This is a genomic window from Bacteroidia bacterium (genome assembly GCA_020852255.1).
Taxonomy (GTDB): Bacteria; Bacteroidota; Bacteroidia; order JADZBD01; family JADZBD01; genus JADZBD01.
Genome location: JADZBD010000002.1, coordinates 288358 through 346028, shown reverse-complemented (window position 1 = coordinate 346028; position 57671 = coordinate 288358). Strand labels below are relative to the sequence as shown.

At 47.9% G+C, this 57671-nt stretch carries 48 protein-coding genes and 2 pseudogenes (2 of these 50 only partly in view); 35 read left to right on the top strand and 15 right to left on the bottom strand.

From position 1 onward, the window contains the following. The 5 genes from IT233_02255 to IT233_02235 form a co-directional block, all read left to right on the top strand. Nucleotides 1-317, top strand: the end of a protein-coding gene (locus tag IT233_02255; protein MCC7301441.1) for a hypothetical protein. Its footprint begins 997 nt before the window's first position; the window shows 317 of its 1314 coding nt (coding positions 998-1314); its start codon lies beyond the left edge, outside the window; it ends in the stop codon at nucleotides 315-317. A gap of 26 nt (nucleotides 318-343) precedes the next feature. Beyond that, on the top strand, nucleotides 344-859 hold the full coding sequence (gene lptC / locus IT233_02250; GenBank protein MCC7301440.1) for an LPS export ABC transporter periplasmic protein LptC: 516 nt from the start codon (nucleotides 344-346) through the stop codon (nucleotides 857-859). Beyond that, nucleotides 852-1082, top strand: coding sequence for a hypothetical protein (locus tag IT233_02245; GenBank protein ID MCC7301439.1), 231 nt, complete (start codon nucleotides 852-854; stop codon nucleotides 1080-1082). The genes lptC and IT233_02245 overlap by 8 nt, the downstream gene beginning before the upstream one ends. Continuing rightward, on the top strand, nucleotides 1082-2335 hold the full coding sequence (locus tag IT233_02240; protein ID MCC7301438.1) for an HlyC/CorC family transporter: 1254 nt from the start codon (nucleotides 1082-1084) through the stop codon (nucleotides 2333-2335). Before IT233_02245 ends, IT233_02240 begins: the two co-directional genes overlap by 1 nt. 93 nt (nucleotides 2336-2428) lie before the next feature. After that, the gene (locus IT233_02235; GenBank protein MCC7301437.1) at nucleotides 2429-4660 is read left to right on the top strand and encodes a SurA N-terminal domain-containing protein; all 2232 of its coding nucleotides are present in this window, start codon (nucleotides 2429-2431) and stop codon (nucleotides 4658-4660) included. 45 nt (nucleotides 4661-4705) lie between these two features. On the opposite strand, the gene hemH is transcribed toward IT233_02235, so the two are convergent. The 5 genes from hemH to IT233_02210 form a co-directional block, all read right to left on the bottom strand. Further along, the gene (gene hemH, locus IT233_02230; protein ID MCC7301436.1) at nucleotides 4706-5716 is read right to left on the bottom strand and encodes a ferrochelatase; all 1011 of its coding nucleotides are present in this window, start codon (nucleotides 5714-5716) and stop codon (nucleotides 4706-4708) included. A 20-nt stretch (nucleotides 5717-5736) separates the two neighbouring features. Next, nucleotides 5737-7323: an apolipoprotein N-acyltransferase gene (lnt, locus tag IT233_02225; GenBank protein ID MCC7301435.1), complete on the bottom strand. Its 1587-nt coding sequence runs from the start codon at nucleotides 7321-7323 to the stop codon at nucleotides 5737-5739. A 74-nt stretch (nucleotides 7324-7397) separates the two neighbouring features. Then, a complete protein-coding gene (locus tag IT233_02220) occupies nucleotides 7398-7907 on the bottom strand; it encodes a hypothetical protein (GenBank protein ID MCC7301434.1) in 510 nt (169 codons plus the stop codon). A gap of 69 nt (nucleotides 7908-7976) precedes the next feature. Next, nucleotides 7977-13016: a hypothetical protein gene (locus IT233_02215; protein ID MCC7301433.1), complete on the bottom strand. Its 5040-nt coding sequence runs from the start codon at nucleotides 13014-13016 to the stop codon at nucleotides 7977-7979. Between the two features lies 1 nt (nucleotide 13017). Beyond that, nucleotides 13018-14094 (bottom strand): PorV/PorQ family protein, encoded by a 1077-nt coding sequence (locus tag IT233_02210; protein MCC7301432.1) that lies wholly within the window; start codon nucleotides 14092-14094, stop codon nucleotides 13018-13020. Between the two features lie 107 nt (nucleotides 14095-14201). Between IT233_02210 and IT233_02205 the strand changes: the two genes are divergently transcribed. The 3 genes from IT233_02205 to purS are packed head-to-tail and all read left to right on the top strand — an operon-like array spanning nucleotide 14202 to nucleotide 16435. Continuing rightward, the gene (locus tag IT233_02205) at nucleotides 14202-15299 is read left to right on the top strand and encodes an acyltransferase (GenBank protein ID MCC7301431.1); all 1098 of its coding nucleotides are present in this window, start codon (nucleotides 14202-14204) and stop codon (nucleotides 15297-15299) included. A gap of 4 nt (nucleotides 15300-15303) precedes the next feature. Further along, nucleotides 15304-16149, top strand: coding sequence for a CDP-alcohol phosphatidyltransferase family protein (locus IT233_02200; protein MCC7301430.1), 846 nt, complete (start codon nucleotides 15304-15306; stop codon nucleotides 16147-16149). Nucleotides 16150-16183: 34 nt separating this feature from the next. After that, complete coding sequence (purS, locus tag IT233_02195; GenBank protein MCC7301429.1) at nucleotides 16184-16435, top strand: phosphoribosylformylglycinamidine synthase subunit PurS; 252 nt, start codon at nucleotides 16184-16186, stop codon at nucleotides 16433-16435. Nucleotides 16436-16450: 15 nt separating this feature from the next. Here the strand turns inward: purS and IT233_02190 are convergent, their stop codons facing one another. Continuing rightward, nucleotides 16451-17470, bottom strand: a complete 1020-nt coding sequence (locus IT233_02190; GenBank protein MCC7301428.1) for an isoaspartyl peptidase/L-asparaginase — start codon at nucleotides 17468-17470, stop codon at nucleotides 16451-16453. 124 nt (nucleotides 17471-17594) lie between these two features. Here IT233_02190 and IT233_02185 point away from each other — a divergent pair, with 124 nt between their 5' ends. The 7 genes from IT233_02185 to IT233_02155 all read left to right on the top strand — a co-directional run bounded on the left by IT233_02185 (nucleotide 17595) and on the right by IT233_02155 (nucleotide 26227). Next, nucleotides 17595-18278, top strand: a complete 684-nt coding sequence (locus IT233_02185; GenBank protein ID MCC7301427.1) for a class I SAM-dependent methyltransferase — start codon at nucleotides 17595-17597, stop codon at nucleotides 18276-18278. A gap of 109 nt (nucleotides 18279-18387) precedes the next feature. Beyond that, nucleotides 18388-19092, top strand: a complete 705-nt coding sequence (locus tag IT233_02180) for an ABC transporter ATP-binding protein (protein ID MCC7301426.1) — start codon at nucleotides 18388-18390, stop codon at nucleotides 19090-19092. Nucleotides 19093-19118: 26 nt separating this feature from the next. Next, the gene (locus IT233_02175; protein ID MCC7301425.1) at nucleotides 19119-21245 is read left to right on the top strand and encodes a glycoside hydrolase family 9 protein; all 2127 of its coding nucleotides are present in this window, start codon (nucleotides 19119-19121) and stop codon (nucleotides 21243-21245) included. A gap of 17 nt (nucleotides 21246-21262) precedes the next feature. Continuing rightward, nucleotides 21263-21811, top strand: coding sequence for a cob(I)yrinic acid a,c-diamide adenosyltransferase (locus IT233_02170; protein MCC7301424.1), 549 nt, complete (start codon nucleotides 21263-21265; stop codon nucleotides 21809-21811). A 177-nt stretch (nucleotides 21812-21988) separates the two neighbouring features. After that, nucleotides 21989-22210: a DUF2795 domain-containing protein gene (locus IT233_02165; protein MCC7301423.1), complete on the top strand. Its 222-nt coding sequence runs from the start codon at nucleotides 21989-21991 to the stop codon at nucleotides 22208-22210. 189 nt (nucleotides 22211-22399) lie between these two features. Further along, entirely contained in the window at nucleotides 22400-25693 is a 3294-nt protein-coding gene (gene secA, locus IT233_02160) for a preprotein translocase subunit SecA (GenBank protein ID MCC7301422.1), read from the top strand. A gap of 42 nt (nucleotides 25694-25735) precedes the next feature. Beyond that, nucleotides 25736-26227, top strand: coding sequence for a hypothetical protein (locus IT233_02155; GenBank protein ID MCC7301421.1), 492 nt, complete (start codon nucleotides 25736-25738; stop codon nucleotides 26225-26227). 26 nt (nucleotides 26228-26253) lie between these two features. Here IT233_02155 and IT233_02150 read toward each other — a convergent pair whose 3' ends face one another. The 3 genes from IT233_02150 to IT233_02140 all read right to left on the bottom strand — a co-directional run bounded on the left by IT233_02150 (nucleotide 26254) and on the right by IT233_02140 (nucleotide 29797). Continuing rightward, nucleotides 26254-27468, bottom strand: a complete 1215-nt coding sequence (locus IT233_02150; protein MCC7301420.1) for a T9SS type A sorting domain-containing protein — start codon at nucleotides 27466-27468, stop codon at nucleotides 26254-26256. A 105-nt stretch (nucleotides 27469-27573) separates the two neighbouring features. Then, nucleotides 27574-28818, bottom strand: coding sequence for an outer membrane protein transport protein (locus IT233_02145; GenBank protein ID MCC7301419.1), 1245 nt, complete (start codon nucleotides 28816-28818; stop codon nucleotides 27574-27576). 28 nt (nucleotides 28819-28846) lie between these two features. Next, nucleotides 28847-29797: a transglycosylase SLT domain-containing protein gene (locus IT233_02140; GenBank protein MCC7301418.1), complete on the bottom strand. Its 951-nt coding sequence runs from the start codon at nucleotides 29795-29797 to the stop codon at nucleotides 28847-28849. A gap of 186 nt (nucleotides 29798-29983) precedes the next feature. On the opposite strand from IT233_02140, the gene IT233_02135 reads away from it, so the two are divergent. Further along, complete coding sequence (locus tag IT233_02135) at nucleotides 29984-31771, top strand: trypsin-like peptidase domain-containing protein (protein MCC7301417.1); 1788 nt, start codon at nucleotides 29984-29986, stop codon at nucleotides 31769-31771. A gap of 47 nt (nucleotides 31772-31818) precedes the next feature. Here the strand turns inward: IT233_02135 and nadE are convergent, their stop codons facing one another. Both nadE and IT233_02125 read right to left on the bottom strand, forming a co-directional pair. Beyond that, nucleotides 31819-32598 (bottom strand): NAD(+) synthase, encoded by a 780-nt coding sequence (nadE, locus tag IT233_02130; protein ID MCC7301416.1) that lies wholly within the window; start codon nucleotides 32596-32598, stop codon nucleotides 31819-31821. Between the two features lie 54 nt (nucleotides 32599-32652). Next, on the bottom strand, nucleotides 32653-33441 hold the full coding sequence (locus IT233_02125; protein MCC7301415.1) for an outer membrane beta-barrel protein: 789 nt from the start codon (nucleotides 33439-33441) through the stop codon (nucleotides 32653-32655). 143 nt (nucleotides 33442-33584) lie between these two features. Here IT233_02125 and IT233_02120 point away from each other — a divergent pair, with 143 nt between their 5' ends. The 3 genes from IT233_02120 to IT233_02110 all read left to right on the top strand — a co-directional run bounded on the left by IT233_02120 (nucleotide 33585) and on the right by IT233_02110 (nucleotide 36898). Then, a complete protein-coding gene (locus IT233_02120; protein ID MCC7301414.1) occupies nucleotides 33585-34586 on the top strand; it encodes a hypothetical protein in 1002 nt (333 codons plus the stop codon). Between the two features lie 11 nt (nucleotides 34587-34597). Next, nucleotides 34598-34966 (top strand): gliding motility protein GldC, encoded by a 369-nt coding sequence (gene gldC, locus IT233_02115; protein ID MCC7301413.1) that lies wholly within the window; start codon nucleotides 34598-34600, stop codon nucleotides 34964-34966. A 96-nt stretch (nucleotides 34967-35062) separates the two neighbouring features. After that, nucleotides 35063-36898, top strand: coding sequence for a gliding motility-associated C-terminal domain-containing protein (locus IT233_02110; protein ID MCC7301412.1), 1836 nt, complete (start codon nucleotides 35063-35065; stop codon nucleotides 36896-36898). Nucleotides 36899-36936: 38 nt separating this feature from the next. On the opposite strand, the gene IT233_02105 is transcribed toward IT233_02110, so the two are convergent. From IT233_02105 to IT233_02095, 3 genes are read right to left on the bottom strand one after another with little or no spacing between them, the layout of a single operon-like run. Further along, a complete protein-coding gene (locus tag IT233_02105; GenBank protein ID MCC7301411.1) occupies nucleotides 36937-37545 on the bottom strand; it encodes a YihA family ribosome biogenesis GTP-binding protein in 609 nt (202 codons plus the stop codon). Further along, nucleotides 37542-38480 carry a GNAT family N-acetyltransferase gene (locus IT233_02100; protein MCC7301410.1) on the bottom strand — a complete coding sequence of 313 codons (939 nt, stop codon included), beginning with the start codon at nucleotides 38478-38480 and terminating at the stop codon, nucleotides 37542-37544. Before IT233_02100 ends, IT233_02105 begins: the two co-directional genes overlap by 4 nt. Before the next feature lie 15 nt (nucleotides 38481-38495). Next, nucleotides 38496-39353: a 1-acyl-sn-glycerol-3-phosphate acyltransferase gene (locus tag IT233_02095; protein ID MCC7301409.1), complete on the bottom strand. Its 858-nt coding sequence runs from the start codon at nucleotides 39351-39353 to the stop codon at nucleotides 38496-38498. Nucleotides 39354-39496: 143 nt separating this feature from the next. Between IT233_02095 and IT233_02090 the strand changes: the two genes are divergently transcribed. From IT233_02090 to IT233_02015, 16 genes and pseudogenes are all read left to right on the top strand, one after another. Further along, entirely contained in the window at nucleotides 39497-39952 is a 456-nt protein-coding gene (locus IT233_02090) for a division/cell wall cluster transcriptional repressor MraZ (protein ID MCC7301408.1), read from the top strand. Further along, a complete protein-coding gene (gene rsmH, locus IT233_02085; protein ID MCC7301407.1) occupies nucleotides 39949-40839 on the top strand; it encodes a 16S rRNA (cytosine(1402)-N(4))-methyltransferase RsmH in 891 nt (296 codons plus the stop codon). The genes IT233_02090 and rsmH overlap by 4 nt, the downstream gene beginning before the upstream one ends. A gap of 7 nt (nucleotides 40840-40846) precedes the next feature. After that, nucleotides 40847-41233 (top strand): hypothetical protein, encoded by a 387-nt coding sequence (locus IT233_02080; GenBank protein MCC7301406.1) that lies wholly within the window; start codon nucleotides 40847-40849, stop codon nucleotides 41231-41233. After that, the gene (locus IT233_02075) at nucleotides 41233-43359 is read left to right on the top strand and encodes a transpeptidase family protein (protein ID MCC7301405.1); all 2127 of its coding nucleotides are present in this window, start codon (nucleotides 41233-41235) and stop codon (nucleotides 43357-43359) included. Before IT233_02080 ends, IT233_02075 begins: the two co-directional genes overlap by 1 nt. Further along, nucleotides 43356-44819, top strand: a complete 1464-nt coding sequence (locus IT233_02070; GenBank protein MCC7301404.1) for a UDP-N-acetylmuramoyl-L-alanyl-D-glutamate--2,6-diaminopimelate ligase — start codon at nucleotides 43356-43358, stop codon at nucleotides 44817-44819. The genes IT233_02075 and IT233_02070 overlap by 4 nt, the downstream gene beginning before the upstream one ends. After that, a complete protein-coding gene (locus IT233_02065; protein ID MCC7301403.1) occupies nucleotides 44819-46054 on the top strand; it encodes a phospho-N-acetylmuramoyl-pentapeptide-transferase in 1236 nt (411 codons plus the stop codon). Before IT233_02070 ends, IT233_02065 begins: the two co-directional genes overlap by 1 nt. After that, complete coding sequence (murD, locus tag IT233_02060) at nucleotides 46045-47388, top strand: UDP-N-acetylmuramoyl-L-alanine--D-glutamate ligase (protein ID MCC7301402.1); 1344 nt, start codon at nucleotides 46045-46047, stop codon at nucleotides 47386-47388. The genes IT233_02065 and murD overlap by 10 nt, the downstream gene beginning before the upstream one ends. Before the next feature lie 17 nt (nucleotides 47389-47405). After that, nucleotides 47406-47891, top strand: coding sequence for a hypothetical protein (locus IT233_02055; protein MCC7301401.1), 486 nt, complete (start codon nucleotides 47406-47408; stop codon nucleotides 47889-47891). Then, nucleotides 47888-49060 carry an FtsW/RodA/SpoVE family cell cycle protein gene (locus tag IT233_02050; GenBank protein ID MCC7301400.1) on the top strand — a complete coding sequence of 391 codons (1173 nt, stop codon included), beginning with the start codon at nucleotides 47888-47890 and terminating at the stop codon, nucleotides 49058-49060. Before IT233_02055 ends, IT233_02050 begins: the two co-directional genes overlap by 4 nt. Continuing rightward, the gene (gene murG, locus IT233_02045) at nucleotides 49044-50153 is read left to right on the top strand and encodes an undecaprenyldiphospho-muramoylpentapeptide beta-N-acetylglucosaminyltransferase (GenBank protein ID MCC7301399.1); all 1110 of its coding nucleotides are present in this window, start codon (nucleotides 49044-49046) and stop codon (nucleotides 50151-50153) included. The genes IT233_02050 and murG overlap by 17 nt, the downstream gene beginning before the upstream one ends. Beyond that, nucleotides 50150-51523: a UDP-N-acetylmuramate--L-alanine ligase gene (locus IT233_02040; protein ID MCC7301398.1), complete on the top strand. Its 1374-nt coding sequence runs from the start codon at nucleotides 50150-50152 to the stop codon at nucleotides 51521-51523. The genes murG and IT233_02040 overlap by 4 nt, the downstream gene beginning before the upstream one ends. After that, nucleotides 51520-52314: a hypothetical protein gene (locus IT233_02035; protein MCC7301397.1), complete on the top strand. Its 795-nt coding sequence runs from the start codon at nucleotides 51520-51522 to the stop codon at nucleotides 52312-52314. The genes IT233_02040 and IT233_02035 overlap by 4 nt, the downstream gene beginning before the upstream one ends. Before the next feature lies 1 nt (nucleotide 52315). Continuing rightward, complete coding sequence (gene ftsA, locus IT233_02030; GenBank protein ID MCC7301396.1) at nucleotides 52316-53587, top strand: cell division protein FtsA; 1272 nt, start codon at nucleotides 52316-52318, stop codon at nucleotides 53585-53587. A gap of 85 nt (nucleotides 53588-53672) precedes the next feature. After that, nucleotides 53673-54674, top strand: a pseudogene (gene ftsZ / locus IT233_02025) (cell division protein FtsZ). 1230 nt (nucleotides 54675-55904) lie between these two features. After that, nucleotides 55905-56144, top strand: a pseudogene (locus IT233_02020) (cell division protein FtsZ). Between the two features lie 80 nt (nucleotides 56145-56224). Next, nucleotides 56225-56665, top strand: a complete 441-nt coding sequence (locus IT233_02015) for a GatB/YqeY domain-containing protein (protein ID MCC7301395.1) — start codon at nucleotides 56225-56227, stop codon at nucleotides 56663-56665. Here the strand turns inward: IT233_02015 and IT233_02010 are convergent. Then, nucleotides 56662-57671, bottom strand: partial view of a peptidoglycan DD-metalloendopeptidase family protein gene (locus IT233_02010; GenBank protein MCC7301394.1) — the 3' portion only. The gene runs 10 nt beyond the window's last position; only the last 1010 of its 1020 coding nucleotides appear in the window; its start codon lies beyond the right edge, outside the window; its stop codon occupies nucleotides 56662-56664. The genes IT233_02015 and IT233_02010 overlap by 4 nt on opposite strands.

Below are 57671 nucleotides of genomic sequence, written 5' to 3'. Positions count from 1 at the left end.
TTCCTGATAAGTATGCCGACGGGCGCAGCAATTTCAGAAGAAGGATACAGTACCGTGGGGGATTTAAGTACGCCACACATTACCTCGTGCTTGGCAATGATGTTCAACTCACGGAAATGAGCCTCACTTTCGGAGTAGGACTCCCCATGAGAAAGATGCGGGCAGTGGATATGTATGTACAGAATATCCTGAATCTGTCGGTAGAAGTCGGTCAGAGAGGAACCACTGACAATGGCCTAGTGCAAGAGCAATTTGTGAAACTGGGCATCGGATTCTCACTTAACGAAAAATGGTTCATACGCCGAAAATACGATTGAGGGAGCCGCTTTTGTTCCTTCCGGCTTTGCTGCTCCTGTTTTTTTCCTGTGAGAATGATATCTCAACGGTAAAGTTGATCCGGCCTGATAGCCTGCCGGCCGAAACGGCCCTTGGTGTTGAACTTATCTATAGCGATTCGGCCAATGTGAAGGTCCGGGTAACTGCTCCGCGGATGGAACGCTACGAGCAGCCCTCGCACCGGATCATTTTGCCGGAGGGAGTATTTGTGGAGTTTTTCGACGATTCCGGGAAAGTGAAATCGTGGTTAAAAGCGGATTATGCGATCAATTACGAAGGCGAGGAGAAGATGGAGGTGAGAAGAAATGTGGTGGTACTGAATGAAAGGGGAGAACGCCTCGAGACAGAACAGCTCATCTGGTCGAGAAAGGAGGCAAAGGTGTTTACCAATGAGCCGGTGCGCATCCGAAGAAAGGATGAAATTATGGAAGGGAAAGGACTCGTAGCCAGTCAGGATTTTTCGGATTATGATATACTGGAACCAACAGGTACCAAATATATAGAAGACGAACAGGATGAATGAAAAGATGTTCCGGATCAGGGTTCGAATCCTGATGTTTCTCTGGCTGGCGCTGGGATTGGTTTCACTGTACTCCGCCGTAGTTTCTTTGATCAAGGGTCAGAATAAGGATGCCTACCTGTTTCTGGCGTTTCTTTTTGTTGCTGTGCTCATGATCGCCCTCAACAGCCGGAGATCAAAAATGTATATGGAAAAAATGGCAAAGGAGAAACAGAACAGAAAGTAATGAGCGCTACCTGGATCTATATTTGTTCCGCTGTTGCTGCTTCTGCTTTTTTTTCCGGGATGGAGATTGCGTTTCTGACTGCCAATAAGCTGAAAATCGAGCTGAGCACCAAACAGGGAGGACTGAACGCGGGAATTATCTCCTATTTTGTCCGCAAACCCGCCCATTTCATCGCCACCATGCTTGTTGGCAATAGTATTGCACTGGTGATCTTTTCCATTTTTATGGAAACAGTTCTCTTCGGATATTTTGGACGGTGGATCAGTCACGACCTGCTGAATCTGGTTCTAACCACATTGATCTCTACGTTGATTATTCTGGTGGCGGCGGAGTATATTCCGAAAAGCCTGTTCCGGATTAACCCCAACGGACTACTGAGCGTTTTCGCCGTGCCGCTGATGATTATCTATTGGATACTTTCACCGATTGTATTCATTTCTCTTTTTATATCTAACCAGCTACTCAAGCGAATGGCCGGTGTGGAAGTTACGGAAACTGAAACCAGCTTTGGACGGGTAGACCTGGACAACCTGGTAAGAGAAACCGTGGGGCAAAAGGATCTGAGCGGAATGGATCATGAAGTAACCATTTTCAGGAATGCATTGGATTTTTCGGAAGTAAAAGTTAGGGAATGTATGGTTCCTCGGACGGAGATTGTTGCAGTGGAGGCAAACAGTCCGGTCAGCAAACTCAGGCAAAAATTTATTGATACCCGGCTCTCAAAAATACTGGTGTTTGACGGAACCGTGGATCAGCTCGTTGGATATATTCATTCCCATGAGCTCTTTCGCCATCCCGAAACGCTTCGCAGTGTACTGCTTCCCCTTATTATAGTGCCCGAATCTATGCCCGCACGGGATGCACTCACTTTATTTATCCAACAGAGAAAAAGCATGGCGGTGGTGGTGGATGAGTTCGGCGTAACCGCCGGAATTCTTACTATGGAAGACGTGATGGAAGAGATTTTCGGCGAGATCGAGGACGAACATGATAAGGAGGAACTTACAGACCGGAAGATATCAGAGCGCGAGTTTCTCTTCAGTGGCCGAATTGAAGTAGATCACCTGAATCAAAAATATAGTTTTGACCTCGAGAAGGAAGAGGAGTACGAAACCCTTTCAGGATTTATCCTGCATCACCACCAGAGCGTACCCCGGCAAGGTGAAGTCATCCGGATCGGAACATATACCTTTACCATTACCAACGTTACCCGTGGACGCATTGAACTCGTTAATGTGAAGCGGGACGAGTGATATGGTACTGGTATTCAGTAGATTATATAGGTCCGCGGATTTCCTTAAACGTCCAAAGAATCGTATCTTCGTCCCCCTGAAAATCAATAGAATATGGCAGCTATAGGCAATTTAAGGAAGCGCTCCGGACTTATCGCCGGTATTGTGGGTGTTTCTCTCCTGGCATTTGTAATGACAGGCCTTTTTGAAAGCGGGTTCAGCATCTTCGGTGAAGATATGAGCGTTGGTGTAATCGCAGGTAAAAAGATCAAATACGAGGAATACAATATGGAGTTTAATCTGAACGCAGACAGGCAGATGAGAAACTCCGAAGCAAGCAGCATGGATGATAATATGTCGGACATGGTGAGCAACATCACCTGGGAATTTTATATCCGTCAGCTGGTTATGGAACCGGAATACCGGTCGCTCGGACTCAATGTTACCGATGCGGAACTTACAGATATTTTTCTTGGTGTACCTCCCGATCCCATGATCGTGCCTGCATTTACCGATCAGCAGTCGGGACAGATCAACCAGAACTTTGTGGATGAAAAGGGTCAGCTGAGCGGACAGAAAATTAAACAGTATGTTGACGAACTGAGTAAAAGAGCTGCAACGGACAAGCAGGTAGAGAAGCTCTGGGAACAGTGGAAAGATTTTGAAATCAGCGTTCGCGATAATAAGTATCAGAACAAATATTTTAATTTACTTAAAAAAGGACTGCAGGTTACCACCAGCTACGCCAAGCAGGATTATAAAATGTCTCAGACCTCCGTTCGTTTCCGTTATGTGCTGAAGCGATACAATGCAGTTGCTGACAGTACCCTAACTGTAACCGAGGAGGAAATGCAGAAGTATTATAATGAAAACAAGGCCCGTTGGAAGCAGGAACTTTCTGCCAAAGTGGATTACCTGGTATTTGACGTCTTACCCTCCGATCAGGACAAGGCCGACGCGGAAAAGGAAATTAACAGAGTTGCCGATGAGTTTGCTAAAACAGAAAATGACACCCAGATTATTGTTCGTGAATCTGAAAATCCCAATATCGACGGCAGCTTTCTGAAGTTAATGCAGCTCCCACCCTCCCTGAGTGCGGATTCACAGCTGGTGAAAACAGGTAAAGGCTATGTCACCAAACCTTACCTTGAGGGAACAATTTGGAAAGTGAGTAAAGTGATGGATGTGAAGTCATATCCTGATTCCGCATCCGTTCGCCATATCCTGTTTAATTACGCAGGTTCTCCCAGCGCCGCCGCTTCTGTAACACGAACTAAAGAACAGTCAAAGGCCCTGGCCGACAGTATTCTTAATCTTCTCAAGAAGAAAAAGGTTCAGTTTCCGGATATGGTTCAGAAATATTCTGCAGACTCCGGATCATTTTACGATTACCCGGACAAGAAGGATCCGTCGAAGAAAGTGAAAAAGAAGCGCGAAGACCTGGGAGCCTACCGTTGGTTCAAGGAAGGGGCTATGGTACCTGAATTCCAGACCGCCGCCTTTGAAGGAAAAGTAGGAGATCTGGTAGTGGTGGAAACCACTTATGGGTTCCACCTTATCGAAGTACTGGATAAGGGAAAGGAATCGGCGCGTTACAGGATCGGTACAATCCAGAAAACGGTAATCCCTTCTGCTAAAACCAAAAATGATATTTATAACGAAGCGCTGGATTTTCTTACCCAGTATGGAGACAATGCTGAAACATTCAGCAAAGGAATTCAGGAGAAAGGCATGAATATGCGTACCGCTGAGACCGTTACTACCACCGCCCGCGGAATTCCGGGTGTGGATAACGCGCGCGATCTTATTCGCTGGGTCTTCACTAACCCTCAGGGAACCGTGTGTAAGGAACCTTTTACATATGATAATAAGTATGTAATACCGGTGGTCACTGAACTTCATCCGAAAGGTTTCGCAACCCTGGAGCAGAAGAAGGTGGAGGTAGAGCTGGGTGCGAAGAAGGAGAAAAAGGCGAAAATGTTCATGGAGGAATTTGCGAAGTCCGGTAAGAGCCTCAGCGAAATCGCGAATAAGCTCCAGCTGACTGTGGACAGTGTTCCTGGTATTCGTTATAATGATTTTTCTGTGCCGGGGCTTGGCCGCGAAATGACCCTCATGGGAACCGTTTTCGCATTGGAACCGGGTAAAATGTCTAAACCTTTAATGGGTGAGCAGGGTGTGTACATCGTGATGGTGGAGAAGGTAACACCGGCGCCGGAATCAAAGGATTATACTCAGCAGAAAATCAATCTGAAAACTAATCTTCAGTACCGGGTAGACGCCTCCGTTTCTAACATCCTTCGCGATAAAGCAGGAATACAGGATACGCGGTACAAATTTTACTGAAACTAAACGTTCACAGGAACGTCCGGGCGGTTCGTCCGGACGTTTTTATTTCCGGATCATCGCTGCCAGAGCCTCCGCCCAGGAAAGATCTGCGTTCAGCGAAGGAACCAGATCAAGTTGTTCCCCGCCATGTTCACGGAAGATCTCAAGGTATTCTGTTCCCACCTCATACGTGGTTTCAAGGCAGTCTGCAACAAACGATGGAGAGAATGCCAGAATTCGCTTTTTTCCCGCTTTCCCCCATTCACGAATCATGTGATCGGAGAAGGGTTTAAGCCATTTGTTGTTGAGCCTCGACTGAAACGCTGTTGTATACTTCCCTTCCGGGATGCCCAGTTCTTTCACCAGCATCCGTGTGGTAGCGAATGCCGCTGCACGATAACAGCGCTCATTATCCGGTGTAAGCTGATCACAGCAGGTTCCGATGGAACAGGAGGAGATTCCTAATTCGCGGGCCGACTGGTAGATATGCCGTTCAGGCAGGCCGTGATAACTAAAAAGAAAATGATCGTAGGTTGTGAGATCAAATTTGCCGGCGTTGTGTGCAAAACACTGGATGAAACCTGGATCATTAAAAAAGTATGTGGTTCGGCTCACCGGCACTTTCAGGTTCAGTTCATGAAGGCAGCGTTCGGTTTCTTCGAGGGATGATTGTGTGCTGGAACTTGCATATTGGGGATAGAGTGGAAGCACGTGAATGCTGCCGGCTCCCTGATCTCTCAGACGTATCAGCGCCTCCCGTACCGACGGATTGCGGTAACGCATCCCAAGTGCAACGATGTATTCCTCTCCCAGAACTGAAGCCAGATTATCCCGCAGATCCCGCCCGTGAAAAAGCAGGGGGGAACCTCTTTTGGTCCAGATCTTCTTATATAAAGCAGATGAAGATTTTGAACGTGAGGGTACAATGATCCAGTTCACCAGAATATACCTCCAGACGGGGTTTACATCAATCACCCTTTCATCCATCAGAAACTCCCGAAGGTACGTAGCTACGTCCGGTGGTTCAGGACTGTCGGGTGTGCCCAGGTTAAGCAGGAGAATCCCTTTTTTCATGCCTGTCAAAGATAGAAATCCTATCGTTGGATTCGCCGCACAAAGGGAAGGATGAGACTAAGCAGCCCCAGGGGAATCATACAGTAGGAAAGCCAATCGCCCCAGTGGGAATAGAATGTATCTGCCTTACCCGGACGAATGAATGCTTCCATGCTTTCCGCGGTCCACCATCGGGTTTGTTTTTCCACAGTCCCGTCTGGAGCAATAACACAGGAAACTCCAGTATTTGTACAGCGTACCACCGGAACCCTGAATTCAATAGCGCGCAAACGGGCAAATTCGAGATGTTGACGGTATCCGGGGGTATCTCCCCACCATCCGTCGTTGGTCAGAACGAAAATGGCATTGCCCCCTTTATGTATATACCCTTTGACAAAATCACCAAAAATAGATTCGTAACAAATCACAGGGGCAGCCACCACCCCGGTTGAAGGAACGGCAAATACCTCTCTTTCTTCCTGCGTACCTAAACTTCCGGAGGTGCCGCCAAGATCCAGCGCCCAGTCTTTCAGCGACCCGAAGAGGGCAGGGTAGGGAAGCTGTTCCACTCCGGGAACCAGTTTGGATTTATGATACACCTCCCTTACGCCGGAGGAGTCAATCCACAGTGCCGAATTGTACGCTTCATACCAGTCGTTTCCGTACTGGCGGGCCGTTGGCGTGGGCGTTTCGCCCTGACGGAATTGTTTCCAGGTGGATGCACCGGTAATGATATTAAGCCCATGATGCTCACGCGCGAATTCAATCAGACGGTATACGCTGTAGGATTCTTCATATCTGTCTTCATAGATCCCATCGCTCACGGAGGTTTCCGGTAAAAGAAGAAAACGGGTGTCAGGCCGTAGCTTCTCTTTTGCCATGTGAAGAAATATATCCATTTGCTTGTCGGGCCCCATGTCAAATTTTACCTTGTACGGATCGAAGTTTGGCTGAACCGCTACCAGATGAACTCCGGTTTTTTCGGTCTCCGGCTTCGGAAGGAGCAGAAAGGAAACCAGCATGGGAAAAAGCAGGATGGTGCCTGCAATTGCAGTTTGTTTCCACCCGGCGTTTTTTTTGCCCTTCAGGAAAGTCCGGATCATTTCATAGAGGGAGAAATTTACAGCCAGCCCCCATAATGTCCCACCCGGGGTACCCGTAAATTCATACCATTGCACAAGGGGTGTGATCCCGGCGAATGCATTTCCAAGCGTGAGCCAGGGCCATGTAAGATCCCAGCGGTGATGAAACCATTCATAAGACATCCAAAGTGCAATAAATACGAGGATGCCGGCACTGCGATTCACGCGCCTTCTTATCGTATGGGCCAGCAGTAACACCAGCGCCATAAGCAGGCTGTTCAGAGAGAACGCCATTAGAGAGCCTTCTGCAGAGGAATTCCAAACCCACCAGGTAGCGCCAAGATTCCAGATCAGCATACAGAGTACGGCGAAAAGAAAGAAACGCAATTTGTTTCCCGCGCGGTGCTGTTCTCCCATGAACTCCTCCGCAAACAGAAATGGAATCCATGCAATGAATAGGATCCCGGGATGACCCACGCCCGGCCAGCTAAGTGCAAGCAAAGCACCTGAAATCATCATCAGTGAAAGAATCCGGAGTGTACTCATGCACGGCAAAGGTATAAAATGAAAAACGCCCGGCCACTCAGGACCGGACGTTCTTCAAGGGATATTTGAGTGTTTTATTCGTCTGCGTTCAGGTCAATGTCCGGTTCTGAGATCAGGTTGTCCTCATCGCTGTATTTGGCGCCCGGATTCTGTGCGTTCATCTCCTTGATCAGTTCGTCGTCGCTCGGGCCGCTCTTGAAGAGTTCTTTTTCTTCTTCTGTAATCTTACTTTCCTCAATGTCGGTTCCTTTATTGGCCTTGATCGCTTTAATCGCGTAAAGGCGGGCTACCCGGCTTTGATGTATGGCACGGTGGTATTTACCTTGAGCATATAGCTTTTTGGCAAAACGCTGATGCGCGATTGCTTTCGCCAGATCACCGGTATAGTTCTTACCCTGTTTTACCCATTTGTGCGCGTGAAAAATAACCACCGCGGTCCGGTGCAGTACTTTTCGTGCATGGTGTTTTTCAACTTTTGGATGCCCTCCGGGGCTTACAACAACTACTTTCTTTTTCTGTGCGGCTACAGGAACGGCCACGGCGGCCATCAGGAAAATCAACAGGAGGTTTTTTAGGTTTTTCATTGCGTTTATTTATTGGTTAGACGCTCCTGGGAGCGTATAGTTTAAAAATAGGCAAATTCCGTGCCAGCTCTACCGCATCAGGTACATTTTCCCGAAACCCTTATGAATAAAGGGATCTGCCCCGCTTTCACGGTGTTCTATAGCGTTGCCGTGGAGACGGGTCATAACCCGGTACAGGTAAATTCCGTTCCCCAGCAGGTCACCGTACTGATCCCTGCCGTCCCAGGCGTATTCCGTAATATTCCGGCCGATATGAATATGCCCCAGTTCTTCTTTACTGATTTCACGAACTACTTTTCCGGTAATAGTGAGAATCTGAATGGTAAAGGTTTCAGGGAGATCGGAACCGGTGAGCGTAAATACGAATCGGGTAGACGTTGAAAATGGATTCGGATAGTTCATCACTTCCGTAATGGAGGGTTTATTTTCCACTTCGAAAGAAATTCTCATATCCATGGAACCTGAAAGGTTATTGCTGCGGTCCTGCGCTTGTACAAGCAGCTCGTATACACCATCTAGCAGAAGCACAGGGAGAAAATTAATGCGGCAGCTGTTGTCAGGAAGCGCTGCGGGAGTGAAAATCAGGCGCGGGTCATTGAAATAGAACCGGGTGTAAGTACTGGCACCGGGGTATTTCAGCCAGAGTTTAAAATCGGCGGTATCATTGAGTGCGAGAAACTGGTTCTCATCTTTGAGTTGTATCAGAATATCCGGTCGGGCGGAAATAATGTCTCCGTTGAGAATGTGCACTCCGTCGAACGTTACATCCAGCAGGGGATTGATCTTGTCATCGCCCACAAAAAAGTCAATGGTGGCAATATTATTAAAATGATATTGCTCCCGTTGTGTAAAGGCTGTGCCCACAGGATTGATCTCCATCCAAAGCTGGTTGAGGCCTGCAAGACCTTCGGTGGGAAGCGTGATGGTCGTTTGCAGGGAACTGTCGGGGTAGAGCGATGCGGAGAAGTAAATGGTTTGGGGATGGGATACCCTGTTGCGGTCAATCACCCAGTGGTTCACCTGCATACTGTCCATGAAGAATTCGGAGATGTTTTTCACGGCTACCCTGAATTTCACAGAATCCCCTTCCGCCAGGGTGTCGGCATACAAACTCCAGCCAAGAGGAGGGTGAACGGCAACTTCAGGTGCAGGCTGATAGAACACCTGCCATTTATCCATCTGAGCGGAAGTACCCAGGCTGTCGTCTTTTATAAAAAGATTCAATCGCAGGTATGGATAGGTGGCTGCATTCAGCGAACTGAGGTCGATCGCATACTGGGAAGGGGGGTAGGTTTGCAGCAGGGTTTCTGCGCCCGCGTTGTTCACACCATACACATTCAGACTCACACTGTCGGCCGTGGGATTCTCCAGACCATGCTGATACCAGGAAATGGAATCCCAGCTCATGGCCGGACCAATCAGCGGTCCGGTAAAATTTCCTGCGTCGGAATTGCTGCTCAGTACGGCGGTGAAATTGATGTAGGAATCCATCTGTGCTCCCACCACCTCCTGGGCACTTCCCGGGTCTCCTTTTTTACAGAAGAAAATATAGGGCACATCGCCAATGTCACGGATTGTATCCGATCCGAGTGTTTCAAAGGTTGTGTACAGGGAAGTGTCAACCCACAGATTCGCTGCACTGCTCAGCCAGCTGTAAGCGAGGATGTAATATCCGTTTGGAACCACATTCTCCAGCAGGTTCTTCATGCCGGCCAATTGCGCGGCCTGATCCCACTGAAAAATGAAATATTTTTCTACACGGTTTCGTCCGCAGGGCCCTCCGCTCGGAATATCGTTGGCGTTTCCAAAAAAGTGAGTGGGGTTCAGCATTACATTATTTGACGCATCGAACCAGCGGTTTCCCCAGGGCTGCAGCGTCACCGGATCAATAATTGCCACCAACATCGCATTCACAAAGCCGCAACCGGCATATTCCTGAACCGAGAGATCCAGTTTGTACTGCGTGGCCGACATCTCGCTATAATTGTAAAACGGCGGCTGCTGTCCGTAACAGTCAACTGTTAATGTTTTTCCTACCGGCACAAAATCCCAGGTGCGTGTCGGACGGTTATGTTTTACAAAAACGTGGTCATTATTCTTAAATTGGAAAAAATGCGACTGTTCCCAACCGCGTTTCCCCGGAACATACTGGAAGGAGAATTCTTTCCAGCGATAATTCACCGTGTCCGATGTATCCCGCCGTACCCTCCAGAAATATACAGTGGTGTCCGTGAGCGTGAGTGGGGGTGTCCAACTGATCACTCCGCCGGGGGCGGAAACCACAAGGGCGCTGAGCGGATTACTGTAAAGATCATTTGTGTCAATCTCAAACCGGTAATTATGAGGTGCCTCAAACGGATCTCCGGTGGAGGCTTTAAGTGTAACCGTGTCATTAGGAATAATTGCGAATTCGTACGGATAAACAGGCACAATATCTCCTGATACAATGAACAATTGGGCCGGTGTCAGCAGCTGATTATTCCCTTCGTTTCCTTCGTCAATTTGCTGCGGGGAATCTACCCATACTTCAAACCGGTTAATGCCGGGTCCTTTGATCAGATCAACGGGCATTCGTACCTGCAGAGTGTCACGGAACAACACAAAGGGTACGGGAAGGGTATATATGCTCTCCGAGTTGTCGGGGAATATTCGCTTCAGCTCAACAATCACCGTATCGCGGGGAGCCCGCCCCAGGTTGGTAATCACTATATTCATTTCAAAGGAGTCAACTTCCGCCGTGATCACTGGCCCGGGGGTAAAGTATACACTGGAATCGGCAATGGCATAGTCGGGTTTATCCTGCGGATTAAGGCGTACAGATGGATCACCCTGAAGATTGTACTCCATGAGTGTTATGTTCATAAAAAGATCGGAAACGGTTCCCTGCGCCGAGTCAATTGCTGCCTGCATGCATTCTCCAATGCTGCTGCCATAATTGATTTGCCCGAACTGCCGGTACATTTGTTGTGCAAACTGGTCAATGTAATAGGTAATACCCTGACCCACGGAGGCCAGGAACCCGATGGCTCCTTTGGGATTGACCACCCAGAGCTCCGAGGCGTTGCTGACAAAGGAGTTGGGAGGTGCGTGAAAATCTCCCGAGAAGCAGGAGTTTGCGAGGATAAAGGGGTAGCGGCCGCTGTTGTTATAATTGGCCGGGTCGTCGAGATTTTGATCAAAGGAGTTTCCGGAGGCGTGCCCGAAAAAAGTCATCAGTGAAACACCATTGTTGATGAGGTTCCTTACCGAGTCAGACAGCGTAATCTGGATGGGTTGCGAAGTGGTCTTGAGAAAGGTATGAACAAAACCCCCGAACAGTGTGTCCTCAAAAGTGTTTTCATACCCGGTTAAAAATCCGGCAAAGGTTTGCTGATCAAGCTGTGTGGTGCCGCCTCCGAAATGAAGGGCATGCTTCATCCATTCCGCAGATGGGTTGACTTCATGCGATTGCACCTTGGCAAGATAGTCCAGTACTTCTGCTCCGGTGAGCGCGGAAAGTCTTCCTGTGGGAATGCGGGGTTCAATATTTGCCCCGTTCTGATTAGCAGTTAACAATACATCGGAAGGCGGGTAACCAAAGGTGGGAACAAGTACATCCTGCAAATACGGATAGTAATCGCGCGCATCAGGGAAAACAATGGATTTTCCAATGAGAAAAAGATGTTCCGGTTTTACCGATGCACTGTCCCAACACAGGTCAGCGAAACGCCGGATGGCCGCCGGATGATATTTTATTCCCCACGCAAATTGATCGTAAAGCTGTCCGATTTCAGCAAGTAGTACGTGATTGGATCCTCCCGGAACACCGGAGCGGTAAGCGGCGTACTGTGCGGATTCATTCCACAATCTGCTGTGCGTAATAATGATAAAAGCAGAATCGTATCCTGTAGCGCCATAATAGGTGAATTGTGCGTTCGTTCCCACCGGGGTTACACCGCTGAGAGAAATCACAGAATTTTCTGCATGCAGGTAGCATTCCTTCATGTTGCCTGCGTTGGGTACAAGGACTTTGTGGAAACCGGAATCGGCAACTACCTGAATACGCAAACGATTTGTGAGATCATAAAGAAATACGTTCCCGCCCTGATCGTTAAAATTGGAAATTCTCAGATAGGCCTTACTCTGGGAACCGTTATCGGGTATGTGCAATGTGTATTTTGGCTGATTTTCCAGGTCCATGATCTGGGGGAAGCGTAAACGGGAATAACTCAGTGCGGTTGTATTGTTCCAGGTGAACGATGGATTATTAACGCTGATATGAGAAAATGTTGTGCTATTCGTGAGTGTTGATAAGGGGATAGTAAATGTCAGCGTGATCAGCTTATAGCCGTTAAAAAGGGAATCGGCCAGGAGGGTGGTTCCTGAATTCGTGTTGTATTCCAGACGCAATTCATGATCTGGCAATGAAAAGTTTGTAAAATCGTCCGATTCCCCGGCAATAACAGTGGTGAGTGTACCATCCGGACCTCCTGCATATCGCAAAGAGGTGTTGAAGGTAACGGGCAATGTTTGCCCCTTATAAAACGGCGCACTCATCCACCCTTCGGTGCAATGAAAAAATCCGTTATACGAGCCATAAAAAGTAACGGGCCCCGCATGGTAATAAGCGGACGTCATGAACAAGAGTTCCCTGAAAAAATAAGGATCCGGAGTATACAGAGTGAATGTATTGTCTGTTACGGGTGCAAGTCGCAGGTTGGCCAGAGAGCTGTTCCAGGTCAGAAAATAAACGGAGGTGTCGGAATAAAGCGAATGATACGGGTTGGGAACTGCCGCTGTATCATATACCGCCGAATCAAGGTGTCCGTTATTCTTCTGCGCATAAAACTCAATGAAGTCACCAGTGTTCAGAATACCATCAGCTTCTCCACTCACAAAGATCGCTTGTTCCCGTCCGCGGCAAAAGATCTGAAACCGACGGGGATCTAGTCCGTTGAGGGGAATGCCAGAAGCGGCAAGTGCTGCGGAGTCCAGCCGGTAGATGCCTTCTGCAGCAATCGGTATGCGGTAATAATTCTGGGAGTAATTAATCCATTCGTTACCGTAAGGCTGAGACCTGGCAACGTAAAGTGAAAGGAAGAAAAGAACAGCAAGGTAAAGTCTCTTCAAATCACTGGTTTTTTTTGGTAATGTCGAAACGAAGCGAGAAAATGTGAGAATAAAGCGCCACGGATGCGTCGCCTATATCGGTCATGGCATAATCAAGGCGAATCTTCCGGAGGCGCAAACCAAGACCAATATTCGGCTGGATAGTAAGGTGTTTTTTATTGTCAAAATCGGTTTCCTGCTGAATGTTGCCGATTCCGCCCCGGAGGAAAACGAGGTCTTTGTAGGCAAATTCGGCACCGAGGTGAGGGTCAATGCTCATCACAGAGGTCCGGATCAGCACGTTTCGCTTACCGTCAAATGTCCAGTCGAGGTCGGCTTCTGCAACCATCGATGTTTTTGCCGTAAGATCAATCCGGTAAGCCAGCCCGGTAATCATTCTCGGAAGGGTAATTTCGACAGAGCTTTCGGGTATTTCATTTCCTGTCAGCAGAAAGGTTTCTTTCATGCTTTCGCTCAGGTTAAAACTCCAGGCGTTAAATGTACTGGTAACATCGCGCAGCATAAGACCATAAACAAAGCGACCCTTGTCCAGCCGCGCTCCTGCATCCAGCCCGAATCCCCAGGCTCCTCCAAAGTCCCCTACCTTGCGGCGGATAATTTTGAAACTTCCGCCGGTTTGTAAGCCCGGTATTCCGAAATTTCTCGCGTAAGAGAAAATAAAGGCATAATCGGCTGCTGAAAATGTGGTGATATTATTGTAATTAACGTTTCCCTGATTATCTATCAGTTCGGTAGTGTTGGGAATGTCATCTACACCGAACCGGATAAAAGAAAAACTTCCCACACTGGATGAATCGAAACGCCTGGCGATTCCGATGTAATCATATTTTGCCAGATTGGCGAAGTAGTTGGCGTGCATTAGTGAAATCTGCAGATCGGATCCCACGCCGTGAAGTGCGGCCGGATTCCAGTAACCTCCGGTTACGTCATTGCTGATCGCCACCACTGCGTTGGACATTCCCAACCCCCGCGCACCAACCCCAATAGACAGGAATTCGTTACTGTATTTTCTGACCTGTGCCTGCAACACGCTCAAAAGCAGGGTCAGGGTTAGCGTTAAAGCGAAGACTCTTCTCATGTTCGGGATGCCTAAGTTAGTGAAAACGTGCGATTTGACAATGTGCTTTGTAAACGGAAAAAATCCTAATTTATTGTCTCTAAGAGGGATATAACGATATTTGAGGAGTGAATGCCTATCTGCCCAATCTGGATGGTCTCCGTTTTATCGGATTCTGCTTCATTTTTTTTGCTCATGCTTTTTCGGGTGCCACCGAAGAGTCTACGGCTCAGTTCGGGGATATGCTCCGCGATCTTAATTACCTGGGTTTTGTCGGACTGGATTTTTTCTTTGTCCTTTCTTCTTTCCTGATCACCTATACTCTTTTGAATGAAGCGGAGAGAAGGAGCCGGGTAGACTTTAAGAAGTATTTTGTCCGGAGGGCACTTCGGATCTGGCCCTTGTATTTCCTCCTGATCGGTATGGGTTTTGCCGGACAGTGGATACTTGCCCGCTGGGGTATTGATTCGGAGCCGCTGCCATCTATAGGGTATTTTTTAAGCTTTACACTGAATTTCGGAATTATCAGCGATGGAACGCACTTCCTGTTTTTCCTGGTTTTTTTATGGTCAGTTTGTGTGGAGGAACAGTTCTATATTTTTTGGGGAGCGGTACTTACCTGGATGCGAAATCACCTGCTGAAAATTTGCCTCCTGCTGATCTTCGTTTCTCTTTTTTTCCGTTGGTATTTTTCCGATCGTTCCGAAATGCTGATGTTTCATACGGTGAGCTTACTGGGAAACTTTGGGGTGGGAGGGATCCTGGCATTGGCCGCGGTCCGGCGTAACGAATTGTTTGAGAATCTTGCCTCGCTGAAGCGTTCTACCTGGTTTCTGGTCTATACCTTGCTGGTGCTGAATTTATTTTTTTATCACCGTTTATACGACAGCGCGCTGGGTATTCTCTTTGAGCGGTTCTTCCTCTCCATTTTGTTCGCGCTCATCATCTTTGAACAGTGTTTCTCTCCTGATCGTCTTTTTAGTGCCGGTAGATTTGGGGTGGTGCGCTATCTGGGAAAGATCTCCTACGGACTTTATATGTACCACGGCGTGGTAATTACCCTGGTGTGGAAGGCTGCCTTTTGGTTCGGAGAATCAGAAGAACCGGTGGTAATGTTTTTATGGCGCCCTCTGTTGATCCTGACCTTAACCATCGGTCTGGCGGCGATTAGTTTTCATACCTTTGAAAGACCTTTTCTGAGATGGAAGGAAAAACTTTCAGCCTAAACGGATGTCATTTATACCAAATACATTAACCTCCCTGAACCTCCTGTGCGGATGCATTGGTATTGTGTTTGCATTTCAGGGAAATCTTGTTGTCTCATCCTGGCTGATCGGGTTGGCTTGTGTATTTGACTTTCTCGACGGCTTCACCGCCCGCTTACTGAATGCACCATCGGCCATTGGTAAGCAGCTGGACAGCCTAGCGGATATGGTAACTTTCGGTGTACTGCCCGGAGTAATCATGTTTCAGTTGATTTCTTTTACCCAGTTACCTGATCTGGTAGACAGTGCGATCAGCTTTGGCTCAAATCTCCTGGGGATCTCTGTGAAAGAGGAGCCGGAATTCAATGCGGCTATGCTGGCGCCTTTTGTTGCGTTTTTGATTCCGGTGTTTTCTGCCCTGAGACTGGCGAAATTCAATATTGATGAACGCCAAAGCGATGCCTTTATCGGATTGCCCACCCCTGCCAATGCATTGTTTATCGCCTCCTTCCCGCTAATCTATGGTGTGGAAGCAGCTGACCCAATCTCCGGTTCGGTGCTCAAAGGAATCCTTACCTCCATTTTCGGAGATCTGTTCCATGTGGATACCGGTGGAGGTATATGGCGCGAACTCGTAATCACCACTCCTGTGCTGATGGTCATCTGCGTGATTCAGAGCGTGCTGCTGGTGGCGCCACTGAAGCTGCTCGCCCTGAAATTTAAAAACTATAAATGGCAGGATAATGAGATTCGGTATATTCTGATCGCTGCCGTGGCCGCCTTGGTTATTTTCTTCGGATATACCGGCGTTCCTTTCGCCATTCTGGTATATATTCTTCTATCGGTCGTGAATAACTTTATTGAAAGTTAAAATTTTAATTCGGTCTATCTTTTAATTTTGCGTTATGAAATTTATAGCTCAAATTGACATTATGCCACACAAGGCGTTATTGGATCCTCAGGGGAAAGCCGTTACCTCCAGCATGAAGAATATTGGTTTAAATGAGATCGTCAATGTGCGGATCGGAAAACATATTTCTCTGGAATTAGATGCCCCAAACAAAGAGGAAGCGAGAAAAAAAGTTGAAGAGGCCTGCAAAAAACTTTTGGCAAATGCAATTATGGAATCTTACGAATTCGAATTAACCGAAGCCTGACAGCCTGCCCACTGCCTACTCTTTATAAATCTTCACCTCCGATTTTCCACCCTTCATCCAGCCCCTGTACATACCTGATGTATTGAATACCATCACCATATTTCCTTTTGTATCAATACCGATCAAACCACCTTCTCCTCCTGTTTCCTTCAATTTCTGATTCACCACTTCTTCAGCGGCCTTTTGAAGTGAATACCCTTTGTATTCCATCAGTGCCGAAACATCATACGCTACGATCTGACGGATAAAATATTCTCCATGGCCGGTGCAGGAAACAGCGCAGGTCTTATTATTAGCATAGGTGCCTGCGCCAATGATCGGCGCATCTCCCACACGCCCCCATTTTTTGTTTGTCATTCCCCCGGTACTGGTTCCGGCCGCAATATTTCCGTACTGATCCAGAGCTACACAGCCCACCGTACCGAATTTTTTATCATTGAACTCTATCTCTGAGGGATTCACATTGCCGGTTGTATCTGAATGATCCAATTGTATCTTTTCGCTTTCCCTTATCTTTTTAAGCTGGTCCATGCGCTTTTGGGTATGAAAGTAACTGGGATCTACAATCTGGTGGCCAAGCATTTTCGCAAACTCCTCTGCGCCCGTGCCTATCAACATTACATGTTGGCTTTTTTCCATCACACCTCTTGCGGTGGTAATCGGATTTTTGATCACCTTCACTCCGGCGATACTGCCTGCTTTCCCGGTTTTTCCGTCCATTACAGAGGCATCCATTTCACAAGTGCCGCTATGTGTAAATACAGAACCTTTTCCGGCATTAAACATGGAGTCGTCTTCCAAAACCCGAATGCTCATCTCTACGGCATCCATGGCCGTTCCTCCTTTCATCAATGTATCATATCCTGCCTTAAGCGCTTTCTCCAATCCCGCTTTATAAAGTTTCTCCAGCTCCGGAGTCATGTTCTCTTTTAAGATGGTTCCCGCGCCACCGTGGATCACCAGGGCAGGGGGGGATATTTTCTGCGATTTCATTGTAAAGGGGATTAGCAGGCATAAGTAGAGGAAAAATCTCATGCCCTAAAAATAGTATAATATGAAGAAAGCGCAATATCTTTATCAAAACTGAAAATCTATTTTAGCATCCTTTTTTAAATATAGGATTCAGGCGCGTTCCCGTCACGGGGTTCATTCGCCTTTTGTGTTTAATCTGGTAGAAAAGGTGTTGAATAATAATCAGCGCTACAACTGCTACTCGGCTATCGAGCAGATCCGCTGCAACATGATGAAAGACCAGCGGAAGATTCAGGTCACTGATTTTGGGACCGGTACTTCAGGAGCGCGTAGAATTGCAACAATTGCAAGAAGAGTTCGCAGAGCCGGAAAATACGGTGAACTCCTGTTTCGCCTTGCTGAATATTTTAAACCAAGGGTGATTCTGGAACTCGGTACCAGCCTGGGTATCTCCACTGCATACCTGGCTTCCTCCGGGGCTAAAGTGATCTCCCTGGAAGGCTGTCCTGAGACCGCCGGGATCGCGCGGCAAAACCTGAACGAGCTCGGATTAAATAATGTGGAGGTGAGGGTAGGGGATTTTTCAGAGACCTTGCCCGAGGTGTTGCGGACGCATCAACCAGAAATGGTTTTTTTCGACGGGAACCACCGGAAAGATCCCACCCTCCGCTATTTTCATTTATGTAAAGCGCAACGTGCACCCAGAACTGTTTTCATAGTTGACGATATCCACTGGTCACAGGAAATGTGTGAGGCCTGGGAGGAGATTCAGAGGGATCCTGAGGTCAAAGTTACGGTGGATCTTTTCTATATGGGATTGGTGTTCTTCGAGCCGGGATTGTCGAAGGAGGATTTTATCCTGAAGTACTGAGTATCTTTATATCCCTATATCCTTATACCCCAGCATCCCCTAATCCAGCCATTCATCCCAATCCTGTCTGAACGACTGACCTGCTCACTACCTTTACTCCGTGAATTCCATCATTGAAATATCACATATTTCCAAGATATACACCGTGGGTACGGAGACCATTCACGCCCTTCGGGATGTTTCTGTTACTATTAGCAAAAATGAATATGTTGCCCTCATGGGGCCCTCCGGTTCCGGTAAGTCTACTCTGATGAATATGCTGGGATGCCTGGACACTCCAACAGGTGGGGATTATATCCTCAACGGGAAGAATGTAGCCCGCATGCTGGATAATGAACTCGCGGAAGTCAGGAACAAAGAGATCGGTTTCGTATTCCAAACCTTTAATCTGCTACCCCGGATGAATGCGCTGGAGAATGTGACCCTGCCGCTGGTTTATGCCGGATTGCCTAAAAAGGAGAGAGAGGAACGGGGAAGGGAAGTGCTTACACAGGTGGGACTTTCAGACAGAATGCACCATAAACCGAATGAACTTTCAGGTGGTCAGCGGCAGCGGGTGGCCATTGCCCGTGCACTGGTCAATAAGCCTTCCATTATTCTGGCTGATGAGCCGACAGGAAATCTTGACTCAAGAACATCGATTGAAATCATGGCTTTGTTTGAAGAAATTCATGCCCTGGGAAATACCATTATTGTGGTTACCCATGAAGAGGATATAGCTCAGCATGCTCACCGGATTGTACGCCTGAAAGATGGGCTGGTAGACAGGGATGAAAAAAACCTGGCTATACGAAAAGTACACATTCCGGCCTGATTCCGGAAATTCCGTACTTTCATTTCATGAAATCGGTATTGATTCTATCCCTTCTGGTCTGCTCACCAGCTTGCTTTTTATCCCAATCCGTTATTGACGACCATTTCCGAATTGACCAGATCGGATACCGCCAGAATGCCCGAAAAGTAGCAGTGATCATAGAACCGCAAACAGGGTACAATGCTCCCTCTCCTTTCACTCCTGGTCCTGTCCTGGAAGTCAGGCGTGCCAGTGACAACCTGGTCGTGTTTTCCGGAAGCCCGGTTCCCTGGAACAACGGAAATACGCATACCCAGTCGGGCGACAAAGGCTGGTGGTTTGAATTTACCTCTGTAAATGTGCAGGGCGATTATTATGTCAATGATCCTTCCAGTAACAAACGATCATTTACATTTACCATAAATGATGATGTATATAACAATGCTTTAAAACATGCCATCAGAGCGCTCTACTATCAGCGCTGCGGCCTGCCAAAATCGGTGCCGTATGCTTCCTCCCAGCATACGGACAACACAGCCTGCCATGTGGGATCCATGCAGGATCTGAACTGCAGGGATGTTACACAGCCCAACAACACCGGACTGGAACGGGATCTCTCGGGTGGATGGCACGATGCAGGTGATTATAACAAGTACACCAATTTTTGTCATGCCACGGTTCACTATCTCCTTGATGCCTATGAACAGAATCCGGGAATTTTTCCGGATAACTACGGAATACCGGAAAGCGGAAACGGAATACCCGACATTCTCGATGAGATCCGTTGGGAGCTGGACTGGCTGATGAAAATGCAGGAGAGCAACGGGGGCGGACTTATGAAGGTATCTGCCCAGGGTTTTCCCAGCGCCAGCCCGCCCTCAGCGGATAATCCGCAGCGATTCTACGGCGGTGTGGCATCTTCCGCTACCCGTACGCTGGCAAGTATTTTCGCACACGCGGCGATCGTGTACGGCAGTATTCCGGCAACGCAAACCTATGGGGCCACACTGCTGAGCCGCGCCCAACTGGCATGGACATGGCTGCAGAATAATCCCGGCTTCTCCTCCTATGCCAATACAGGTTTTGGTAGTGCCAATCCGGAGATTTCCCAGTATGCACAGTCTGCCACATCCTTCACGGCAGCGGTTTATCTCTACGCGGCAACCGGCAATGTTACGTACCGGAGTTACGTGGATGCCAACTATTCATCCATTCAGCCTATCCAGTGGACCTACTGGTATCCGTTTGAATCTGCGTACCAGGATGCACTCCTGTATTACACCACCGTTCCGGGGGCTACGGTTTCCGTAGTGAATGCTATCAGGAATAACTGCAGCACTTCCGTTTCAGCCAATAATGGAGATCTGCTCCCTTCTGTTACTGCACAAACGGATCTGTACCGGGCATATATGAAGAATGCGGATTATGTATGGAATAACAATGAATTCAAGGCGGAAACCGGATCCATTTTCTGGAACATGATCGAATACAACATCAATTCGGCAAATCATCCTGCCTACCGGTATGCTGCAGAGGATTATATCCACTTTTTTCATGGAGTGAATGCCGTTAATTATTCCTTTCTGGTTAAAAGCGATGTGTACGGCGCCGATCGTCCGATCCGTGAGATCTATCACGGCTGGTTCGGAGATGCAACCGTGTACGACGGTTCGGCCGTACCATACATCGGACCGCCTCCCGGTTTTCTGACCTGCGGCATTAATCCCACCTACCAGCCGGACGGCTCTTATACCGGTCCGCCCATTTCACCTCCCATGAACCAGCCGGTGCAGAAGTCATATAAGGACTGGAATACTTCCTGGCCAGAGAATTCCTGGGAGGTTACAGAAGTGGGAATTTACACACAGGCTGCATATATCAAACTGATAAGCAAATTCGCAGATACAGTTTCCATAGTCACTTCTGCGCTTACTGTTCCCGCGGTGCAGGTGAAAACTTTCCCCAATCCGGGACCCGGCATTTTCAATGTGGAAACAGCAGAAGGAGATTATGAGGTAACAGTGTACAACGGATCAGGACAAATCGTTTTATTCCTTCATAGCCCTGCACAGATAGATCTGAGAGAATTTTCAGACGGATTATTTTTTGCTGTTTTTCGTTCACCCGGCGGAACGGTCTCATTTAAACTTCTGAACCAGTCATCAAACCGGTAAAGCAATCATTCAGCGTTATGAAAATTTACACAAAAACCGGCGATAAAGGAGATACTTCACTCATAGGTGGTGTGCGAGTGCCGAAATCGCATGCACGGATTGAAGCCTACGGTACGGTTGATGAACTGAATTCCTGGATCGGACTGATCCGCGACCAGAAGGAAGCTATGCCTTTCGGAAACATACTGGGGGAGATCCAGGATCGCCTGTTCACCATCGGATCAAGCCTTGCATCGGATCCTGAAAAAGCAAGAATGAAATTGCCGGATCTTGGTGAGGAGGATGTGAAGTTGCTGGAGAAGCAAATCGATGAGATGCTTTCAGGTCTTCCTGAAATGAAATCTTTTATTCTGCCTGGAGGCCACACAACGGTGTCGTATTGTCATATCGCACGCTGCGTTTGCCGCAGGGCGGAAAGGCTCAGTGTAGCGTTGGCGGCGGCTCATCCTGTGGAGAATATCATCATCACATACCTGAACCGCCTGTCTGATTACCTCTTTGTGCTGGCCCGGAGGATTTCGGCAGACACCGGGAGCCCTGAAATGCCCTGGAAGCCACGTTTATAGGCTGATTTTCAGTTACTTTTTCTTTCCTTGAATCTTTTTCCACAGGAGCTTTGATATGTGAGGCTAATTTCTACTTTTGCACGAATGTTGCACAAGGGCCCTGAGCGCGGAGGAGAGCAAAGCAACCTTTTAGATTGAATTGCGTTTTACCTTAAAGCATCTCTAAGGAGGATAATTATGTACTGGACACTGGAACTTGCACAATACCTGGAAGACGCCCCGTGGCCTGCGACCAAAGAAGAGCTCATTGATTTTGCTCTTCGTACAGGCGCCCCTATGGAAGTGATCGAAAACCTTCAGGAAATTGAAGATGAAGGAGAGTCGTATGAATCCATTGAAGAAATCTGGCCTGATTATCCTACCAAAGAGGATTTCTTCTTCAATGAGGATGAATATTAGGAGTTTATAACTCCTTTTTTTTCTCCCGGGAGCCTGGCTTCCGGGAGTTTTTTTTATCTCTCCCTGTCAATTCGTCCTCCCCGGTCTTCCTGGCATCAATATTGACCCTTCCCTTCGGATCATGGCAAATAAAGTTTACTTTTGTTATCCTTTTCCCCCTGTGATACAACAGGATACAATTTAATGAATATGCTCGGATTCCTTTCCAAGATCTTCGGAAGCAAGTATGAGAGAGACTTGAAGTTGATCCGCCCCATGGTGGAGGAGATTCACCGGGCGTCCGAAAAGATAGCGAAGCTTAACCACGATGAACTGCGCAGTATGACGGCGAACTTCCGCAAGCGCATTTCCGAATACATTGAAATAGAAGAGAATGAAGTGAAACGGCTTCGAAAAGAAGCCGAAACAGCCGCAGATATTCCCACGAAAGAGCGATTGTTCTCGGAGGCGGAAAAACTGGACAAGGAGATTCTGAAGAAAATAGAGGAAAAGCTCGAAGAAATTCTTCCCGAAGCGTTTGCGGTGGTAAAGGAGACAGCGAAACGCTTAAAGGAGAATCCGGTTCTGGAAGTAAAAGCAACAGAGCTGGACAGGAACCTTGCGGTACGTAAAGGTTATGTACGGATCAGCGGTGATACGGCAGCCTGGCAAAATCACTGGATGGCAGCCGGCAATGAAGTCACCTGGGATATGGTGCATTACGATGTGCAGCTGATTGGCGGCATCGTGCTTCATCAGGGTAAAATTTCGGAGATGGCTACCGGAGAAGGAAAAACACTTGTAGCTACACTCCCGGTCTACCTGAACGCTCTCCCGGCACGCGGAGTGCATATAGTTACAGTGAATAATTACCTCTCCCGACGCGACTCAGAATGGAACGGACCTCTGTTCGAATACCTGGGCCTTACGGTGGATTGCATTGATATGCACGAACCGAATTCATCGGAACGACGTGCTGCTTATAACGCTGATATTACCTACGGAACAAATAATGAATTCGGATTCGACTACCTCCGCGACAATATGGCAAGGGAACTAGGAGATCTGGTTCAACGCAAACATCATTATGCCATTGTGGATGAGGTGGATTCCGTCCTTATTGATGATGCGCGTACTCCTCTGATTATTTCCGGTCCCACACCTCGTGGAGATAACCAGGAATTTCAGGCCTATAAGCCTAAAGTAGAAAAGTTGTTCAATGCTCAGCGGAATTATATCAATACGGCGCTGGCGGATGCGAAACGGCTGATTGCTGAAGGAAAGGCAGGAGAAAAGGAAGGAGAGGGAGGCATTGCCCTTTTGCGGGCTCATCGCGGACTTCCAAAGAATAAGGCACTCATCAAATTCCTTTCAGAGCAGGGAAACAGGGCGTTGCTGTTGAAAACGGAGAATCATTATATGGCGGAGCAGAACAAGCACATGCCGAAAGTGGATGCCGAGCTGTTTTTTGTGATCGATGAAAAGAATAATTCGGTTGAATTAACCGAGAAGGGAATTGAACTGATTACTTCCTCAACGGATGACCGGCACTTTTTTGTGCTTCCGGATGTGGGAGCCATTATCGCGGAGATCGAGCGGGGAGCCGGTACAGAAGATGAAAAGCGGAAAAAGAAGGATGAACTTCTACGTGATTATTCGATCAAGTCCGAACGCGTGCATACCGTGCAGCAATTGCTCAAAGCATACGCACTGTTTGAAAAGGATGTGGATTATATTCTGGCAGACGGGAAGGTAAAGATCGTTGATGAACAGACCGGGCGTGTTCTGGAGGGAAGAAGGTATTCTGACGGATTGCATCAGGCGATTGAGGCCAAGGAAAATGTGAAGGTGGAGGCAGCCACACAAACCTATGCAACCATTACGCTGCAGAATTATTTCCGCATGTATCACAAGCTGGCCGGTATGACCGGTACGGCCGAAACAGAGGCACAGGAGTTTTGGAACATTTATAAGTTGGATGTAGTAGTCATCCCAACTAACCGCAATATTTCCCGGAAAGATCATAATGACCTGATCTATAAAACAAAGAGGGAAAAGTACACTGCGGTTATCGAGGAGATCGTAAAGTGTGTGAACGCAGGCCGGCCGGTGCTGGTGGGAACAACCTCTGTAGAAATTTCGGAGTTGTTGAGCAAGATGCTCACCATGCGAAAAATAAGACACAATGTTCTGAATGCGAAACTTCATCAGAAGGAGGCAGAGATTGTTCAGGAAGCCGGAAAGGCCGGTACCGTTACTATTGCCACAAATATGGCCGGAAGGGGAACAGATATTAAACTGGGACCTGGAGTTAGGGAGGCGGGCGGATTGGCTATTGTTGGTACGGAGCGCCACGAGTCGCGGCGCGTAGACCGCCAGCTTCGCGGGCGGGCCGGCCGTCAGGGTGATCCGGGTTCCTCCCAGTTCTTCGTTTCAATGGAAGATGATCTGATGCGCCTCTTCGGTTCGGAAAGAATTACAAAAATGATGGACCGCGTAGGATACAAGGAAGGCGACGTGATCCAAAGCGGCATGATCTCAGGTTCTATTGAGCGTGCTCAGAAAAAAGTTGAGGAAAACAATTTTGGAATCCGGAAACGCCTGATCGAGTACGACGACGTAATGAATGCCCAGCGCGATGTAATATATACGAAGCGGAGAAACGCACTCTTTGGAGATAAGCTGGCCATTGACATTTCGAACACCTTCTATGATGTGAGCCAACTCGTAGTCAGCGATCATCATGAAGTGAAAGACTACCCTAATTTTAATCTGGACCTGATCCGGACCTTATCCGTTGAGTCGCCAGTGAGCGAAGAAGATTTCAATAGATTGGGAACCGATCAGATTACAGCCGAGGTGTTTTCTAAAGCAGAAACGCACTATGCCGAACAGGCGAATGCACTCAGTTCCAGGGCATGGCCGGTAATCAAAAATGTGTATGAAACACAAGGACAGCAGTTCGAGAATATTGTAGTGCCTATTACAGACGGTATCAAAACCCTGCAGCTCGTTGCAAACCTCAAAAAGGCCTATGAAACACAAGGCGCCAGCATATCGCTGGAAATGACAAAATCTGTTGTGCTGGCCATGATAGACGATTCCTGGAAGGAGCACCTCAGGGAAATGGATGATCTTAAAACCAGCGTGCAAAACGCAGTTTACGAACAGAAAGATCCGCTGCTGATCTATAAATTCGAAAGCTTTAACCTGTTTAATCAGATGCTTTCCCGTACAAACCGGGAAGTGGTTTCTTTCCTGAGCAAGTGTGCCATTCAGGGAGAGAATAATCAGCAGATGCGGCAGGCTCCGCAGCAACGACAGTCGCAACCCAAGTTGCAGACCTCCCGTACGGAGCGAGCCGGACCCGGACCGCAGAGCCAGCCGCAAGCCAATCAGACTCCTGAAAAGCGGCAACCCATCATTGCGGAAAAAACAGTAGGAAGAAATGATCCATGTCCCTGTGGCTCAGGTAAAAAATACAAGAATTGCCATGGTGCTTAGATTTATTCCGGAGTTTTAGTAAATTCGACTCAAAACAGTCCCATGAAAACCACTTTGCTGCATCTTTTTGTTATTATGGTTTATACCATGAGTGCCCAAACAGTAACCTTTAAAGCCGGAACAGGCGATAAGGAACTCGATGTTCAGTTGAATGAACTCAACGCCAGTGCAAAGCTGGACATGAAAGCCTTTAAGGTAGAAATGAACACCAGTTTCAACTGCGGGAATCAGCTGATAGACGAACTGATGGTGAAGATGGGAGGTAACCCGGCGGATGTATTTATGTTATTGCAGATTGCACAACAAATGAATAAATCACATGATGCGATCCTTGCCTCATTCAACCGTCACAAGGGTAAAGGAGGATGGGGAGCAGTAGCAAAGGAGATGGGGATCAAGCCCGGTTCTCCGGAGTTTCATGCCTTGAAGAACAGCGCAAAGGGAAAAAATGGCAAGATGAAAGGAAAGAAAGCGAACAACGATTCTAAAGGTGGCGGTGGCGGGAACAACGGTAAAGGGAAAGGAAAGAAGTAAAATTAATACTGCATCAATCCTCTGATTTATTTCTTCAACAGTCGGGTATGATAGAACATTCCTTCGGAGGTTTGTACTCGGATGATGTAAATACCATTTTCAAGGAATGTGCAGGATAAAGTAGTCTGATCCCGCTTTTCAATCAGTAGTTTGCCATTTACATCGAAAATCATAACCGTAAATCCTGTTTGTTTTCCTGGAATAGAAAGAGTGAATTGATCTCCGGCCGGATTGGGATATACATTCAGAACAGGCTCCATGACCAATTCGCTGACCCCTGTAGCACTTGGCTGCACAACCAGGGGACAAAGAAAATCCCTGATTGCCCAAACGGTTGAATCCATATAGGCAGTACTGCTGGTAAACGGAACGTGATCCTGTCCCCACCATGGATAAAAAGTGTTGGGAACTCCTACATTGTTCGCGCGGAGTTCGAGTGAAGCGCTTCCGTCAACGATCATAACCGGGAAGGAAAGAACATAGATCATCGCGGTTCCAAAGGGAACGGTCGCGTCCTGATTCCCGTGCATGCTCAACAGGGGTGGATCTCCGCTTACGAGCCAGGATGAATCGCCCAGCGCACCGCAAAGGTTGATCACCGCATTCACCTTGTGAGAATATCCCGGATTTCCACTATTGCCCTCCAAGCCTCCGATGGTGGAAAGATTGATCCATGTTGGCACCTCGGATACCTGATCGAGATAGGCGAGATGCAATCCCATAAATGCTCCCGCTGATACTCCACCGGCAAATACATAATTGGGGTGCGTTTTATAGAGGTTCGCGCCCATTGCGTCCTGCCGGAAAAACCGAACGGCTGCTTTCATATCCTGGGTAGCACGTACTACGGCTTTTGTGGCGTTGATGGAGTCAATCGGGAAACCAATACCGAGTCTGTAACTAATAGAAACAGCTACATATCCCATCTTAGCCAGCCGGGTACAAAGGGTAACAACGTCCGGAGAGGTACGGCTGCCTGAGATAAAACTTCCGCCATGGGCCAGTACAATCAGGGGCTTGTGTGAAACAGTATCTCCGGCGGGCGAATAAATATCCAGCTGCAGCACCTGGTTGGTGTTATTGATATTCATTGCCTGCCCGTAGCTGATGTTGGAAGTGGTGACTACATTGGAAAAAATCTCGTTACAGTACCTTCCGCCGCTGGTGTCAGGTAAAAGCCAGGTTTGAGCAAAAGCAGAAACAGTGCTGCAAGCAAAAAAGAGCGTAAATATTTTTTTCATAATAGGTGATTATTGGGACCAATGTAATCAATCCGGTTCGACTTTAAAAAACTAATAGACCAAAGGCTTTCCCGTGACTGCCAACTTCCCACTTCCCACTATTACCTACCACTTCACTTCCAGTCCGAATCCCGGAACGAATGCCCTGCTTTTGAATGTTCCCCCGAATTGTGTCTCTATGTTGGTATCGGTCCGTTCCTGACCTTCTATATACAGGAAAGAAAGGTCCAGATTTACCTTTTGTCCCATTTTGATCGTTGCGCCGCAGGTTATTCCTGTTTTATCTGCGTCTGGCGTTTCAGGGGTCAGGTAACCGTCAGGTACGGGTGTCATATCGTAATAAGCACCCATACGCAGTGCATGACCATTCTTTATCTTCCATTCAGCTCCTACCCGGAAAATATAGGAGTTATGATACATCCTCGCAGAAGAGATATCCTTTAGTTTATCTGTGTTTTCTTCAAAATCAATACGAAGTGAATCATAGGTTCTCCAGGCCACATAATTCATATCGGCGGCAAAGCTCCAGGCACTATCCGCCCGCCAGCCAAATCCTGCTGTAACTACCGGCGGAAGGGTAAGTGAGGTCCGGAAAGTGGTAGCAGGAAAATACTCTTCCAGTGAAGAGGGCACTTCGAAGGAGGCCGAACCGTTTTTTACTTCCACTTTTACGGCTGAGCGGAGATTGATGCCGGCAGTGAGGGAAGGAGTGAGGCGGTAAAAAAAGCCTACGTTCATTCCGAAACCACGGGCCGCTCCGTCCAGTGTCCCTTCGCCGTAATTGCCGGAACTGTCCTGCACAGGAACACCCTTCCGCAAACCAAATCCTCCGGTAGCATAGATTACTCCCAGCCCGACTCCCATTTTATCGTCAATCCGGTAAGAAATGGTGGGCTGGATGAATATCGTTTTCAGATTGATTTCCCGAATCAGAAATTGTCCCTTCCAGTCAGAAGGCCATTCGGAACGACTCCCAAAGGGGGTATAAACGGCCAGTCCGAGCATAAAATGATGCTGAGGTTTTAATTTAAAAGCTGCATAGAGACTGAAAGGGGTTCCTACATGCAATTCGTTTTGCGCGGTGTAATCTCCGGGCCAGGGTTCACGGTAGGCGATCTTCGGGATAATAAAACTGGATCCAAAAATGATACTATTCACAGAATCCATGAAGGCCAGGGCGCCCGGATTGAACAACAGCGCTGAGGCATCCCTTGCTGAACCGGTGCCTGTATGACCCATACCGGTCGCTTTTTGACCTTGCAGGTTGACCTGGAAACCTCCGGCAAATACTGCATTGCATCCTGCCAGCATACTGAGCAGGAAAGTGAATGTTTTTCCCTTAAAGGACATTTCCAAATGTAGAGATATTTCCGGCTTTTCAGTTGCCTTGCCTGCTCAGACCATACCCGAGGCTTTCGTCGAGTTCCAGGATGGAAGCAATGGCTAACTGGGAATAATTCTGGGAGGAATTTCCAAATGCCCCTGCGCGTGTATTCCAGAGCGTTTTTATAAGTTCCATGCTGCCAACTTCCGGATTGATAACAGCCAGCGCTTTTTCCACATTGCCTGCGCCGGCATGATAAACATGAAGCACCAGCAGCCGGTACCAAAGGTCTGTTTCACACCAGGCAATGCCCCTTTTTTCCAGCATTGCATTCGTGTAGGGAATGCAGATGGTGCGGATCAGCTTGGAGGCAGCCCAGGCCGATTTGTCAAAATCCTTCCGCTCGTCCACGTGCTTATTTACTTTAAGTCCCATGTGCTGTGCCACCCTGCGCATCAGCTGAAACGGGCCATATGCCCCGGCAGTGGATTTTTGCAGGCGTCCAGGACTTTCAATCAGCAGAATGGCCTGAGCATAAAAAGGATCTACACCGTTTTCCTCAAATATCTCTATACCCCGGTGTATTTCGGGTGCTACCGTCTCGATAAGGTAAAAATTTGATTTGCCTTTGGTGAATAGGACCCTTTCCGTGGAATCAGTACCGAGTGCTTTCCGTACACTGTCGCGGTACGATTTAAGCCGGCTGTCAGAGTATTGTTCCCACTTTTTAACCGGAATCACTTCTACGATCCGTCGGTCATGCCCCAGGCAAACGATCCCCGAATCAGGTGATAAACGGATCAGTCTTCTCCAGAAGTGGGTTTGTGTGAGGGTATCCACCCCTTCCAGAAAGAGGTCTGTATTGTTGATAAAATACCGGTCGGTATTATTCAGGGGCACGGTTACCTTCCCATAGTCAATGCGAAGGGTGTCGGTTCCGGGCGGGACTGCCCACCCGGCGGTTGCAATGAAAGAAAGAAGATGAATGGTCCACCTCATTGGCATGCTGCTAATTTACAACGAAGAAAGGGGGATAAGGTTTCAAACAGAGGGCTTTATCCACCCCCGGATGTTGAATAGCATGAAAATCAGGCATAAAGCTATGGTAAGAAATCATGATTTTTGGCAAGGTTTTTAATGCATGGAGGTATCAGAAATAATTAAATTTGCCGAAACCACATTTAACCCCGTATGAAACTTAAAAATTTACTGGTTGGTATCGTTCTGACCTTACTGGGAGGCTCACTCCTTGCACAGCCCCCCGCTAAGGGGCTTGACTCAAAGTATATTGCTGCGAACTATTACAAGGGTGTTGTCAAGATACTCCTGGTGGATTCAGCGATTGAAAAGTCTAACCCTTCCAAGCCTGGTTCTGGTTATATCGGGCGCGGATCAGGATTCTTTGTTACAGAGGATGGGGTAATTTTTACCAACCGGCACGTGGTAGAGTACTGCGTGAAGGGCTATATTGACTATGATTATAAAGATGAGACCGGAACCACCCGGAGTGCTGTGGATCCTTACTCCGATGAGTTGGTGAACAGTCCGGGCTTTGTGAAAGCCTACCGCACGGGTTATACCACCCCGATTGTGCAGGTTTACCACGGAAAAGGGGAAGCAGACTATACGCTTTATGTAGCGAAAGTACTTACGATGGGTACCGGATCGTTTGACGGAGCAGTCCTGAAAATTGTTTCCGACATTAAAGGACAGCCGGTTTACACTAAATTCTTCCCGCTTCCAATCGGTAATTCAGATGCAGCTCAGCAGGGAGAAGATCTCTGTGTATTTGGATTTCCTGCCCAGTACGACGGGGAATTTGATACACATAAAAAAGATATGAGTACACTCACTTTCGGTAAATTCTCCGGACTTGATTATGTATTCAACAAGGATTACGGATACATTAAGACAGATGCCCAGATCAACGGCGGAAACAGCGGCGGACCGGTATTCAACGAATCCAATAAGGTGATCGGTATCGCGACCGCTGTAGGTAACAAGACCGGTATCGGCCTGGTGGGAGGTGTTAATGGCATGTATTATATCGTGGCGCCTAAGTCCGATATTTTGACAAAACTCACAGTTAAGGGCCTGACCATTCCCAAGAACGCAGGCTCTATCAACACGATTATGGGTGACCGGCTTCCAATCAAGGATGCCAGCCAGCTGGGCGGCGGAAACTCAAATTATTCCAATAACAATAACAAAAACAGCAACAATAATTCGGGGAGCGATGACCCTTATACCAAATCAAAGGTTTCCATCAATCTCGGTTTAAATGAAGAAACCGGAAGTTTGGGAGAAGAGGTTACCTCTGTTGATATTTCCCCGAACGGCTCTTATGTGTGGGTAGTGGTAACCAACAAGCCCAATACACTTAATTCCCTGGGTTTGATCATGGATGTTTACACTAAGGATGGAGGAGACTATAAACTGCTCGAAACAAAGGAATATGACCTTTCCAAAACGTCCCTGCAAACCACTTACTTCAAATACTCTATATATAAAGCAGGGGATTATAAGTTTAAGATCTATAACAAGGAAAGTAAATGGATCAACGATGCCTTCCTGAGCGTTGATGTCACAGGGGGAGATAATAATAAGAATGGCGGGAAAGATGACCCGTATTCTGAGTCTGAGGTGTATGTTTCTCTCGGGCTTAACGAAAACACCGGATACCTCGGGGAAAAGACGGATGCGGTTGATATCAATGCAAACAAAGGCAGTTACGTGTGGATTGTGGTAACCAACAAGCCGAATACGCTGAATACCCTGGGGTTGATCATGGATATTTATCGTAAAGATGGCGGTGATTACAAGCTATATGAAACTAAGGAGTACGATCTCTCCAAAAAGACGCTGCAAACAACGTATTTTAAATATTCTATCTATAAAAAGGGAGATTACAAGTTCAAAGTGTACTCCAAGGAGAGTAAATTTATTAATCAGGCCTTGCTCAACGTAGGCTATCAGTAAAACACCACTGCAAATTTGGAAACCCTGGTCGGAAGACCGGGGTTTTTTTATTTCAGGGAATCCGGAATAGTACAGACAGGTATAGGTTCCATCTTGTGACGGTTCCGGTTATGATAGTCGCTGTAGATCTTCAACACCCGTTTCTGTCTTTCGCTGAGATCTAGGACCTGCTCAGCGTTCCGTATATACTTCATGGCCCATTCCAGTTCATCGTACGATGCACCGATCTGGTCTTCATCTGACCGGCCATCGGCAAAAAGTCCGTCTGTAGGGGCAGCGTTAATAATGGATACCGCGATGCCAAGATGCCGTGCAAGTTCGCGGACTTCAGATTTCATAAGGTCAGCAATTGGGCTAAGATCCACACCTCCGTCTCCGTACTTGGTAAAGAATCCTACCCCAAAATCTTCCACTTTATTTCCGGTTCCTGCAACCAGTAGTTTGTAATGACATGCAAAAGCATAAAGCGTGGCCATTCGCAAACGGGCGCGTGTATTGGCCATGGTGAGCTGATCCTGGATCTCCCTTGGAAATTTATTTTCTATGGATGAAAAAGATTCGCTCAGATCCACTTCCTCCGAACGTACATTTTTAAAGCGAGATTCCAGCCAGTGGATATGTTCCTTCGCTCTTTCATATTCTGCCCGGTGCTGCCGGATAGGCATCCCAATCACAAGGGTCTCAGCACCGGTGAGCGCACAAAGTGTGGAAGTAAGTGCCGAATCAATTCCCCCGGAGATTCCCACAACAAAACCTTGTGTTCGTGCCCCTTCACAGTAGTGGCGAAGCCAGCTGACAATATGTTCCGTGATTTCCCGGTGTTGCATAAAAAAACCCCATCTGCATCAGGCAGACGGGGTAAAAATAGAGATAATTATTTGTTAGAACAGGATACCAACTGTAAGCCCTACGTTCCGAGAGAAAAACTTCTGCTCCAGTGCTGTGGGAGGTGCGGCATCGTTCAGGAGTTGTTTAGAGTCGCGTCGCACCGTATTCATGAACCCCTGGGTGTAATTGATACCGAAAAGGATCGAGGTGTTGCCCGACATGTTGTATTCCGCTCCACCCCCGATGGTAAGCCCCACATTCATAAAACCCATGTCGTTGGAAATGTCCAGTGCCGTGTTCTCCGTTTCATTGCCAAAACCGGTCATTGTGTATGCATTCACCTTGTCATCGCAGCGGCCTTTGAGTTTAATGGAAAGCGGGAAGCCAAACTGACCAAAATACGTCATCATTCCTACCTCTTTTGTGCGCAAACGTAGCGTCAGCGGAAGGGTGACATAAGTGGTGCGGTATTTTCTTTCATTGAGTTTATAGGCGGTGAGCTGCGCGAGCTGACCGGTGGTGTCCTCAATGGCGATAATCTCTCCGTCCTTATTGGCAAAATAGCCCACGGTATCCTTAAAATGGATTCTGCCTCCATCATAATCAACCTGCAGTCCGGTGGATAACCAGGCGGATCCTGCCAGTTTGAATTCAGTCATTAATCCATAACCGAATTTCAGGTTGGTTCCGGCACTTTCGAATTTCTTGGCATCTTCCGGCTTGTACCAGTTGATGGAAGGAACGGCTTTTAATCCGAATTTAAAGGACTTATCGTCGTCCTGAGCGAAAGCAGGACGGATAAAGAACGCAGTCAGCAGTAAAATAACAGCTTTGGTTTTCATGATGTTTCGTGTTTAATGTTACAAACCTAATTTATTTTTTTGATTCGTAGTCCGGGAGTTTTCAAAAACCACGGTGCCGGGCTGTTTGTAACAAATAAAATGCCATCTCCGGCAGGGGGCGTTTATTTGATAATTTTACCTTCATGCGAAAAGCGTTTCTCCTGAGCCTGTTGCCTCTTCTTTGCTCCTGCGGAGGCGATGTGTTCGACCCGGATCTTGCCGGCGTGCCGGAGGTGAAGGTGAATATTAAACGTTTTGATGCAGATCTGTTTTCTATAGATACCGCTGCGATCGAAGAAAGTGTGTCGGGCCTGGAAGCCCGTTACGGCTCTTTTTTTGTGGGTTTTTGCGAAACAGTTGTCCTTGGCGGGAAAGTCAGAGATTCATCCTTTATCCCCACGCTGAAACTGTTCGTTTCCCATCCGGATATGCGGCAAATTTATAATGCTACAGGAAAGGTTTATCCGGATCTGTCAGGACTGGAGGAGCCGGTTTCGGACGTTTTCAGAAGATGGAAATATTATTTTCCGGAAACCAAATCCTTCCCTTCGGTTTATTCGATGGTAACAGGATTGAATCTGCCGATGAGCATCTCGGATAGTGCCGTAGGAATTGGTTTGGATATGTACCTGGGACGCGATCATGAGATATATGAACTTGCACAATTTGAAAAATACCGGAGGCGAAACATGACGCAACAGAATATCATACCCGATCTCATACGGGCAATGGGAATGTCCGCTGTTCCTGCTCCGGACGAATCTTCTGATTTACTCTCGGAAATGATTTACAATGGGAAAATCCAGTTTCTGATCGATCTGATGGCTCCTCGCCTTCCTGATACTCTGAAATTCGGATATTCCGCCCTTCAGTATAGCTGGTGCCTGGAAAATGAATCGAACGTGTGGGCATTCCTGGTAAAGGATCAGTTGGTGTTTACTACCGAATCCCAGCGCATTGCTCAGTTTATTAATGACGGCCCTTTTACGGCCGGACTAAATAAAACTTCTCCGGCCCGTAGCGGAATATGGATCGGCCACCGGATTGTGCGGTCCTGGATCCGTAAGTACGGCATAGAGAAGTTACATGAAATGCTTAAAACACCTGCCCGGAAATTGCTGGACGCATCCGGATATAAACCTTAATATCTTAGCATATGGCCGATGAATCTGAAATCAAATTCAAAGTACGACTGGATGAGAATAAGCTTCCCAGAGAGATTGGGTGGGAAGCCTCTGACGCAGGCGAAGCCGGGACATGTAAATCGGTGATGATTGCCATGTGGGATGCCGGAGAGCAAAACACACTGCGAATGGATCTTTGGACCAGTGATATGCTGGTGGATGAAATGAAACAGTTTTTTCACCAGAACCTCCTCACCATGGCGGATTCGTTCCAGAGGGCTACCGGTGAAAAGGAAATGATGGATGAACTTAGAGCCTATTGCAACTACTTTGCGCAAAAAATGGATATTTTACCAAAAGGCCCCTTGAGCGGGCAACCGGATACGGAATCTAACGTCTGATAATCAAAGAATTATAGATTATTTGGATAAAACCGGGGTCTTTCTTACATTTGCTTGGCTAATACCCTGTTTTACAGGAAACTAAAAAAAACGCACATGAAGAGTCTTGCCTCTTTTATTTTGCTGCCCGCTTTCTTCCTTTCTCTCCCGGTGCAGGCTCAGATATTCTTCAATAACGGCGCTACTATATACACTGCACCGCAGTCTGTCATTCAGGTGAACGGCGGTATCGAGAATAACTCCTCTACTTCCAATGGAAACATTGACCACAACGGGACAATGAATGTGACCCTCAATAGCACGCTTCCGAATCCGGGTGATGTAACGTTAAATAATAATTCGACCTGGCAGGGCGACGGGATTACAAATGTGGAAGGTGATTGGGTTAATAACGCCATTTTTCAGCAGGATCTCAGTGATGTTCGACTGATGGCATCTACGATTCAGCAACGGATCATGGGAACCAACGTTACCACCTTTCACATATTACGCTGTCAGGGCACCGGAACAGGCGCTAACCGCATTAAACTCCATATGATCGATGCCAATGTGGATCACCTGCTTGATCTTACGGACCGCGAGTTATCTACTGATGTGTACGATATGAATGTGCTGAACCCTCAAACCAACGCAATCATTAATCTCACCCCTTCCATGAATCAAGAGGGGTTGGTTTCATCGCTGGCCCCCGGGGTGCTTTCGTGGGTTACGGATGATGACAGCGCGTATCTTTTTCCCGTGGGTTCCAGTACAGGTAATCTTCGCAGGTATCGTCCCGTGCAGATCGAACCTACTGCGGTTGCAAACAATACATGGAACGTTCGCATGATCAACTGGGATCCGGATTTTGATAACTATCCCCGTAACGTGAATGACGGCATTCCCTGTCTTGTTAACGATACGTTTTATCATTCGATCGTGCGTGTAGCGGGAACCACCTCGGCCGATCTTCTGATCGCATTTGACCCCACTGCTGATGGATTTTTCAACGGGATGGCACACTGGAGTCCGAATATCTGGACAGACATGAACTCTTCGACACAGGTCAATGCAGGCACGCTTTCGTTCTATTCCACTCTTAAACGGGTGAGCTGGCCTTTCGCGGATGCGGATGAGCCCTATGCCCTTACAGAACTGAAGCCGGGAGCGCCGTCCATCAATTGCCCCCAGAATGTCTGCGCAAACTCACTGGGTAATATTTTCACGGCCAACGGCAGCGGTAGTCAGTTTACCTGGACGGTCGGCAACGGAACCATAGTTTCCGGTCAGGGAACCGATTCCATCGTGGTATCCTGGACAGGCAATTCCGGATGGGTTTATGTTATTGAAAACTCTCCTTCCGGATGTCCATCACTTCCTGACTCTTGCTTTGTAACTGTTTCTCCCGCTCCGATTGCCGGTTTTGACACCAATGCGATCGGATATTACGAGCCCATCTATCAGTTCACGGATACCTCCAACGGAGCTACATCCTGGCAGTGGAACTTCGGCGACCCGGGTTCCGGAACAAATAATAATTCCAATAATCAGAACCCCAATCACCAGTTCTCAGGGGCCGGCACCTACATCGTGACCCTTATTGTGACCAATGCGGCGGGATGTACAGATACCATCACCACGATTATTGAAGTGGATACCATGCTCCTTATTCCGAACGTATTTACACCAAACGGCGACGGTCAGAATGATGAATTCTATATTCCTAATTCAGGGATGGAGAACTTCCATATTCAGATCTATAATCGGTGGGGAACCCTGCTGTTTGAAACTACCGCAGACGAGATTCGCTGGGATGGCAGAAGTACTTCAGGAATTCTGCTTTCAGACGGAACCTATTATTACATCCTGGATGCCGTGCTGAAAACCCAGTCTGGTCCTGTGGAAGTGAAACGTACCGGCTGGATACAATTACTTACCAAGAAGAAAACGTAGTCTTGAATACTAGATAGTAAAGCCCTGTGCGAGATCGCTCAGGGCTTTTTTGTTTTCGCGAGCTCTCCAATGTAATTCAGCAGATCTTCACGCCCGGATTGTTTCAGCGATGAGGTAATGAATATGCCCGGAAGGTCTTCCCACCAACGCAGCAGACGAGCTGTATAGTCTTTCAGGTTTTTTTCCAATTCTGTGCGAGAGAGTTTATCCGCTTTGGTGAAAACAATGGCAAAGGGAATTTCTTTTTCACCCAGCCATTTCATGAATTCAAGATCAATTGCTTGCAGGGGAAGCCGTACATCAATTAGTACGAAGAGGCAACGCAGTTGTTCTCGGTCCAGCAGGTAGGTGGTTATCACACCCTCGAAGGACTCCCGGATGGATTTTCCCGCCTTGGCGAAACCATACCCGGGAAGATCCGCCAGGTGAATCCGGTTGTTGATCCGGAACAGGTTTACCATACGGGTTTTCCCGGGAGTGCCGGAAGTGTGTGCCAGCTTTTTTCTGGCGCATAACATATTAATCAGTGAGGATTTTCCCACGTTGGACCTTCCGATGAAAGCGAATTCCGGATGCGGATCGGTTGGAAGATGTTGTATATCCGGAGAACCGGTAACAAACTCGGCACTGGTTACCGTAAATTTCATCGGGCGGTTGGTTGATACGATTTTACGTGCCGCTCCATTTTAGATTCATAAATGTCAGCGATTTTTACCATGATTCCCGTTTCTTCCACATCACCAAAGGCGTCGTTGATGGCCGTTCCGAATGTGCGCATGGTGGGAGATAGGTTCATGTAGGAATTGATCAGGGGAGGAATATTTTCTCCGCGCGACCGAACTTGCTGGTTAAGAACCGCGTGGGCCTCCTTGTAGGGCATTTCCTTTCTGAAAAGATCGCGAAAGACGCTGATATCTGTCTTGTAATGCTGGGGATTCCGCGCGCTCACCAAATGGTCAGGGTCCGGAAAGTAAAAGTTCATGAAATAAATGATCATGTCCCTTGCAACCGGGTTAAAATCAGGATACATGGTTACTTTACCAAAAAAGTAATCAATGTCCGGGTGGTCTATCACCAACGCACCAAGCCCGTCCCACAAATTATCCAACGAGAAAAGCCCTTTCCGGTTCTGACTGCTGGGCTGGTAGTGAGGCTGAACGAAGGAGCGTCCGAGTTCAATCATCTTCGGCAGAAACTCTTTCATAAACTTCGGGGAGTAATCGAGAAGGTGAGCGGTGGCCAGCCTCGGCGTTCCGTCAGGACGAATGATCACATCCTTGCCGTGAATAAACCGGTATCCCCCGACAATCTCAAGGTCAGCAGAATTCCAAACCAGCAGCTGTGAATACGCGCCCGGCCCCGTATCGTATTCGTCCAAATCACATTCCAGTCCCGTACCTCCGCCGGCATTGCGGAAAGTAACTTCACGCAGGCGGCCGATCTCCCGGAGAGTATTCGGAGCTGTTTCTTCCCGAATGATATATACCTCATTGCTGCCATTGTTTGTTTTCCGCACAAACGTTTTGGCATTAAGTTCTGACTGAAGCACCGCCGTCGGTACCGGTTCCATCACGGGTTTCATACAGGGGTAAAGCTACTAAAAAGACGGTTCACGGAACAGATCCGCGTCCGGGTCGGCAGGAAGCCGGTATACTAACTCTTTAACGGCCGCAGCCCAATACAGATCGGAGTGATCACGGCTGAATGACGATGCGGGCAGGGGTTTGCCGAAGCGGATATGTATTTTTTGTCCTTTCGATTTATACATTTCATGCACGAGAAACAGCATTTCAATGTTGGATTTGATTCCCAGCCGTTTTCTCCAGATAGCCAGGCGGTAGAAGAACATAGTGATTCTTCCGCTGATATGAACGGGAATAACAGGTATTCCGTATTGCCGGGACTTGGTAATAAAGCTTTTCTTCCATTCCAGGTCTCTTACTTCTCCTTCCTGCATTCTCGAAACGAGGCCGGCAGGAAAGATACAGATGAGATTCCCGGAGGAATAGCCTGCATCAATTTCCCGCAACAGATCTCCTGTGCTCTTTCCTACTTTATTCACGCCAAGCCATAATTCCTTGAGATTTTCCAGATTCATGAGAATATCGTTCACCAGAAACTTCAAATCCGTCCGGCGCGCTTCCACAGTCTGAAGTAAAGACATAGCATCCAAACCGCCCAGAGGATGATTGCAGGCAAGTACCACGCCACCCGTTTCAGGAATCCTTTCAAGGCCGTCGAAGGTGAGGGTTACATCAAAATGTTTTACCACGGCTTTCGCAAAGTCAAAATTCTGCTTGTCACGGTGTTCTCGTACAAAGTTGTTCAGGTCATTCTCATGAATCAGTTGGCTGATCCATGAAATAACAAAATTCGGAGTGACACGGTATAAGCCCGGATTCTTCTCGCGAAAGATCTTTTTAAGATCAATGAATTCCTTTCCGGTCGTACTCATTAGGTCAAAAGTAGCAAAAGGCGGTACGGGCAATGGTGGGAGCGGAAGCCCCTGAAAATGAAAGTTTTCAACAAAAGTGGTAAAAAGTGGTAAAAAGTGGGATTTTATTTTTTACCTTTAACGCCCAATAGAGAATACCAGTGATGAACCTTTTCGGCGTTTATGAAGGAACAGCCGATGCAAAGGGGCGCGTGATGCTTCCCGTTGCATTTAAGTCACAATTGGGTAAAGCGTTGTCGAAAGGGTTCGTGATTAAGCAGAGTATTTTCAGTAAGTCGCTTGAATTGTATCCCATGGAAACCTGGGATGGAATGGTGAAGGAGGTAAACTCTCTGAACCGCTTTGTGAAGAAGAATGTTGAGTTTATTCGGATGTTCAACTTCAATGTTCAAGCGGTAGAACTGGATGGAAGCGGGCGCTTTTTAATGCCGAAGGATCTGATGAAGAGCGTAGGTATGAAGAGAGATGTTGTAATGGCTGCGGCAGGTAATATGATAGAGGTGTGGGACAGGGTTCTTTATTACCGGTTTGTGAAGACCACTTCCGGGGGATTTGAAAAACTGGCGGAAGAGGTGATGGGAAATAAGGCACAGGGATGAGTTATCATATCCCCGTCCTGAAGGAGAAAAGTCTGGAGGGTCTGAATATACGGGAGGACGGCACTTATGTGGATGTGACATTCGGAGGAGGGGGGCATAGCAGGGCGATACTGGAGCGGCTGGGAGAAAAAGGAAGTCTGATTGCATTTGATCAGGATGCGGATGCGGAAGAGAATGGAATCATGGATGAACGCTTCCGGCTGGTCAGGAGAAATTTTTCCTTCCTGGAGGAAGAATTAGATGGGCGGCAGGTGCAGGGGATACTGGCGGATTTGGGGGTTTCGTCTCATCAGTTTGATACGCCGGAGCGGGGATTTTCCATTCGCAGTAATGGACCGCTGGATATGAGAATGGACAGGGGTAAGTCGTTAAGTGCAGAGGAGATAGTAAACGATTACGATGAAAAGGAGTTGGCAGGAGTTCTCAGAACATACGGGGAACTCGGAAATGCACGATTGGTGGCCGGGAAAATAGTTGCGGCCAGAAAAAAGGGAAGAATCCGGACTACGGGTGGATTGGTAGAGGTCATTGGCGGTTTCGTTCCCTCACGAAAAAGGAATCAGTTCCTGGCACAAACGTTCCAGGCGCTGCGAATAGAAGTGAATGATGAGCTCGGAGTACTGAAGAAACTGCTCCATGCCGCCGCGGCGGTTACAGAGCAGGGCGGGAGACTGGTGGTGATCGCTTATCATTCGCTGGAGGACAGAATGGTGAAAAATTATATACGCACCGGAAGTGTGGAAGGGCAGGAGGTGAAGGACCTCTACGGAAGGCGTATTGCACCCTTTAAGGAAGTACACAAGGGGCCCGTGGTCCCCGGTGAAGAAGAAATAGAAGTAAACAACAGAGCGCGTAGCGCCAAACTAAGAATAGCAGAGAAAACGTGATCAAAGGATGAATAAGCTGAAGGAGAAAAAAGCACCCCCCGCTCCCAAAAGCAATAAACGGCAAAACAAATTTGTCCGCCCCTTCGTCACCCTTTTCTCCGGCAGTTTTCTCTCCAATGAGGAAACGATCCGCCAGCTCCCTTTCATCTTCTTCCTGGCCTTCTTGGGTCTGCTCTATATTGGAAACGGCTACTATGCAGAACGCACGGTACGCCGCATCTCCAAGGTCAGCTTTGAACTCAAAGAGCTGCAAAGTGAGTTTATAATTTCTTCCTCTGAACTCATGCAGCTGAGCAAACAGTCGGAGGTAGCCCGCCTCGCACGGCCTTACGGCATCCACCAATCTACGATTCCTCCGGGCAAAATTGTCGAACCTCATCCTGATGGAAAGTAATGGATAACAGGAAGGAAATATTGATCAGGGTTTATGCTGTGTATCTGCTCATTTTTTTGCTGGCCGGTGCCATCGGCTACCGTATTGTGAAACTGCAAGTGGTGGAATCTGAAAAATGGAAAGAAGCCTCCCGCCAGATGACCTATCACTACAAGGACATTGATGCAGTGCGAGGTAATATTTTTGACATCAATGGAAAACTGCTCGCTACTTCGCTCCCTTATTTCACACTGGCTATGGATCCGTGTGCCGATGGTATTTCTGCAGAGTTCTTTCAAAAAAATGTTGATTCGCTGGCACTTTGTCTCTCCGCGTTCTTTGGCGATAAAAGCAAGCAGGAATACAAGCGGGAATTGCTGAATGCGCGAAGGAATAAGGACCGCTACCTTGTTCTTCAAAAAGATGTTTCCTACAGGGATCTGCAGGAGGTGAAGAAGTTTCCGATTTTCCGCAGAGGCAAATACAAGGGAGGCATGGTTTATACCCAGGTCAATAAAAGGGAACTCCCGTTCCGGCACCTGGCGGCCCGCACCATCGGTTATTATTCCGAAAATGCCAAACCAATCGGCATCGAAGGAGCATTCAACAACGATCTGCGCGGGATAGGCGGCAAACGATTGATGAAAAAGATTGCCGGCGGAGTGGATATGCCCGTGAATGATAATAATGAAGTGGAACCTGATGATGGTGCGGATATCGTAAGCACCATTGATGTGAATCTTCAGGATGTGGTGGAAAATGAACTGATGACACAGCTCATTAAAAGAAAGGCCCGGAATGGCTGTGTGATCCTGATGGAGACCCAAACAGGAGAAATACGGGCGATCGCAAACCTTACACGCAAGGATTCATCCACCTATACCGAATCACTGAATTACGCCATCGGTTATGCTACTGAACCCGGATCTACATTTAAGCTGGCCTCCTTAATGGCCGCGTTTGAGGATGGATTTATCCGGCCGGAGGACGAGGTAATTGTCGGTAACGGAGAGACAAAATTCTATGACCTCACAATGAAGGACAGTCATGCTCCCAAAAAGAGCAAAATGACAATTCGTGAGGTGTTTGAACATTCGTCCAACGTCGGCATTTCCAAAGTCATATGGAAATATTACGCGTCGGACCAGCAAAAATTCGCCGGAAGGATACACGCAATGAACCTGGGAGCCCCTCTCGGACTTGTAATTCCCGGAGAGGCTGATCCTAAAGTTAAAACTGTCAAAAGCAAAGACTGGTCCGGAGTAACGTTGCCTTTCATGTCTATCGGATATGAAACCCTGCTCACCCCTATGCAGATCCTCGCATTCTACAATGCCGTAGCGAATAACGGTAAGATGATGCGGCCAATGTTCGTGAAGGAAATTCGTAAGAGGGGCAAACCGGTGAAAGTTTTTAGCCCTGAGCAGATCGGTGATAAACCGATATGTTCCGAACAAACCATCCTGTATGCAAAGCAGTTGCTGGAAGGAGTGGTAGAGAATGGTACCGGACGAAGTCTGAAAAATAATATTTATAGGATTGCTGGAAAGACCGGTACAGCGCAAATCGCGCAGGGAGGAAAATATAAAAAGGAAGGGGTAGTGAAGTACCAGGCGTCTTTCGTAGGATATTTCCCTGCCGACAAACCAAAATATACCTGTATTGTAGTGGTTAGCGCACCCTCCAACGATGCGTATTACGGAGCGGAAGTGGCAGGACCAATTTTCAAGTCCGTGGCTGATAAGATTTATTCCAGCTCGCTGGAAATACATGACAAGGTCGGCAGTAACCCGTTACTGGTAAAATCGGATCCCCCCAAAGTAAAGAGCGGCCGCGGACAGGATCTGCGTCTGATAGCCCATTTGCTGAATCTGCCGGTGGAAGAACAGAATACCGCCCATGAATGGGTTAAGACCGGGCATAAGGATTCAGCTCTCTGGATCACCGGGCTAAACGTGAAAGAAAATCTCCGCAGAGGAATGATGCCGGATGTCAGTGGTATGGGTGCGCGCGATGCGATCTATCTCCTTGAAAATGCAGGCCTGGTAGTGAAGATATCGGGAAGCGGGAAAGTGACAGCGCAGAGTATTCCGTCAGGAACCAGGTATAAAAAGGGAACAGTAATTTATCTCCAACTGAAAGGATGAAAGTGCTGAAGGATATTTTATATAAAGCGCCGATTACGGAAGTAACCGGTTCTACCGGCGTAGCCATTGGATCTGTTACGTTCGATTCGAGGAACGTGAAGCCGGATTCTTTGTTCGTTGCCGTCAGGGGAACAAAGGCGGATGGGCATGCATTTATAGCAGACGTTGTGCGCAATGGTGTGGCTGCAGTCATATGCGAGGAGTATCCGGCAGATCTTCCTCTCGAAGTAACATTTGTAAAAGTCAAGGATTCTTCGGCGGCGCTTGGAATCGTTGCGGCTAATTTCTACGATAACCCGTCCGAGAAACTTCGTCTGGTGGGTATTACCGGCACGAACGGAAAGACAACTACTGCCACTTTACTGTTCGAATTGTTTCGCAGGTTAGGATACAATGTGGGTTTGCTCTCAACGGTGTCTAACAGGATTAATGATTCAGTTATCCCTTCCACCCATACCACTCCGGATGCAATCAGTTTGAACGCCCTGCTTGCACGCATGGCAGAGGAGCAGTGTACCCATTGTTTCATGGAGGTGAGCTCTCATGCGGTGGTGCAGCATCGGATTAACGGGCTCCGGTTTGTCGGAGGAATTTTTACAAACATCACACATGATCATCTGGATTATCATAAAACATTTGATGAATATATCCGGGCAAAAAAAGTATTCTTTGACCAGCTTCCCTCCTCCGCGTTTGCCCTGGTGAACAAGGATGATCCGAACGGAGAGCTCATGCTCCAGAATACCAGGGCGTCAAAAAATACCTATTCCCTTCGCAGTGCAAGCACGTTTAAGTGTAAAGTGGTGGAAAACCAGTTTGCCGGGCTGCTGCTCAACCTGGACGGAACCGAGGTGTGGACCAAACTGATCGGCTATTTCAACGCGTACAACCTGCTGGCCGTTTATTCGGCGGGTGTATTACTGAAGGAAGATAAAATGAAAGTTTTAACCGGCCTAAGCACGCTCTCGCCCGTGGAAGGAAGGTTTCAGTTTCACCGCACAGAAAACGGACTTGTGGCTATCGTCGATTATGCACATACACCGGATGCGCTGAAAAATGTATTGCGAACAATTCATGAGATACGTACAGGGAATGAGAAGGTCTTTACTGTGGTGGGATGCGGAGGCGATCGTGATCCGCTCAAAAGGCCGGTAATGGCAAAGATCGCGCTGGAACACAGTGACCAGGTAATACTCACATCTGACAATCCGCGAAGTGAAGATCCTGAAGCCATCCTTCGCGATATGCAAAAGGGAGTGGAAGCGCACCAGAAAAGAAAGGTGCTTACGATTACCGACCGGCGGGAAGCCATCCGTACCGCCTGTTCTATGGCCGGCAGTAAAGATATTATTCTGGTGGCCGGAAAAGGTCATGAAACGTACCAGGAGATAATGGGGGTTAAATACCCTTTTGATGATATGGAAGTTTTGCAGGAAACACTTAAAACACTGTCGCGGTAATGTTATATTATCTTTTTCAGTACCTCGATAAGCATCATGATTTCCCGGGAGCAGGAGTGTTTCAGTACATTTCCTTCCGTGCGGCAATGGCTGTATTGGTTTCCCTGCTGATCTCATGGGTATTCGGAAAATCGATCATCCGAACATTGCAGCGCAAACAGGTGGGAGAAACAATTCGTAACCTGGGGCTGGAGGGGCAAATGCAAAAACAGGGCACTCCAACCATGGGTGGCCTGATCATACTGGCAGCCATACTTATTCCCACCATCCTATTCGCAAGGCTGGAAAACATTTACGTTGTACTTATGCTCATCACTACCGTGTGGCTGGGACTCATTGGATTTCTCGACGATTATATTAAAGTTTTCAAGAAAGATAAAAAGGGTCTGCACGGAAAGTTCAAGGTCTTAGGTCAGGTGAGCCTGGGCATCATTGTGGGAGGTGTGCTGTATTTTAACAGCGATGTGACCATGCTCCGTGAGTATCAGGGACAACCTAATCCTTCGGATCCCACTATCATCACCAGAAGCATTGACGGTAAGGAAAAGTATTTCGTTGAAACAAAAGTTCCCATCACAACCATTCCTTTTGTGAAAGGACATGAATTCAATTATTCGCGGCTCCTTCCGGAATCGCTGAGAGATTATACATGGGTACTCTATATACTGGCAGTGATCGTTATTGTAACGGCCGTGTCGAATGGCGCCAATATCACAGACGGCATTGACGGACTGGCCACAGGAACATCGGCAATTATCGGCGCCACACTGGGTATTCTTGCTTACGTTTCTGGTAATACATTCTTCGCAGATTATCTCAACATCATGTATATACCGAATTCCGGAGAGCTGGTTATTTTTTCAGCCGCCATGGTGGGAGCCTGTGCAGGATTTCTATGGTATAATTCCTACCCGGCACAGGTGTTCATGGGTGACACCGGTTCGCTAGCACTGGGGGGAATGATCGCGGTGCTGGCCATTTCACTCCGAAAGGAGCTGCTCATTCCTATACTCTGCGGGATATTTTTTGTGGAGAGTCTTTCAGTGGTGATGCAGGTATCGTATTTCAAATACACCAAGCGCAAATACGGCGAAGGACGTCGCATTTTTAAAATGTCGCCCTTACACCATCATTACCAGAAACTGAATTTTCATGAAGCCAAAATCGTTTCCCGTTTCTGGATTGTGGGAATGATGCTGGCCATACTCACGGTTGTAACCCTCAAATTAAGGTGAGCGGAAAAGTGGTTATACTCGGTGCCGCAGAAAGTGGTGTAGGTGCAGCAATCCTTGCGCAACGTAAAGGATTTGATGTATTTGTGTCTGATAAGGGCGCGATCCGGGAAAGCTATCGGAAAGAGCTTGAACAGCGGGGAATCCCCTACGAAGAAAAACAACATACCGAGGGAAGAATACTTGGTGCAGATGAAGTGATCAAAAGCCCGGGTATCCCTGATGCAGCACCTATAATAGCAGCGCTGACCCATAAAGGCGTACCGGTGATCTCAGAGATCGAATTCGCCGCCCGCTACACCAGCGCAAAACTTATCGGTATTACCGGAACTAACGGTAAAACCACTACCACCATGTTGACTTATCATATTCTGAAAAAGGCAGGACTGAATGTAGGTCTGGGTGGAAATGTGGGCAAGAGTTTCGCACAACTGGTCGCCGAGGAAAATCATGATCATTATGTGCTTGAGCTAAGCAGTTTCCAGCTCGATGGCATGTTCAGGACGAGAATCAACGTGGCCGTTCTTACAAACATTACGCCTGATCATTTAGACCGGTATGCCAACGGAATGCAAGGCTATGTGAATTCAAAGTTTCGCATTACGCAGAATCAAAGACCGGAAGATTCTTTCATCTACTGCACTGATGATGATGAAACAGTGAGGGGCATGAAAGGGCGTGCCTTCAACGGCACGTTATATCCCTTTAGCATTAAAAAAAAACTCCCGACGGGAGCCTTTATCGAAGAGAATCAACTCCATATCAATATAAACCAAAACACGTTCGCTATGTTTCTTGAAGAGCTCGCATTGCAAGGTAAACACAATCTGTACAACTCCATGGCTGCCGGAATTGCGGCAAAGCTGGTGGAGATTCGTAACCCCGTTATCCGGGAGTCACTCTCGGATTTTCAGAATGTAGAGCACCGGCTGGAATTTGTAGCACGTGTTCACGGCATCGATTTTATTAATGATAGTAAGGCTACGAACGTAAATTCTACATGGTATGCGCTGGAGAGTATGCAGCGCCCGGTAGTATGGGTAGTAGGAGGTGTAGATAAGGGGAATGATTATTCTATGCTGATGGACCTTGTGACGGAAAAGGTGAAGGCCATTGTTTGCCTTGGAACAGATAACAAAAAGATCAAAAAGGCCTTCTCAGGTGTGGTAGAACAGATTGTTGAGACCGCCTCAGCCAAAGAAGCGGTGATGCGGTCTTACTCCCTCGCGAAGAAAGGGGATATCGTACTGCTCTCACCCTGCTGTGCCAGCTTTGACCTGTTCGAAAATTATGAAGACCGCGGAACGCAGTTCAAAGCTGCTGTACGCGCCCTGTAAAGAGGAAACACTTGCCTATGTTTGCAAAGAAGAAAATATCGGTTTATAAACGGGATACCTCCACGCTCTTTGACCATGCTCTGGAGCCTGCCGGAAGTGTCCGTGGAATTGATTTTATTAACGATTCACGCTCCATCCGGGTGAATACTACCTGGGAAAGTCTCCGCTCCATGGAAACAGGCAGTAAGAACGTGCTGCTGATCCTCGGCGGGCAGGACCGCGGAGTGGACTATTCCCTGCTGAGGGATTTAATGAAGGAAAAAGTGAAAGGACTGATCTGTTTGAGCAGTGATCCTGACAGAATGTACAGAATGTTCCGGAGAGAATGTATGTTTTTTGCGCATGCTATTTCAATTGAGGAAGCAGTGTTCATCTCTTCAAAGTGGGGACGCAGCGGAGACCTGGTACTCTTTTCACCATCCTGTCCCAGTTACGATGCATTTGATAATTATAAAAACCGGGGCGACCTGTTCAAAAAGGCGGTCCGAAAACTGTTACCCTGATGGGAATACTGCGCGCATTAAAAGGAGATAAGGTACTATGGGTGACCATTGTCCTGCTGTCAGTGGTTTCATTGTTGATGGTTTACGGATCTATCGGCACGCTGGCCTTTAAATATAAAGGGGGAAATACCATTCCCTACCTGGTCAAACACGCCGCAATTCTTTGCATGGGACTCGGAATCATTTATCTCATCCACCGGATACGGTTCAGCTATTTTTCACGGATCGGGCAAATTGGATTTTATATATCTATTCCTTTGCTGATCTATGCCACCTTCTGGGGTGTGGAAGCGGGAGGTGCCGGAAGATGGATAGAAATACCGGGACTGGGACTCACATTCCAGCCTTCTGATCTGGCAAAGCTTTCGCTCCTGATGTATCTCGCCCGTTTACTTACGGTAAAGCAGGATATGCTTGGAGATTTCAAAAAGGGTTTCTTGCCTGTGTTTCTTCCGGTTGTCCTGATCTGTGGTCTCATCTTTCCCACTAATTTTTCTACTTCGGCTATGCTGTTTGCTACCTGCATGCTTTTACTCTTCATCGGAAAAGCGCGGATCAAACACCTGTTGACGGTGGCTGGTGCCGGGATCGTATTTCTCGGTGTGGTGATTATGCTCATCATCTATGCACCGGGCGTAATACCCAGAGGTGAGACCTGGAAAGAACGCCTGACAGATTTTACTTCCGGAAATGCAAAGGAGAATTATCAGTCGGAAATGGCCAAAACCGCCATTGGAAGCTCAAATTTTTTTGTGGGCAAAGGACTTGGAAATTCGGACCAACGCTCTTTTCTTCCGCAGGCATCCTCAGATTTTATTTTCGCGATGATCCTGGAACAAATGGGCGGACTTCTCGGAATTGTCCTTATCTTCTTTTACATCATCATATTGTTCCGGGCGATAAGAATAGCCACCAAGTGTGAAAAGTTATTTGGCGTACTGGTCTCGGTGGGACTGGCTTTCAGCCTGGTGTTCCAGGCATTTATCAACATGGCGGTGGCAGTCAATCTGTTTCCGGTAACGGGACAGCCTTTGCCTTTCATCAGCATGGGAGGAACTTCGATTTGGTTCACCAGTATTGCGGTAGGAATTCTGCTCAGCGTGAGCAGAGAGCTGGAAACAGAACTACCCGCGGAGAAAGATTCTGTCCCTGATGTCAGTCCCGCTTAAATTTATTTTCAGTGGCGGAGGTACCGGCGGCCATATATTTCCGGCCATCGCCATCGCCAATGCCATACGGGAAAAACGCCCGGATGCGGAGATCCTTTTTATCGGAGCGCTGGGAAGAATGGAAATGGAAAAAGTGCCGGCGTCCGGATACCGTATTGAAGGATTGCCCATCGCCGGGTTCCAGCGGAAGAAAATCTGGAAAAACTGGAATCTTCTTTTTAAACTAATGGCCAGCATGGGAAGAGCCCGGCAGATCATTAAGGATTTTTCTCCCGATGCGGTGATCGGAACAGGCGGGTATGCCAGTGCACCCACATTGCGGGTGGCGGCCGCAAGAGGAATTCCCACTCTGATTCAGGAGCAGAATTCCTTTCCCGGTGTAACCAACAAACTGCTGGCTTCGAAAGTAAACCGGATCTGCGTGGCCTTCCGCGGAATGGAAAAGTACTTTCCCCGGGAGAAGATACTCATAACCGGTAATCCCGTACGAAAGGATATTGTGGACCTGAAAAGCAAAAAAGAGGAGGCGATCGGTTATTTCCATTTGGCAAAGGACCGGCCGGTACTGCTGGTAATAGGAGGGAGCCTGGGCGCGGGAACCATCAACGGTGCAATGTTGCGCGGTATAAGGGAGCTGGAGGAGGCCGGTATGCAGGTGATCTGGCAAACGGGCAAGAATCAGGAAAAGGAGATGGCATCAGCTCTGCAACAGTTCGGTCATACGAACATTCATCTCTCAGCGTTCATCCAGCGTATGGATCTGGCTTATGCAGCGGCTGACCTGGTAATATCACGCGCGGGCGCCATTTCCGTGTCGGAGATATGTGTGGCAGGCAAGGCATGTATCCTGGTGCCTTCACCCAATGTAGCGGAAGATCATCAGACCAAAAATGCCATAGCGCTGGTGAATGAAAACGCAGCGCAAATGATCAGCGACAGGGATGCCGGAACAGGGTTGATCCACTTAATTCTGGATCTGATGAAGAACCAGGAAGCAAGAAACCAACTCGCACAAAATGCATTGCGTCTTTCACTTCCCAATGCCGCTGCATTGATTGCAGACGAAATCATATCAATGGTAAAGAAGAGATGAAAGTCCCTGAAAATATAACACATATGTATTTTTTGGGTATCGGGGGCATCGGTATGAGTGCACTGGCCCGCTATTACAACAAGGCAGGTGTGGAAATCGCAGGTTACGATAAGACACCTTCCTCCCTCACGGCACAAATGATAACGGAAGGAATGGATATTCATTTCGAAGAAGACCCCGATCTTATTCCAACTTCCTTCCTGGAAGCACCGAAAGAAAATGTGCTCGTGGTGTATACTCCCGCTATTCCTGCTGAACACGGGGAATGGATATGGTTTCGGGAGAGGGGATATACGATCCGGAAAAGATCTGAAGTGCTCGGCATGCTTACGGAAGGCACCCGAACGGTGGCAGTAGCCGGTACGCACGGCAAAACTACCACTTCATCTCTCATTGCACACCTGCTTCGTACCGCCGGAACTGAATGCTGGGCTTTTCTTGGAGGTATTACTCAGAATTATGAAAGCAATATGCTGGAAGGAACCACGGATATTGTGGTAGTGGAGGCAGATGAATACGACCGCTCATTTCTGACTTTACGGCCTCTGACGGCAATTATCACTTCACTGGATCCCGATCATCTGGATATCTACGGCGATCACAGTGAAATGCTGCGTACGTATTCTCTTTTCGCAGCGGGTGTTAAGCCGGGTGGAGTATTGGTAACCAAACAGGGATTGAAAGAGTACCTGGGTCATCCATCTGCCGGATTTCTGGAGTATTGCGGAGAAGGAACTGCTCCTCACCGGGCGGAAAACGTGCGGGTAGAGAACGGCCGCTTTGTTTTTGATCTGATCCTCGGAGATACACGGATCGCCAACCTGAATCTGGGTGTGCCCGGCAGACATAATGTGGAGAATGCCGTGGGAGCTGTTACCGCCGTCTGGTCCCTGGGGGTATCGGAACAGGCGATCCGTAAAGGGCTGGCTTCCTTCCGGGGAGTGAAGCGGCGTTTCGAATACCACATCCGTCGCGACGATCTGGTACTTATTGATGATTACGCCCACCACCCCGCAGAGCTTAGTGCCACCATTGCGGCGGTCCGGGATCTATATCCCGGAAAGCGTATTACCGGAGTGTTTCAACCACATTTGTTCACACGCACCCGGGATTTCGCCGACGACTTCGCCCGCAGCCTCGAAAAGCTGGATCAGCTGGTACTTCTGGACATTTATCCAGCACGGGAATTACCGATTCCGGGAGTGAATACCACCATGCTTCTGAACAAAGTAAGGTTAGAAAATAAATGTATTTCTTCAAAAAAGGAGTTGCCGGATTTGCTTTCTTCATCCCATTATGAGGTGGTATTACTCATGGGAGCCGGTGATATTGAGTTACTGGCTGAACCTGTAAAACGCGCATTGGAGTGAAATTAAGACGGATTATTTATGCTGTATGCTGGAGCCTGCTGGGAGCAGGAATTCTGGTGTTGCTGGGTTTTGCCTCAGCAGAGGAAGAGCGCCTGCTTTGCAGTGAAGTGGAGATCAATATTCTTCGAAATGGAGAAAATTATCTTGTGGAAGAAGATGCCATTCGCGAGCTGATCAGGAGTAACGGCGATGCACTGGAGGGAATGCCCCTGGGCAGCATCAGTGTGCCCCGACTGGAAATGTTGGTGAATACCAATCCCTGGGTTGAAAGCGCTGAGGTATATATGAGCATCAACGGAAAACTGCGGATTGATATCATTCAGAAGGACCCCCTGGCGCGTGTCATGAATAAAAACGGAGAAACTTTTTACCTCGACCGGAATGGACACATGATGAACTGGTCACCCGGCTTTACCCCGAGGGTGATTCTGGTCAATGGAGAGATCAGCGAATGCTTTAACTCACATTTTAATTTTGCTTTCGCTGATGGAGGTAAAGACCTGGAAACCACGATATTGGATGAGGTATATCATCTGGTCAGATATCTGGACAGCGATTCTTTGTGGGCGGCTCAGTTCGAGCAGATTTATGTGAATGCGCAAATGGAATTTGAGTTGATTCCGCGGGCCGGCGATCACCGGATCATGATGGGAGATACCTCAGAAATGAAACAGAAACTGGATAAACTCCGTATCTTTTACACGGAAGGGTTAAATCATACAGGATGGAACCAATACGATACCATCCAGCTGAAATTTAAAAATCAGATTGTTTGTTCTAAAACAGAATGATATGGAATCAGAGATCATAGTCGGATTAGACATCGGAACCACCAAGATTGCCGCCATTGTGGGGCGCAAAAATGAATTCGGGAAGATCGAAATTCTCGGTATGGGGAAGAGCGATTCACAAGGCGTTATGCGCGGCGTGGTGGTCAATATTGAGAAAACGGTTATTGCTATCCGTGCAGCCATCCAGGAAGCTTCAGATCGTGCATGTGTAGATATAACAACCGTAATGGTTGGAATTGCAGGGCAGCACATTAAAAGTCTGCAGCACCGGGGAATTTATACCCGGAAGAGTCTGGAGGATGAGATTAACCAGAAGGATATTAATGCTTTAATAGAGGATATGTACCGCCTCGTAATGCTACCGGGCGAGCAGATACTGCATGTACTTCCGCAGGAGTATATTGTGGATAGTGAGCAGGGAATTAAAGATCCCATCGGAATGTCTGGAATCCGCCTGGAGGCTAATTTTCATATTATCACCGGTCAGGTTGCTGCCATGAACAATATTGTCAAGTGCATTGCCAAGGCGGGGCTGGAAACAGTAGGACTGGTTCTTGAACCGCTGGCCTCGGCCTCTGCCGTGCTGAGCGAGGAAGAAAAGGAGGCCGGAATCGTGCTGGTAGACATCGGAGGTGGTACCACGGATATAGCGATCTTCTACGATGGCATTATCCGCCATACTGCCGTTATTCCATTTGGGGGTAATGTGATTACGGAAGATATTAAAGAAGGCTGCTCTATCATTCACCGTCAGGCAGAGCTGCTGAAGGTGAAATTCGGCTCTTGTTTTGCCAACGAAACCCAGGAAAATGAGATCGTTTCCATTCCCGGGTTACGCGGAAGGGAACCTAAGGAAATCTCAGTTAAAAACCTGGCACATATCATACAGGCCAGAATGGAGGAGATCATCGAGCATGTTTATTATGAGATCAAAAACAGCGGGTACGAGAAGAAACTGGCAGGAGGTATAGTGGTAACCGGCGGCGGAGCGCAACTGAAGCACATCACACAGCTTATTGAGTATATCACCGGAATGGATACCCGTATTGGTTATCCTAATGAACACCTGGCCAAAAGCGTGGAGGAGGTTACCAGTCCAATGTACGCCACCGGGGTGGGACTTGTGATTAAAGGGCTGGAAGCGGTGGAGCAGGATACTACCCGTAGAAAGGAGAAAATTGCTACCCATACCACGAAGCGGGCCGGCAATTTAATTGAGCGGTTTTTTCTTCGCGGGAAAGAGTGGTTTGAGGACGACGCGGCCCGGGAGTAATTCACAATTCAACGTGGATAAGTTGGTGTAGCCCAGCGCAAAGCGCGGACGGGCTTCACTTAATTTTAACCAAAACTTATCCATGATGCGCTTCGACATTCCAAAAGAACTCCTCTCCATTATCAAGGTCATCGGCGTTGGTGGCGGAGGAGGAAACGCAGTAAACCACATGTTTCGCCTCGGTATCAAAGGGGTGGATTTTATTGTGTGTAATACCGATATTAAAGCACTGGAGTCCAGTCCCGTTCCCATAAAGGTACAATTGGGCAAAGCCCTTACCCAGGGCCTCGGCGCAGGATCTCTTCCTGAGATCGGTATGAAATCAGCCATAGAAAGCCTGGATCAGATCAAAGATTTTCTTTCCAAGGGCACAAAGATGGTGTTCATTACCGCCGGCATGGGTGGGGGCACGGGCACAGGAGGGGCTCCGATCATCGCCCAGACCGCCCGCGAAATGGGCGTGCTTACCGTGGGAATTGCAACACTTCCTTTCTCTTTCGAAGGGAAAAATAAACGGAAACAGGCGGAACTGGGGATCGAGGAACTGAAAAAGCATGTAGACTGTCTGCTGGTGATTACCAACGACAAGCTAAGAGAGATCTACGGAAACCTTGGCGTGCGTGAATCTTTTGCCCAGGCCGATAATGTACTGGCCAATGCTGCCAAGAGTATCGCTGAACTGATTTCCCATACCAAGCATATGAACGTAGACTTTAACGACGTTCATACTGCGATGAAGAACAGCGGTGTTGCTCTGATGGGAACAGGCAGTGCGGCCGGGGAAAACCGGGCTATTCGAGCCGTGGAGGTCGCAATGAATTCTCCGCTGCTGAACGATAATGAAATCACAGGTGCCAAGTTTGTTCTCATTGATATCACCTCCGGTACCAAGGAACTCACAATGGATGAACTGGGAGAGATTACGGATTTTATCCAGGATTCTACCGGAACAAATGCAGATATTAAAATCGGATATGGTGTGGATGATTCACTCGGCGATTCGGTGAATGTGACCATTATTGCCACCGGATTCCATTCCCGTCCCCTGCTGGGATATGAAACCCACAAGAAGCCGGAGAAAAAAGTGCTGGATCTGAACGAAAGCACATCCGAAATGAATTGTGTGGCTCCTCCTGTTGCAGATCATAGCGCGGATGAGCCGGTATTGAAAGGGAGTATGGAGGTAAAATCGGATCTCAGAACCGATGAGAATAAGACCTTCAGCAACCTTTCCCGTGAGGAAAAAGATCGCCTCCTGGAGCCGGTACTTGTTATCAGAAACGTAGAAGAGGTTGCCGCTGTGGAGGAAGTTAAAGAGGAGGAATCAGATCTTTATTCTTCTGACTTTCTTTCTTCCCCGGTGGAGGAATCTATTCCTGCTCCGTCCGGATGGGTAAATGTTGCCCCCCTGGCAGAGGAGGAGGTGAAAACGGAGGAGCAGTTTGAAGTGATTACACCCGTGGCGGAAATTCCTGTTGTGGAAGCTCCGGTAGCGGAGATAACTGCTGAGGTCCAGATCAGCCCGGTGGCAGAAACACCTTTGTTGGAGGAAACCCCGGTTTTGGAAGAGTTACCTGTTTCTGAAGTGATCCATGCAGAGGAGGAGATCACTGCCCTGGAAGAGACAACCCATCCGGAGGAAACACCAATGATGGAAGTGCAGACTCCTGTAATGGAGGAAGTAACCGCGGTAATAGAGGAAGTAACGGAAGTGGAGGAGGAAGTGACCGCGGTGGAGGAAATTCCTGTCCTAATGAATACAGAGGAGAATACCACTCCCGAGGTGGAAATGATCACAGAAGTACCTGCGGCTGAGGTGGAGCAGGAGTCGCTTTTTGAAAATGAAACCTTTATTTCCGAGGAGACCCCCGAAATAGAAGAACACAATTCACCGGAATCGGACTTGTTCACCGCGGAGACGCATCCTGAAACGACAGATGAAGTATCGTCTTTGGAAGAAATGCTGGAGCAGGAAACGGCGCCCCTTTGTGTAGAACCGGATGCCTTTTCAGTAGAATCGGAGGTAGAGAAGAAGGAAGTGGAAATTACACTGGACTTTAGCGCCGAAGAAATCCGGGAGGAGCCGGTTATGGAAATCAGTTCTGAACCGGTTGCAGAAATTCCCGCTGAGGAAACGCCGGTAGCGGAGGTGACCGCATCCCCGGAAGCCGGGGTAACGGAAACACCTGTGGATGAAACCCCGGTAGTGGAGATGCGAAAGGAAGAAATTCAGCCGCCGGTGCTCACCATAGAGCAGAAAAAGCAGGATGAAGTGGTTGCCGAAGAAAAATCGGAAGAAACCATGGCCAGCAACAGTCAGATCAAAAAAGCGCAGGAACGTATCCAGCGCTTGAAGGAACTGAGCTATAAGCTTAAATCACCGAACGGATTGGCCGAACTGGAAAACGAGCCTGCTTACAAGCGTCGTGGCGTGAACCTCGATAACCAGCAACATTCGTCGGAATCCAACGTTAGCAGATATACCCTGAGTGAAGGGGAGGACAAGAAGATCGAGATTAAACCGAACAATTCTTTCCTTCACGACAATGTAGATTAGTTTAGATTAGAATGCAGTCGAGTAGGGGGGCAGCTTCGGGCCTCCCTACTTTTTTTATATTTGTTCCCAAACACAGAAATATGTTAGAGGAAAAGATCAACGCTGATATAAAGGCGGCCATGCTTGCCAAAGATGCCAGAAAGCTCGAAGCACTCCGGGGAATTAAATCTGCCATCCTGCTGCTTAAGACTTCCCCTGAAGGGTATACTCAGGAAACGGAATTGAAAGCCCTTCAAAAGATGGTCAAGCAACGCAAGGAAACGGCAGAGATTTACTCCTCTCAGAACAGGAAGGACCTGGAAGAAGTGGAGTTGTTTCAGGCTTCAGTGATTGAAGCCTTTCTTCCGGCGCAAATGAGTCCGGATGCGTTGAAGGCGGAACTTCAGAAAATCATCGAAGCAGTGGGGGCCAAAGGTCCAGGTGACATGGGGAAGGTGATGGGACAAGCTACCAAAGCTCTTGCAGGAAAAACGGATGGGAAGGCAATATCAGAAATGGTTAAAAAGCTGTTGAATCCTTAACTCACTCTTACCTTCATACCCGGCTTGATCTTATAACTCTTGCCACTCATTCCGTTCAACTCTTTAATATCCTTCACGGTTTTTCCGTACCGCTTCGCGATCTCAAAAATATTATCTCCTTTTTCGGCTGTGTGGTATTCGACTCCCAGCGGATAGGCACACATACCATTACGGGTTTTCCGGATGACCATGTACATTCCAATTGGCTTTTCCGAACGGAATGAAATGAAGTATTTTGGATTGATCGGCTGCCCCTTAAAACGTACCTCAAAATGAAGATGTGAACCCGTAGATCGCCCTGTGCTTCCACCTAATCCTACCGCCTGCCCGGCTTTTACCTGCATACCTACTTTCACCCTGATCTTATGTAAGTGCGCATACACTGTTTCCAGTCCATTGTAATGCCGCACCACCACAAGATTACCGTAGTTACCATGCCGGCCGCACATGCGCACAATACCATCCCAGGCTGCCACCACAGGATCACCCCGGTTCAGGTCAAGATCAATGCCGTTGTGCATTGCCGTATCGCCCCTCCATCCGAAAGGTGAAGAAACGATGGCACAAGTGGGCATGAAGAATTCCTCATGTCCCTCAGGATACATATTGATAACAAATCCCGTATCGGATTTTTTCCAGCTGTCCTCGATGGGAACAAGATGTTTCGAATCAAAAACCGTGTAATATTCTGACGCAGGCGTTGAACTTTCATATAGTTGCAGACTTACAGGCTTGACAACCGTCAGTGGCGCAGGGTCTGATGATCTGCGTGACTTGACTGTTCTTCCTATCTCGGCCGCCAGGTCTACCGGTATCGAGTCCAGTTCAAAAAGCAGATCAATCAGGACTACTAACTGCTCATCGCTCATCTTCGACACAAGTTCCAGGTTATTCGTGCGGATTACTTCGCGCAGAGGCAGTGTATCCACATTACTAACCGCCATACCCGAGGCAGGACCGGCGAATACCAGCCCTAAAAAGAAGGGGAGTAGCACTATGAGATTCC

What these genes read in the sequence shown, in the direction of transcription:
- IT233_02165 (MCC7301423.1), top strand. Translation starts at nt 21,989, where the DNA reads ATGTACTGGACACTGGAACTTGCACAATACCTGGAAGACGCCCCGTGG.
- hemH (MCC7301436.1), bottom strand. Translation starts at nt 5,716, where the DNA reads ATGAAAAAAGGGATTCTCCTGCTTAACCTGGGCACACCCGACAGTCCT.
- rsmH (MCC7301407.1), top strand. Translation starts at nt 39,949, where the DNA reads ATGAGTTATCATATCCCCGTCCTGAAGGAGAAAAGTCTGGAGGGTCTG.
- secA (MCC7301422.1), top strand. Translation starts at nt 22,400, where the DNA reads ATGCTCGGATTCCTTTCCAAGATCTTCGGAAGCAAGTATGAGAGAGAC.
- IT233_02245 (MCC7301439.1), top strand. Translation starts at nt 852, where the DNA reads ATGAATGAAAAGATGTTCCGGATCAGGGTTCGAATCCTGATGTTTCTC.
- IT233_02055 (MCC7301401.1), top strand. Translation starts at nt 47,406, where the DNA reads ATGTTTGCAAAGAAGAAAATATCGGTTTATAAACGGGATACCTCCACG.
- IT233_02090 (MCC7301408.1), top strand. Translation starts at nt 39,497, where the DNA reads ATGAACCTTTTCGGCGTTTATGAAGGAACAGCCGATGCAAAGGGGCGC.
- IT233_02125 (MCC7301415.1), bottom strand. Translation starts at nt 33,441, where the DNA reads ATGAAAACCAAAGCTGTTATTTTACTGCTGACTGCGTTCTTTATCCGT.
- IT233_02120 (MCC7301414.1), top strand. Translation starts at nt 33,585, where the DNA reads ATGCGAAAAGCGTTTCTCCTGAGCCTGTTGCCTCTTCTTTGCTCCTGC.
- IT233_02175 (MCC7301425.1), top strand. Translation starts at nt 19,119, where the DNA reads ATGAAATCGGTATTGATTCTATCCCTTCTGGTCTGCTCACCAGCTTGC.
- murG (MCC7301399.1), top strand. Translation starts at nt 49,044, where the DNA reads ATGTCAGTCCCGCTTAAATTTATTTTCAGTGGCGGAGGTACCGGCGGC.
- gldC (MCC7301413.1), top strand. Translation starts at nt 34,598, where the DNA reads ATGGCCGATGAATCTGAAATCAAATTCAAAGTACGACTGGATGAGAAT.
- IT233_02070 (MCC7301404.1), top strand. Translation starts at nt 43,356, where the DNA reads ATGAAAGTGCTGAAGGATATTTTATATAAAGCGCCGATTACGGAAGTA.
- IT233_02105 (MCC7301411.1), bottom strand. Translation starts at nt 37,545, where the DNA reads ATGAAATTTACGGTAACCAGTGCCGAGTTTGTTACCGGTTCTCCGGAT.
- IT233_02235 (MCC7301437.1), top strand. Translation starts at nt 2,429, where the DNA reads ATGGCAGCTATAGGCAATTTAAGGAAGCGCTCCGGACTTATCGCCGGT.
- IT233_02080 (MCC7301406.1), top strand. Translation starts at nt 40,847, where the DNA reads ATGAATAAGCTGAAGGAGAAAAAAGCACCCCCCGCTCCCAAAAGCAAT.
- IT233_02170 (MCC7301424.1), top strand. Translation starts at nt 21,263, where the DNA reads ATGAAAATTTACACAAAAACCGGCGATAAAGGAGATACTTCACTCATA.
- IT233_02135 (MCC7301417.1), top strand. Translation starts at nt 29,984, where the DNA reads ATGAAACTTAAAAATTTACTGGTTGGTATCGTTCTGACCTTACTGGGA.
- IT233_02110 (MCC7301412.1), top strand. Translation starts at nt 35,063, where the DNA reads ATGAAGAGTCTTGCCTCTTTTATTTTGCTGCCCGCTTTCTTCCTTTCT.
- IT233_02015 (MCC7301395.1), top strand. Translation starts at nt 56,225, where the DNA reads ATGTTAGAGGAAAAGATCAACGCTGATATAAAGGCGGCCATGCTTGCC.
- IT233_02065 (MCC7301403.1), top strand. Translation starts at nt 44,819, where the DNA reads ATGTTATATTATCTTTTTCAGTACCTCGATAAGCATCATGATTTCCCG.
- ftsA (MCC7301396.1), top strand. Translation starts at nt 52,316, where the DNA reads ATGGAATCAGAGATCATAGTCGGATTAGACATCGGAACCACCAAGATT.
- IT233_02040 (MCC7301398.1), top strand. Translation starts at nt 50,150, where the DNA reads ATGAAAGTCCCTGAAAATATAACACATATGTATTTTTTGGGTATCGGG.
- IT233_02140 (MCC7301418.1), bottom strand. Translation starts at nt 29,797, where the DNA reads ATGCCAATGAGGTGGACCATTCATCTTCTTTCTTTCATTGCAACCGCC.
- IT233_02075 (MCC7301405.1), top strand. Translation starts at nt 41,233, where the DNA reads ATGGATAACAGGAAGGAAATATTGATCAGGGTTTATGCTGTGTATCTG.
- IT233_02155 (MCC7301421.1), top strand. Translation starts at nt 25,736, where the DNA reads ATGAAAACCACTTTGCTGCATCTTTTTGTTATTATGGTTTATACCATG.
- IT233_02210 (MCC7301432.1), bottom strand. Translation starts at nt 14,094, where the DNA reads ATGAGAAGAGTCTTCGCTTTAACGCTAACCCTGACCCTGCTTTTGAGC.
- purS (MCC7301429.1), top strand. Translation starts at nt 16,184, where the DNA reads ATGAAATTTATAGCTCAAATTGACATTATGCCACACAAGGCGTTATTG.
- IT233_02200 (MCC7301430.1), top strand. Translation starts at nt 15,304, where the DNA reads ATGTCATTTATACCAAATACATTAACCTCCCTGAACCTCCTGTGCGGA.
- nadE (MCC7301416.1), bottom strand. Translation starts at nt 32,598, where the DNA reads ATGCAACACCGGGAAATCACGGAACATATTGTCAGCTGGCTTCGCCAC.
- IT233_02100 (MCC7301410.1), bottom strand. Translation starts at nt 38,480, where the DNA reads ATGAAACCCGTGATGGAACCGGTACCGACGGCGGTGCTTCAGTCAGAA.
- IT233_02240 (MCC7301438.1), top strand. Translation starts at nt 1,082, where the DNA reads ATGAGCGCTACCTGGATCTATATTTGTTCCGCTGTTGCTGCTTCTGCT.
- IT233_02145 (MCC7301419.1), bottom strand. Translation starts at nt 28,818, where the DNA reads ATGTCCTTTAAGGGAAAAACATTCACTTTCCTGCTCAGTATGCTGGCA.
- IT233_02220 (MCC7301434.1), bottom strand. Translation starts at nt 7,907, where the DNA reads ATGAAAAACCTAAAAAACCTCCTGTTGATTTTCCTGATGGCCGCCGTG.
- IT233_02095 (MCC7301409.1), bottom strand. Translation starts at nt 39,353, where the DNA reads ATGAGTACGACCGGAAAGGAATTCATTGATCTTAAAAAGATCTTTCGC.
- IT233_02190 (MCC7301428.1), bottom strand. Translation starts at nt 17,470, where the DNA reads ATGAGATTTTTCCTCTACTTATGCCTGCTAATCCCCTTTACAATGAAA.
- IT233_02150 (MCC7301420.1), bottom strand. Translation starts at nt 27,468, where the DNA reads ATGAAAAAAATATTTACGCTCTTTTTTGCTTGCAGCACTGTTTCTGCT.
- lnt (MCC7301435.1), bottom strand. Translation starts at nt 7,323, where the DNA reads ATGAGTACACTCCGGATTCTTTCACTGATGATGATTTCAGGTGCTTTG.